The sequence below is a fragment of the Acinetobacter sp. HR7 genome, assembly GCF_000773685.1.
Taxonomy (GTDB): Bacteria; Pseudomonadota; Gammaproteobacteria; order Pseudomonadales; family Moraxellaceae; genus Acinetobacter; species Acinetobacter thermotolerans.
On record NZ_JPQO01000220.1, the window covers coordinates 1 to 47057 of the forward strand.

The 47057-nt window shown below is 44.3% G+C and carries 43 protein-coding genes and 2 pseudogenes; 27 read left to right on the forward strand and 18 right to left on the reverse strand.

Annotation, left to right across the window (positions count from 1 at the left end):
- Positions 1–22: 22 nt before the first annotated feature.
- The 5 genes and pseudogenes from GW12_RS14260 to GW12_RS14280 all read left to right on the forward strand — a co-directional run.
- Positions 23–1261, forward strand: a pseudogene (locus GW12_RS14260) (aspartate ammonia-lyase); the annotation flags it as partial.
- A 126-nt stretch (positions 1262–1387) separates the two neighbouring features.
- Entirely contained in the window at positions 1388–1747 is a 360-nt protein-coding gene (locus GW12_RS14265) for a hypothetical protein (RefSeq protein WP_034588827.1), read from the forward strand.
- A 123-nt stretch (positions 1748–1870) separates the two neighbouring features.
- Positions 1871–5329, forward strand: a complete 3459-nt coding sequence (gene mfd, locus GW12_RS14270; RefSeq protein ID WP_034588830.1) for a transcription-repair coupling factor — start codon at positions 1871–1873, stop codon at positions 5327–5329.
- Positions 5330–5573: 244 nt separating this feature from the next.
- Complete coding sequence (locus tag GW12_RS14275; RefSeq protein ID WP_034588833.1) at positions 5574–6008, forward strand: HIT domain-containing protein; 435 nt, start codon at positions 5574–5576, stop codon at positions 6006–6008.
- A gap of 58 nt (positions 6009–6066) precedes the next feature.
- Complete coding sequence (locus GW12_RS14280; protein WP_034588836.1) at positions 6067–7593, forward strand: adenylate/guanylate cyclase domain-containing protein; 1527 nt, start codon at positions 6067–6069, stop codon at positions 7591–7593.
- A 61-nt stretch (positions 7594–7654) separates the two neighbouring features.
- On the opposite strand, the gene fdx is transcribed toward GW12_RS14280, so the two are convergent.
- The 8 genes from fdx to GW12_RS14320 form a co-directional block, all read right to left on the reverse strand.
- Positions 7655–7993, reverse strand: coding sequence for an ISC system 2Fe-2S type ferredoxin (gene fdx / locus GW12_RS14285; RefSeq protein ID WP_034588838.1), 339 nt, complete (start codon positions 7991–7993; stop codon positions 7655–7657).
- A 16-nt stretch (positions 7994–8009) separates the two neighbouring features.
- Positions 8010–9869, reverse strand: a complete 1860-nt coding sequence (gene hscA / locus GW12_RS14290; protein ID WP_034588839.1) for a Fe-S protein assembly chaperone HscA — start codon at positions 9867–9869, stop codon at positions 8010–8012.
- Positions 9870–9909: 40 nt separating this feature from the next.
- The gene (hscB, locus tag GW12_RS14295; RefSeq protein WP_034588841.1) at positions 9910–10425 is read right to left on the reverse strand and encodes a Fe-S protein assembly co-chaperone HscB; all 516 of its coding nucleotides are present in this window, start codon (positions 10423–10425) and stop codon (positions 9910–9912) included.
- 133 nt (positions 10426–10558) lie between these two features.
- Positions 10559–10879, reverse strand: a complete 321-nt coding sequence (gene iscA, locus GW12_RS14300) for an iron-sulfur cluster assembly protein IscA (protein WP_034588843.1) — start codon at positions 10877–10879, stop codon at positions 10559–10561.
- A 40-nt stretch (positions 10880–10919) separates the two neighbouring features.
- Positions 10920–11306: a Fe-S cluster assembly scaffold IscU gene (iscU, locus tag GW12_RS14305; protein ID WP_034588846.1), complete on the reverse strand. Its 387-nt coding sequence runs from the start codon at positions 11304–11306 to the stop codon at positions 10920–10922.
- Positions 11307–11409: 103 nt separating this feature from the next.
- Positions 11410–12627, reverse strand: a complete 1218-nt coding sequence (locus tag GW12_RS14310) for an IscS subfamily cysteine desulfurase (protein WP_034588847.1) — start codon at positions 12625–12627, stop codon at positions 11410–11412.
- Between the two features lies 1 nt (position 12628).
- On the reverse strand, positions 12629–13102 hold the full coding sequence (locus GW12_RS14315; RefSeq protein WP_034588848.1) for an Rrf2 family transcriptional regulator: 474 nt from the start codon (positions 13100–13102) through the stop codon (positions 12629–12631).
- A gap of 111 nt (positions 13103–13213) precedes the next feature.
- Positions 13214–13861, reverse strand: coding sequence for a hypothetical protein (locus tag GW12_RS14320; protein WP_034588851.1), 648 nt, complete (start codon positions 13859–13861; stop codon positions 13214–13216).
- A 202-nt stretch (positions 13862–14063) separates the two neighbouring features.
- Between GW12_RS14320 and GW12_RS14325 the strand changes: the two genes are divergently transcribed.
- From GW12_RS14325 to GW12_RS14340, 4 genes and pseudogenes are all read left to right on the forward strand, one after another.
- On the forward strand, positions 14064–14543 hold the full coding sequence (locus GW12_RS14325) for a phasin family protein (protein ID WP_034588854.1): 480 nt from the start codon (positions 14064–14066) through the stop codon (positions 14541–14543).
- A 157-nt stretch (positions 14544–14700) separates the two neighbouring features.
- On the forward strand, positions 14701–14973 hold the full coding sequence (locus GW12_RS14330) for an HU family DNA-binding protein (protein WP_004786051.1): 273 nt from the start codon (positions 14701–14703) through the stop codon (positions 14971–14973).
- Between the two features lie 130 nt (positions 14974–15103).
- Positions 15104–16969, forward strand: coding sequence for a SurA N-terminal domain-containing protein (locus tag GW12_RS14335; protein WP_034588856.1), 1866 nt, complete (start codon positions 15104–15106; stop codon positions 16967–16969).
- Positions 16970–17184: 215 nt separating this feature from the next.
- Positions 17185–18109, forward strand: a pseudogene (locus tag GW12_RS14340) (alpha/beta fold hydrolase).
- A gap of 49 nt (positions 18110–18158) precedes the next feature.
- Here GW12_RS14340 and GW12_RS14345 read toward each other — a convergent pair.
- Positions 18159–19031 (reverse strand): DUF2797 domain-containing protein, encoded by an 873-nt coding sequence (locus GW12_RS14345; protein ID WP_034588857.1) that lies wholly within the window; start codon positions 19029–19031, stop codon positions 18159–18161.
- A 35-nt stretch (positions 19032–19066) separates the two neighbouring features.
- Here GW12_RS14345 and GW12_RS14350 point away from each other — a divergent pair, with 35 nt between their 5' ends.
- Complete coding sequence (locus GW12_RS14350) at positions 19067–19537, forward strand: DUF6231 family protein (protein WP_034588858.1); 471 nt, start codon at positions 19067–19069, stop codon at positions 19535–19537.
- A gap of 113 nt (positions 19538–19650) precedes the next feature.
- On the forward strand, positions 19651–20325 hold the full coding sequence (locus tag GW12_RS14355; RefSeq protein WP_034588859.1) for a YidB family protein: 675 nt from the start codon (positions 19651–19653) through the stop codon (positions 20323–20325).
- 60 nt (positions 20326–20385) lie between these two features.
- Here GW12_RS14355 and GW12_RS14360 read toward each other — a convergent pair whose 3' ends face one another.
- The 3 genes from GW12_RS14360 to GW12_RS14370 are packed head-to-tail and all read right to left on the reverse strand — an operon-like array spanning position 20386 to position 22354.
- Positions 20386–21006 (reverse strand): OB-fold-containig protein, encoded by a 621-nt coding sequence (locus tag GW12_RS14360; RefSeq protein WP_034588862.1) that lies wholly within the window; start codon positions 21004–21006, stop codon positions 20386–20388.
- 20 nt (positions 21007–21026) lie between these two features.
- Positions 21027–21335, reverse strand: a complete 309-nt coding sequence (locus GW12_RS14365) for a Rieske (2Fe-2S) protein (protein WP_171077719.1) — start codon at positions 21333–21335, stop codon at positions 21027–21029.
- Between the two features lie 14 nt (positions 21336–21349).
- A complete protein-coding gene (locus GW12_RS14370; RefSeq protein WP_034588867.1) occupies positions 21350–22354 on the reverse strand; it encodes an adenosine kinase in 1005 nt (334 codons plus the stop codon).
- Positions 22355–22629: 275 nt separating this feature from the next.
- Between GW12_RS14370 and GW12_RS14375 the strand changes: the two genes are divergently transcribed.
- From GW12_RS14375 to GW12_RS14385, 3 genes are all read left to right on the forward strand, one after another.
- Positions 22630–23079: a GNAT family N-acetyltransferase gene (locus GW12_RS14375; protein WP_034588870.1), complete on the forward strand. Its 450-nt coding sequence runs from the start codon at positions 22630–22632 to the stop codon at positions 23077–23079.
- Positions 23080–23244: 165 nt separating this feature from the next.
- Complete coding sequence (locus GW12_RS14380) at positions 23245–26184, forward strand: insulinase family protein (RefSeq protein WP_034588871.1); 2940 nt, start codon at positions 23245–23247, stop codon at positions 26182–26184.
- 19 nt (positions 26185–26203) lie between these two features.
- The gene (locus GW12_RS14385) at positions 26204–27346 is read left to right on the forward strand and encodes a phospholipase A (RefSeq protein WP_034588872.1); all 1143 of its coding nucleotides are present in this window, start codon (positions 26204–26206) and stop codon (positions 27344–27346) included.
- 61 nt (positions 27347–27407) lie between these two features.
- On the opposite strand, the gene GW12_RS14390 is transcribed toward GW12_RS14385, so the two are convergent.
- The 3 genes from GW12_RS14390 to ilvA form a co-directional block, all read right to left on the reverse strand.
- Complete coding sequence (locus GW12_RS14390; protein WP_034588874.1) at positions 27408–28745, reverse strand: TrkH family potassium uptake protein; 1338 nt, start codon at positions 28743–28745, stop codon at positions 27408–27410.
- A complete protein-coding gene (locus tag GW12_RS14395; protein WP_034588876.1) occupies positions 28742–29398 on the reverse strand; it encodes a TrkA family potassium uptake protein in 657 nt (218 codons plus the stop codon). Before GW12_RS14395 ends, GW12_RS14390 begins: the two co-directional genes overlap by 4 nt.
- Before the next feature lie 177 nt (positions 29399–29575).
- Positions 29576–31114 carry a threonine ammonia-lyase, biosynthetic gene (ilvA, locus tag GW12_RS14400; protein WP_034588878.1) on the reverse strand — a complete coding sequence of 513 codons (1539 nt, stop codon included), beginning with the start codon at positions 31112–31114 and terminating at the stop codon, positions 29576–29578.
- A 104-nt stretch (positions 31115–31218) separates the two neighbouring features.
- On the opposite strand from ilvA, the gene rpiA reads away from it, so the two are divergent.
- The 10 genes from rpiA to GW12_RS14445 all read left to right on the forward strand — a co-directional run bounded on the left by rpiA (position 31219) and on the right by GW12_RS14445 (position 40831).
- Positions 31219–31890, forward strand: a complete 672-nt coding sequence (gene rpiA / locus GW12_RS14405) for a ribose-5-phosphate isomerase RpiA (protein ID WP_034588880.1) — start codon at positions 31219–31221, stop codon at positions 31888–31890.
- A gap of 117 nt (positions 31891–32007) precedes the next feature.
- The gene (locus GW12_RS14410; RefSeq protein WP_034588883.1) at positions 32008–32688 is read left to right on the forward strand and encodes a M48 family metallopeptidase; all 681 of its coding nucleotides are present in this window, start codon (positions 32008–32010) and stop codon (positions 32686–32688) included.
- Between the two features lie 265 nt (positions 32689–32953).
- Complete coding sequence (locus GW12_RS14415) at positions 32954–33895, forward strand: aliphatic sulfonate ABC transporter substrate-binding protein (RefSeq protein WP_264673537.1); 942 nt, start codon at positions 32954–32956, stop codon at positions 33893–33895.
- Positions 33896–33987: 92 nt separating this feature from the next.
- Positions 33988–35316 (forward strand): rhodanese-like domain-containing protein, encoded by a 1329-nt coding sequence (locus GW12_RS14420; RefSeq protein ID WP_264673535.1) that lies wholly within the window; start codon positions 33988–33990, stop codon positions 35314–35316.
- Positions 35317–35441: 125 nt separating this feature from the next.
- On the forward strand, positions 35442–35585 hold the full coding sequence (locus GW12_RS16140; RefSeq protein WP_264673536.1) for a hypothetical protein: 144 nt from the start codon (positions 35442–35444) through the stop codon (positions 35583–35585).
- Positions 35586–35793: 208 nt separating this feature from the next.
- Entirely contained in the window at positions 35794–36849 is a 1056-nt protein-coding gene (gene argC / locus GW12_RS14425; RefSeq protein ID WP_171077720.1) for an N-acetyl-gamma-glutamyl-phosphate reductase, read from the forward strand.
- A 75-nt stretch (positions 36850–36924) separates the two neighbouring features.
- Entirely contained in the window at positions 36925–37671 is a 747-nt protein-coding gene (locus GW12_RS14430) for a DUF6776 family protein (protein WP_034588890.1), read from the forward strand.
- 17 nt (positions 37672–37688) lie between these two features.
- The gene (gene clpS, locus GW12_RS14435) at positions 37689–38099 is read left to right on the forward strand and encodes an ATP-dependent Clp protease adapter ClpS (RefSeq protein ID WP_034588912.1); all 411 of its coding nucleotides are present in this window, start codon (positions 37689–37691) and stop codon (positions 38097–38099) included.
- A gap of 9 nt (positions 38100–38108) precedes the next feature.
- Positions 38109–40385, forward strand: coding sequence for an ATP-dependent Clp protease ATP-binding subunit ClpA (gene clpA / locus GW12_RS14440; RefSeq protein WP_034588891.1), 2277 nt, complete (start codon positions 38109–38111; stop codon positions 40383–40385).
- A 92-nt stretch (positions 40386–40477) separates the two neighbouring features.
- Entirely contained in the window at positions 40478–40831 is a 354-nt protein-coding gene (locus GW12_RS14445) for a YnfA family protein (protein ID WP_034588893.1), read from the forward strand.
- Positions 40832–40870: 39 nt separating this feature from the next.
- Here the strand turns inward: GW12_RS14445 and GW12_RS14450 are convergent, their stop codons facing one another.
- Positions 40871–41347, reverse strand: coding sequence for a hypothetical protein (locus tag GW12_RS14450; RefSeq protein WP_034588896.1), 477 nt, complete (start codon positions 41345–41347; stop codon positions 40871–40873).
- Between the two features lie 335 nt (positions 41348–41682).
- Here GW12_RS14450 and GW12_RS14455 point away from each other — a divergent pair, with 335 nt between their 5' ends.
- Positions 41683–42975: an MFS transporter gene (locus GW12_RS14455; RefSeq protein ID WP_034588899.1), complete on the forward strand. Its 1293-nt coding sequence runs from the start codon at positions 41683–41685 to the stop codon at positions 42973–42975.
- Positions 42976–43027: 52 nt separating this feature from the next.
- On the opposite strand, the gene argF is transcribed toward GW12_RS14455, so the two are convergent.
- Both argF and GW12_RS14465 read right to left on the reverse strand, forming a co-directional pair.
- A complete protein-coding gene (gene argF, locus GW12_RS14460; protein WP_034588901.1) occupies positions 43028–43948 on the reverse strand; it encodes an ornithine carbamoyltransferase in 921 nt (306 codons plus the stop codon).
- Between the two features lie 111 nt (positions 43949–44059).
- Positions 44060–44713, reverse strand: a complete 654-nt coding sequence (locus GW12_RS14465) for a TetR/AcrR family transcriptional regulator (protein WP_034588903.1) — start codon at positions 44711–44713, stop codon at positions 44060–44062.
- 232 nt (positions 44714–44945) lie between these two features.
- On the opposite strand from GW12_RS14465, the gene prpB reads away from it, so the two are divergent.
- Both prpB and prpC read left to right on the forward strand, forming a co-directional pair.
- Positions 44946–45830 (forward strand): methylisocitrate lyase, encoded by an 885-nt coding sequence (gene prpB / locus GW12_RS14470; protein ID WP_034588906.1) that lies wholly within the window; start codon positions 44946–44948, stop codon positions 45828–45830.
- 4 nt (positions 45831–45834) lie between these two features.
- Positions 45835–46977 carry a 2-methylcitrate synthase gene (gene prpC / locus GW12_RS14475; protein ID WP_034588908.1) on the forward strand — a complete coding sequence of 381 codons (1143 nt, stop codon included), beginning with the start codon at positions 45835–45837 and terminating at the stop codon, positions 46975–46977.
- Positions 46978–47057: the final 80 nt, after the last annotated feature.

The window sequence follows — 47057 nt, forward strand, 5'->3', positions numbered from 1 at the left end:
TCTGCTAGTCTAGAGCCTTGGAAAAATTAGCGAGCAGCAGTGTATTGCCATTCAGCAGGCTTGTGATGAACTGATTGAGCATCCAGAAAACTGGCAGGACGCATTTCCTCTCGATCCTTATCAGGGCGGAGCAGGGACGTCCATCAATATGAATGCCAATGAGGTGATTGCCAGCCGTGCCCTAGAACTGATGGGGCATCAGAAAGGTGAATATCAGATCCTGCACCCGAATGATCATGTCAATACTTCGCAATCGACCAATGATGTCTATCCAACCGCATTGCGTTTAGCGACTTATTCTCGTCTGGATGAATTATTAAATGCCCAGAAAGTATTGATTGAGACCTTATATAGTAAGGCAACTGAATTCCGATACATCATCAAGATGGGTCGTACCCAGCTTCAGGATGCTGTACCAATGACTATGGAACAGGAATTCCGCGCTTTTGCCACTTTATTAAAAGAAGATCTGAAACTGATTGAACAAACCCGCCAGTTATTGCTGGAAGTGAATCTCGGTGCAACCGCGATCGGTACTGGTGTCAATACACCGACTGGTTACGCCAAGCGAGTGGTAGAAGCTTTAGCGAAAATTACTGGTCTGCCTTTCAAAGGTGCGGAGGATTATGTCGAAGCCACCAGTGACTGTGGCGTGTTTATTATTCTGTCCAGCAGCTTGAAACGTCTGGCAGTAAAATTGTCCAAAATCTGTAATGACTTACGCCTACTGAGTTCGGGCCCACGTGGTGGTCTAGCAGAAATCCGGTTACCGGAACTACAGGCTGGTTCATCGATCATGCCAGCCAAAGTTAATCCGGTGATACCGGAAGTGGTCAATCAGATTGCTTTCCGTGTCATTGGTAATGACCTGACCGTGACCTTGGCGGCAGAAGCAGGACAATTACAGTTGAATGTGATGGAGCCAGTGATAGCAGTTTCTCTGAATGAATCGATTCAGTTACTGACCCAAGGGATTCAGACACTGGCGCAAAAATGTATTGCCGGTATTCAACCCAATGAACAGAACTGTCTAAATGCTGTCATGCGCAGTATCGGCATTATTACCTTGCTGGAACCGATCCTAGGGCATACTGTCTGTGATGAAATTGGCAAGCAGTGTATTCGTGAGAATAAAACCGTACCAGAAGTGGTACTCGAATTGGGTTTACTTAGTCCGGAACAGCAGGAAGAAATCTTTGCTATTCAAAATCTGGTGTCTGAAGTACCGAGCGAGGTCAACCAACTGGAGCAGGTGTCCTGAAATTAAAGATATTTATAATGATTTATAGAATGTACTGATTTTAACCATTTGCCTCAAATCCAGCCTGTGGGTTTGGGGCATTTTCATCTAGACTATCTTCTTATCAAGAAGCCTCAGGAATCCGGCATGTTTGACAAGATCAGCGCATTATTCAAATCGAATAAACCTACGCCTGCACAGCAGTTTCTGCAAGAAAATAATATTCAGTATGCTGAAGATACCGGCTATGTGGTGGATGGTATCCAGTTGAATCAGGAACTGGGAGAACGTCTGGAATATTTATCCAATCGCCGCATGAAAACTTTTGATGACCTGAAAGAGCTTTATTCCACTGCCATGATCATCAATGAAAAGATTGATCTTGAAATTGCCCATCAGCGTTTTAATGCACGACTCGGTAATACCGAAGAAAACCTACTGCAGTTTAAAGCCATTGTGAAGAAGTTAAATGATTACTATCGCAATTTCCTGCGAGAGAAAAAGTAGGATTTTGATTCACTAAAATTCACACTGAATTGATAGTGTAAGAACTGCATAAAAATAACGAAATCACCGGATACCATCGTGATAGTATAAGGGGCATGTTGTTTAGACTTTAAAGCTATATACATGTTCCAACAAGAAATTTCCCAACTCAACCTCAAACAACTCAAGGCGGGTGAACGACGCTGGTTAGGTAACCTGCAGGGTTCATCAACGTCACTGTTGCTGAAAGAAATCTCCAAAAATCACAAGCAGTTGTTTGTGATTGTGGCACGCAATAATCAGCATTTGGCACAGCTGGAAAGTGAACTGGAATTTTATGGCTTAAAACCGACCATTTTTCCAGACTGGGAAATTCTGCCTTATGACCGCCTGTCACCGCATCAGGATATTGTGTCTGAACGTCTGGCAATTCTGTCGAATATGCCACAAACCGGTGTATTGCTACTTTCCGCTTCGACACTGGCACAACGCGTTGCACCAAGCTCATGGGTACTTGGGGAACATTTTGATATCCGGGTTGGGCAGAAATTTGATCTGGAACAACAAAAAAACAAGCTGGTTCAAGCCGGCTATCATCTGGTCGATACCGTCTATGATCATGGCGAATTTGCAGTACGCGGCAGCATCATGGACATCTATGCCTCTGGTCAGGAAGCCCCGATCCGGATTGACCTGTTTGATGATGAAATCGAAACCTTAAAATTCTTTGATCCTGAAACCCAACGCACCACACAAACTTTAGAACAATTTACGGTTTTGCCGGCCCAGGAATTCCCACTGAAAGAAGGGCGTGCCACTTTCCGGGATCGTTATGGCGAATTATTCCCAACAGCTAACCCCAAGAAGAACCCACTCTACTTGGATGTAATGGATGGCATTTCTTCACCCGGTATCGAGTTTTATATGCCGCTATTCTTCAGTGCTGAAGCAATGCAAAAAGAAAGTACACTGGCAACGTATTTACCAAAGAATGGCATTGTCATTACAGATCGTGGTATTAAAGAGTCTTTAAACCAGTTTTGGGCGGAAGTCACCCGTCGTTATGAAGACCGCCGGCACAACATGGATCAGCCGATTCTGCCGCCGGAAATGCTGTTCTGTCAGGCCCATCAGGTACTGGAACAGCTAAACCAGTTTGGCCGTATCATTGCGTCTCAGGACGTCTTTGACGAAAAAGCCGGTGTCATCAATCTGGATACCCAGACTCCGCCACGTTTGCCTGTCGATCCAAAACGGGAAAAACCGTTTACCGAAGTCAAAAAATATATTGATGCTGCCAATCATCCCGTACTTTTAGTCGCTGAAAGTGCTGGTCGACGTGAAACCCTGAAAGATGCTTTGCGCGCTAGTCTGGGTGATATTCCAACCGTCGATAATTTTGATGCCTTTGTCGATTCACTGCATGCCATTGCTATTACCAGTGCGCCATTGGAACGTGGTCTGGTGGTCACCAATCGCATCAGCGTGATCTCGGAAAACCAGCTCTATGAACACCGTGTGGTACAGCGCCGTCGCAAACGCCAGCAGGAAGTTTCAGAAGAGTTTTTGATTCGCAGCCTGACCGAGCTGACCATTGGTGCGCCGGTGGTACATATTGACTATGGTGTGGGACGTTATGCGGGTCTGATTACCCTCAGTATTGATGATCAGGATCATGAATTTCTGCAGCTAGATTATGCTGATGATGCCAAGGTTTATGTGCCCGTCACCAATCTGCATCTGATCAGTCGCTATAGTGGCGGTGATCCTGATCTGGCACCGTTACATAAATTGGGTACCGATGCATGGAGCAAAGCGAAGCGCAAGGCATTAGAGCAGATTCATGACGTGGCGGCCGAGCTGTTAGATATACAGGCGCGCCGTTCATCTAAACCAGGCATTAGTTTTGAGGTCGATCAAAGCCTGTATATGCAGTTTGCCAGTGGCTTTGCCTATGAAGAAACCCCAGATCAGGCCAATGCCATTGAAGCAACTTTATATGACATGCAGCAGGCCAAGCCGATGGATCGTTTGGTCTGTGGGGATGTGGGTTTCGGTAAGACGGAAGTGGCGATGCGTGCAGCTTTTGTTGCGGTACAAAATAGTCGCCAAGTAGCGGTTTTAGTACCAACCACGCTATTAGCCCAGCAACATTATGAGTCTTTTAAAGACCGTTTTGCAGATTGGCCGGTACGCATTGAAGTGTTGTCCCGTTTTGGGTCATCTAAAGCACATACCAAAACCATTGAAGATCTGGCAGAAGGCAAGGTCGATATTGTTATCGGTACGCATAAAATTCTGCAGGAAAACGTGCAGTTTAATAATCTGGGTCTGATGATTGTTGATGAAGAGCACCGTTTCGGCGTACGCGACAAGGAGCGCATCAAGGCCTTGCGTGCTGATGTCGATATGCTGACCCTAACGGCAACTCCAATTCCACGTACCCTGAATATGGCCTTTAGCGGGATGCGTGACCTGTCGATTATCGCGACACCTCCAGCACGCCGTCTGGCGGTGAAAACCTTTGTACAGGAACAGACCAATGACACCATTAAAGAGGCGATTCTGCGTGAATTGCTGCGTGGTGGTCAGGTTTATTACTTGCATAATGAAGTCGAAACCATTGAGCGGACTGCAGAAAGCTTGCGTGAGCTGGTGCCGGAAGCACGCGTTGTGGTGGCGCATGGTCAAATGCGTGAACGTGAACTGGAGCAGGTAATGCAGCAGTTCTATCACAAAGAATACAACGTGCTGGTCTGTTCGACCATCATTGAAACCGGGATTGATGTACCAAATGCCAATACCATTTTGATTGAACGTGCGGACAAGCTCGGCCTAGCCCAGCTGCACCAGCTACGTGGCCGTGTCGGTCGTTCACATCATCAGGCTTATGCCTATCTGCTAGTGCCATCGATTAAAGGCTTAAAAGGGGATGCAGAAAAACGTCTGGATGCTATTCAGCGTGCCTCAACTTTGGGTGCAGGTTTTATGCTAGCAACAGAAGATCTGGAAATCCGTGGTGCAGGTGAACTGTTGGGTGAACAGCAAAGTGGTTCTATGCAGGCCATCGGTTATAGTCTGTATATGGAAATGCTGGAAAAAGCCACCAAAGCCATCCAGAAAGGTAAAACGCCGAACTTTGATGCACCATTGTCCCTGACCGCAGAAATTAACCTGCATATGCCAGCGCTGATTCCGGATGACTACCTCGGTGATGTGCATCAGCGTCTGCTGTTCTATAAACGTATCAGTAATACTGATACCCAGGAAAAGCTCGACAATATCCGTATGGAGCTGATTGACCGTTTTGGTATTCCGCCGCAACCGGTGAAACAGCTATTCGCCGTGCATCAGATCCGTTTAAAGGCAGAACAGTTGGGTATTACCAAAATCGATATTGCAGCACAGGGAGGACATATCGAATTTGCTCCGGATACCCCGGTGCAGGCGATGAGCATTATCCAGATGATGCAGAAGCATCCAACCTATTTCCGCATGAATGGCGGACAGCGTTTGAAAGTGATGGTGATGCTGGAAGACTATCAGAAACGTATCCAGTTCCTGAATGATCTGCTGGATCATTTGCTGAAAGAACTGCATTAAACACTCGGATCTAAAGGTTGGGCAGAAAGGGAGTTCTGACCTTACCTATTAACCTGATTGCCCAGTCATTTATTTGTGCCGGGGAGCTATTGATTAATTTAGGGGATGGAGTAAAGTCAGGGATGTGACCGGGTTCAAAACAAATCTTTCAAATTTGTATTGAAACACATTGCTTACAATATTCAGTCAGCACTGGATATGGTAGTATTAGCCATCATTCTAATTTTGCATCATTTATAAAGATATGTTCAGTTTGCATCCTCAACTTGCTCAAGATACGTTTTATGTAGGCGACTTTCCTTTATCGACATGTCGTTTAATGAATGATATGCAATTTCCGTGGCTAATTCTTGTTCCACGTGTTCCAGGCATTACAGAATTATACGAACTTAGTCAGGCTGATCAGGAACAATTTTTACGCGAGTCTAGCTGGTTATCGAGCCAGTTGGCGCGTGTATTCCGTGCAGACAAAATGAATGTGGCTGCACTGGGCAATATGGTTCCACAGCTACATTTCCATCATGTGGTACGTTACCAGAATGATGTGGCATGGCCTAAACCAGTATGGGGCACTCCAGCGGTTCCATATAGCAGCGAAGTTCTTGCTCACATGCGCCAAACCTTAATGTTGGCTCTACGTGGTCAGGGAGATATGCCGTTTGATTGGCGTATGGACTAATCCGATTCATGCTGCATATCAGGCCTGTAACTAATACAGTGCTGCAAGGAGCAACTGAGTGCATATAGACGATTGGGTGAATCAAGAGCCAAAAGAATTTGAGTTTTTCCATCGGTTGATGGGTTATCTCATGCTTTCGCTGGTGATCGTCGTCTTTCACTACACAGCGCCTGATACGCAATATCAAATTTTTATCCCGTTTTTATTTCTTGCGATTATCCTTGCGCTGCCGAAACTGTCTCACTGGCTGATCTATCGTTACGATACCGATGTGAAGCGTAAAGTATTCTTTATGCTGGACATGACCGTGATTGCCATCATCCTGTCAGCCATTCATCTGAGCCTGGTGTTGTCGTTATTGGCATTTGTGGCCTTACTCTATACCGCAATCAGCAACAAAATTTCCTTTCTGACCTTTGCCTTGGCCAGCCTGATTGGCGTGGTGATTTTCTATCTCAGCAATATTTTCATTTTTGGTTTTGGTGATTATTTTCAACCAACCAGCAGTGAACTGACCGTGCTGGGTTTCCTGTGCATGATTACCTATGTGGGAATCGGGAACTACTATCAGGCCCGTCGTGCGCGTTATATGGCAGTGAAAAAAGATCATTATTATGACCAGATGAACCGCTATATGGAGTTTGCCAACCAGCTCAGCCGATATGCGCCGTTACAGTTGTGGCAATCCATCATGAAGGGTGAGTCTGAAGCCAAGATTGAATACAAGCGTAAAAAACTGACTGTGTTCTTCTCAGATATTCAGGGTTTTACCGAGTTATCCGAAACGCTGATTCCAGATGATCTGGCCTTCCTGTTAAATGATTATCTCAGTCATATGACTGAAATTGCTAAGCATTATGAAGGCACGGTCGACAAGTTTATGGGTGATGCGATCCTGATCTTTTTTGGTGATCCGCATAGTCAAGGCGTAGAACAGGATGCTAAAACCTGTCTGGAAATGGCGATTGCCATGCGCCAGCAGATGAAAATTCTGCGTGAGCGCTGGGTGAAAATGGGATATCCGCCACTGCATATTCGTATGGGGATTTCTACCGGTTATTGCCACGTAGGGAACTATGGTGCCAATCACCGCATGGCTTATACCATCGTGGGTCGGGATGCGAATCTGGCAGCCCGTTTGCAAAGTGCAGCACAGGTTGATGAAATCCTAATTTCTGATGACACTTATAATCTGGTCAAGAATGACTACCTCTGCGCACCTAAAGCGCCGATCTTCCTGAAAGGGATTAAAGAGCCGGTACGAACCTGGCAGGTGATGGAAAAATATAAATCCGAGAAAGTCGATTATCAGCGTTGGTTCGATTATGAATATAAAGGCTTTCATCTGTTATTAAATCTGGATGAAGTGCAGAATTATGAATATCCAGAGCTGATTGATATTCTAGAAAAAATGATCAAGCGTATTCAGACTCAGCAGAAATTTACCAATTCTAAAGGTTTCGTCAAACTGAAACTCGAAGATATGGTGGCTGAGCAGATCGCAGAAAATGCAGAAGCTGATCAAACTGCGAATAAACTGATTGAAGCTGATGAAAAAGAAAAAAACACGACTCGGGTGAGTTGATAAGAAAGAATTTACAGACAATAAAAAACCACGCTGTAGCGTGGTTTTTTATGCAACCTGCTTAGTGATTTTCAGAAGCATGGTTGATGGTGTATTTGGGAATTTCAACTTCCAGATCTTCATCCACAATCTTAACCTGACAAGACAGGCGTGAATCAGGTTCCAGGCCCCAAGCACGATCCAGTAAATCTGCTTCTACATCACTCATTTCTTCCAGGCTGTCGAAGCCTTTACGCACGATGACGTGGCAAGTCGTACATGCACATGACATATCACATGCATGTTCAATTTTAATTCCGTTGTTTAACAGGCTTTCACATAAATTGGCATTCTGCTCAACTTCAAACTCAGCACCTTCAGGGCAAATTTGCGCATGTGGAAGAACTTTAATACGTGGCATAGTCTTTACCTTAAATTTAGTTTGAGTTTGACCAGTCGTCGAGTTTGGTGCCTTTGAGCGCAGCATCAATATGCTGGTTCATACGTAGTGCTGCAAATGCATCGCTATGTATTTTAAGCTGTTCGACAGCAGATTCAATGGCTTTAATATCGGTACCTTGCATCTCCTGCTCCAGTTGGGCTTTTGCTGCATTCAGGTCATCCAGTTGCTGTTCGCTTAACAGTTTGGCATCAACTTTCAGCGCCTGATTCAGAGCTTCAAGTTCGCGTTGTGCTTCCACCTTGGTTTCCTGAAGCTGACGCAGGTTTTTGTCTTCTTCTGCGTATTTATAACCTTCAAGCAATAAACGTTCGGTATCTTCACTGGACAGGCCATAAGATGGCTTGATATCGATGTGCGCTTTCACGCCTGATGTGGTTTCCTGAGCAGATACGGTCAGCAGACCATCCGCATCAACCTGGAAAGTCACTTCAATTCGTGCCTGGCCTGCAGTCATTGGCGGAATGCCACGCAGTACGAAGCGGCCTAAGCTACGGCAATGATCGACCAGATCGCGTTCACCTTGGACCACGTGGATCAGCATCGCGGTTTGGCCATCTTGATACGTAGTGAATTCCTGGCGACGTGCTACAGGAATTGCAGTATTGCGTGCAATCAGACGTTCAACCAGCCCACCCATAGTTTCCAGGCCAAGTGAAAGTGGGGTTACATCGAGTAATAACGAACCGTCTTTACTATTACCAATCAATTGATTGGCAGTAATAGCAGCACCAATGGCAACCACTTCATCTGGGTTGATGGTGCACAGTGGTTCCTGATTAAAGACTTCACGCACTGCTTTTTGTACCGCATAAGAACGGGTAGAACCACCCACTAGTACGACATTCTGAATGTCATCCAGTTCCAGCTTGGCGTCACGCATGACACGCTTACAAACGCTGATGGTTTTATCCAAAGCAACTTTAATAATTTCTTCAAAACTTGAACGGTCTAAAGTCAGGCTATGATCCAGAATTTTCAGCTCAACTGATTCTTGATCACTGAGTGCTTCTTTAGCACGACGGGCAGCAGTGATGAAGTGTGCATATTCTTCATCATCTAGATTTTCCAGATCCAGCTGTTTTTTAGCCCACTTCAGAATCAGGCGATCCAAGTCATCACCACCTAGGGCGGTATGACCACCGGTCGCTAAGACTTCGAATACGCCTTGAGAGAAGCGCAGAATTGAAACATCAAACGTACCGCCACCCAAGTCATAGATCACATAGTTACGATCGGTGCTCAGGTTGGTTTCCTGATCCAGCCCATAAGCCACTGCAGCCGCGGTAGGTTCATTCAGTAAACGCAGGACATTTAAACCAGCCAGTTGAGCAGCATCACGGGTTGCCTGACGCTGTGCTTCATCAAAATATGCAGGAACAGTAATTACTGCACCATTAATTTCATTTTTTAGACTTGCTTCAGCGCGGTCTTTCAGCTTTTTTAAGATTTCTGCTGAAATTTCAACCGGGGTTTTACGACCTTGAACGGTTTCAAAAGCAGGCATCTCATTCGCTTCACCTACCAGTGTGTAAGGATGCTGGAATTTGATATCCGCCTGTGAACGGCCCATAAAACGTTTCACAGAAACGATGGTATTTTTCGGGTCGGTGGTAATAAATGGTGCAGCCTCATAGCCGTACTGTGTGTTTTGCTCTGCATAATGAACGATGGAAGGGAGTAACACACGTCCTTGTTCATCATTGAGTACTTTGGCTTTACCTGATAGAACCGTGGCTACCAAAGAGTGGGTGGTGCCTAAATCGATACCAATCGCAATGCGGTGTTCATGCGGTGCACTTGATTGACCTGGTTCTGCAATCTGCAAGAGAGCCATAGTGTTACATCCTTTGCACGTTAAATATTAAAGAGAAAAATTAAAAATCGTCGTCAAGATCAAAGCTGTCATCATTGAGGAAGCGATCTTCCGCCTTGTCGATATCGGCCATGACTTTTACAAAGAAACGCAGTTTGCGCACGGTATCGCGAGCTTCACCCCAATCTTCATCGTCATAATCAATCTTGAACTCACGTACCAGACCATCAATCCACTGTTGAACTTCCACTTTAAGTGAAGACAGATCTTCTGCCGAACGGGCTTCATCCAACTGTTCGCGGATTTCCAGGGCATCTTGCAGGAACTCAAAATCACTGATGGATTGATCCAGATGATAATCCTGTTTTTTCAGTGACAGGAGATAAGCTGCACGGCTATCCACTGAAGAAAGCACTTTGAATGCCTGGTTGATTTCACTTGATTTGATCAGGGCCTGGTCTTTGTCTTCAGCTTTATCCGGGTGATATTGTTGTTGTAGCTTCAAAAATTCTGATTTTAAAGCAGCAGTATCAATATCCAGTGAGACGGGAAGATTGAACAACTCAAAATGATTCATGGGAGATAGGGTCCACGATTAATAGGTAAAATAACTGCGCTAAGCTAAAAAACGACGGCCTAAATGCAATTAAAACAGTGTAGGTGACACTGTTTTAATGCTGCAAGAGAACGGAGAAGTGAACGCTTAAACTTTAAACAGTAAAGGATTCACCACAACCACATTCACCTTTTTTATTTGGATTGTTAAATTCGAAGCCTTCGTTCAGACCGTTCTTGACATAGTCCATCTCTAAACCTTCGAGATAAACCAGGCTTTTCGGGTCAACGAAAACCTTAACACCAAACTGTTCAAATACTTGGTCGTGTGCATCGACTTCATCAACGAATTCGAGTACATAAGCCAAGCCAGAACAGCCTGAAGTTTTCACACCAACGCGAATGCCTTCACCCTTACCGCGATTTTTCAGGTAATTGCTGATATGAGTTGCAGCATTTTCAGTTAAATGGATCATGAAAACTCCGTTAATCTTTCTTCAGAAAATACGTCAGCGATTAAGCTTTAGCTTTTTTGCTACGGTAGTCTTCTACAGCAGCCTTAATTGCATCTTCAGCAAGTACAGAGCAGTGTACTTTTACTGGTGGAAGTGCCAGCTCGTTTGCAATGTCAATATTTTTGATCGCTTGCGCTTCGTCCAGAGTTTTACCCTTTAACCATTCAGTGACTAGGGAGCTAGACGCAATTGCAGAACCACAGCCATAAGTTTTGAAGCGTGCTTCTTCGATTACACCTTCATCATTCACTTGAATTTGCAGACGCATCACGTCGCCACATGCAGGTGCACCCACCATGCCTGTACCTACGTTTTCTGCATTTTTGTCTAAAACACCAACGTTACGTGGGTTTTCATAATGGTCAATTACTTTGTCGCTATAAGCCATGTTGCTTCTCCAAACCTCGGGGTCAGCCTAATATTAAATATGGGGATTAAAAATCTTTTATCAATGAGATAACAACATAAATGCTGTTATCCCAGTGCCAAAATTAATGCTCAGCCCATTCAACTGTAGAAAGGTCGATACCTTCCTTGTACATATCCCAAAGCGGAGAAAGTTCACGTAACTTCTCAACAGCAGCTTTAGTGATCTCTAGTACATGATCAATGTCTTCTTCAGTGGTGTATTTACCAAAGCTGAAGCGGATTGAGCTGTGTGCAAGTTCGTCTGACAGGCCTAGTGCACGTAATACGTAAGATGGTTCAAGAGTCGCAGAGGTACAAGCTGAGCCTGAAGATACTGCGCAATCTTTAAGTGCCATCATTAGCGATTCACCTTCAACAAAGTTGAAGCTAACGTTCAGGTAGTTGGCTACGTTTTGAGTCGGGTGACCATTCAGGAATACCTGCTCAAGTGAGCTTAAGCCATTCCAAAGTTTGTCACGCAGTACGCGAAGACGTTTTTGTTCAGCTTCCAGGTTTTTACCCGCAAGTTCAAACGCTTCACCCATACCCACGATCTGGTGAGTCGCCAATGTACCAGAACGCATACCACGTTCGTGACCGCCACCATGCATTTGTGCTTTTAGACGTACACGTGGTGAACGACGTACGAACAGGGCGCCAATACCTTTAGGACCATAAATTTTATGAGCAGAGAAACTCATCAGGTCGACTTTCATGGTAGAAAGGTCGATTTCAATTTTACCGGCAGCCTGTGCAGCATCCACGTGGAAGAAAATCTTTTTCGCACGAGTGATCTCACCGATTGCAGCCACATCAGTCACGGTACCAATTTCATTGTTCACCATCATCAGGGAAACAAGAATCGTATCTGGGCGGATTGCAGCTTCAACCATCTCTGGAGTAATCAGACCAGTTTTTGGTTGTGGTTCCAGATAAGTGATTTCAAAGCCTTCAGACTCTAATTCACGGCAAGTATCCAAAATTGCTTTGTGTTCAATTTTAGAAGTGATGATGTGCTTGCCTTTAGATGCATAGAACTGAGCTACACCTTTTAGGGCAAGGTTGTCAGATTCAGTCGCACCAGAAGTCCATACGATTTCACGTGGGTCAGCTTTTACTAAGTTAGCGACTTGCTCACGTGCGTATTCAACTTTTTCTTCCGCTTGCCAGCCGTAAGCATGTGAACGTGATGCTGCGTTACCGAAGGTGCCTTCGTACGTTAAGCATTCCATCATGCGTTCTGCAACTTGAGGGTCTACAGGAGTGGTTGCTGCATAGTCAAGATAAATCGGACGTTTCATGTCAAATACCTGTAACCGATAAAAGGGCTGAATCAAAAGATGCTGAATTTTGGCGCAGTGACACGGTTTGTACGTTGTCACGGGCTACCAGGTCAGCAAGCGTGATTTTTGCAAGATAATCGGCAATGTGGTGGGAGAGTTCCTGCCATAAATCGTGAGTCAAGCACATCGCGCCATTTTGGCAATTGCCTTTATGGTCGCAGCGAGTGGCATCAACTGTTTCGTTTACAGCTTCAATGATTTCTAACACAGTGATGTCTTGAGCATTGCGGGCTAAATGGTAACCACCATTGGCACCACGGACACTCGAAACTAAGCCATGACGTTTTAGTTTGGCAAATAACTGCTCAAGATAAGCAACGGAAATCGTTTGGCGTGCTGCAATTTCAGCAAGCGTGATCGTTTGTTCAGTTGGCTGCAAAGCTAGATCAAGAAGAGCAGTCACTGCGTAGCGACCGCGAGTGGTTAAGCGCATGATTCGATACACATGGTTAGACTAGATGAGTCGATTTTAAGAATCCTGACTAAAATAGTCAAGTTTTTTTATTATGCAAATTTGAAGGCTAATGATGCAGAAAATAAGGATTTAATGACTGAACCAATTATACACTAATAACGTAACTAAAAGTATAGTGATTAGACCAAAGATGGTATTGATTATTTTCTGGCGACGCTGCATGCGACGGATCCGGTTTTTGTACTGTTTGACTTCGACTTGCAGACTGTTAATGCGGGAGCGTTGCTGATCGATTTTATCCAGCAGCGGGGCAATACGACTTCGTGAAGCGACTACATCCTTTTCATCAGCCGGTTCATACAGCCATTGTTTCCAGTCTGCCAGAAGTTTTGGTAGGGCAAATAAGGTCAGCAGGTCACGGAATTCATCTTTAAGCACCTTGTCGCCATCAATACGCATGGCTTTGATGCTGCGACGGTTACCGAATACAAAGATTTTAATTAGGTCAGCCAGGGTGGTACGCACATCCAGATCAATGATCTTGTTCGGTGGCATGTAATCGAACAGCAGACCTTTGTCGGTAAAGCGCACATAAAAATCGAAATAAGGAATATAGCTATTGATTTTTATCGCAATATTTTCGTCAATGAATTTTTTAGCTTGTAAGGCAACGACGCGATCATGTTTTAGAATGAAAGTGAAGAAGGTTTCCAAAACAATTAAAGTCATTGTCAGCAAAAAATGCGGCTGCTTTTGACTTTGTTCCGATTCGCTCATAGATCCTGACCAGTCCTTTCCTAAAAAATGAAATATAAAGCTTCCTGCCTGGGTAATATTTCAGGGATTAAACTTAATTTGTTAAATAAGTTGCTTTGTAGAACAGTTTAGCAAAACTGGCAAGTGCTAAGTTTGCTAAAATGCTATCATTTTGTAGATTTATATATAGAATCTGCATGGAAAATAATCAGGAGACGGCAAAATGGACAAACCTGAAGTCGAACAAGAAGCAGTAGCGGAAGCTGAAAAAAAAACATCGAAAGGCAGGTCTAAATCAGGCGCTGAGCGTAAATCGGTTCTGGATTTTCGGAAATACACCAAGCAGATCTGGTTGGCAGGGCTGGGCGCATTTTCCCGTGCTGAGGAAGAAGGCAACAAATTATTCGACTCGCTAGTCAAGGTTGGTGAGGAGCTAGAATCCAAAACCACAGACATTGCGGATCAAACTGTAGAGAAGGTCTCAGAAAAGGCCAAAGAATCGGTCACAGATACCAAAGATAAGGTGGAAAAGCTGATTGATCACTCTGTTCATCATTCCTTGAATCGTATAGGATTGGCGACTGCGAAGGATGTGCAACAACTGGAAAAGCTGCTCCTTCAGCTGCATGAAAAAGTGGATCAGCTATTGGCTGATCAAGAGCAGTTAAAAGAAGAAATGTCGAAAAAAACACAAAGAAAGTGACTTTATTCATTATTCAAGGTTTTTTTCGCCTATTTTTTAAAAAAAAACAGGTCGAAGAGTATTGCGTTTAGGGCTAAAGCATTGTTATAAAGTCGTTAAGGCAACTTACACAAATTCTTGGACCTTAAATAAACGATATTAAGAGGACGTAATTTTCATGAATAAATCAGAATTAATTGATGCAATTGCAGAAAAAGGGGGATTATCTAAGGCTGACGCTGGTAAAGCTTTAGATGCTACAATTGCTTCTGTTACTGAGGCACTTAAAGCGGGTGATACAGTTACTTTGGTTGGTTTCGGTACTTTCGGTGTGAAAGAACGTGCTGCACGTACTGGCCGTAACCCACAAACTGGTGCGACACTTGAAATCAAAGCAAGCAAAGTACCAAGTTTCAAAGCTGGTAAAGGCTTAAAAGACGCTGTTGCTTAATCGAATGCAGCGACCAAACGCGCCTTATTAGGCGCGTTTTTTATTGCTTGTCGAAATATTCAGGATTAACACATTCATTCAACGGGTTTTTTCGGTTAAAATCCCACGCAAATAAAATATTGGAATACTTATGGAATCTTTTCGTAAAGTTATTAAGGGTTGGTTGGGCAAGGTTTTGCTCGTTCTGTTTTTAACCCCTTTAGCACTTGTAGGTATTGAAGGATATTTTAGTAGCGGGAACAAGGATACGGCCAAGACGGTTAATGGTACGGATATATCGAAAAAAGAACTTGAATCTCTGACAAAAACATTCAAACAACAATATCTGGCCTATGCCAATGGCGATGAAACCTTATTAAACCAGACATTCATTGAACAAAAAGCGCTGGATACGCTGGTTGCGCGTACCTTACTGTTACAGCAAGCCGAAAAGCTGGGTATTAGCCTGAGTGATCAGCAGATTGAACAGATGATTGCCCAGCAGCCAAGCTTTCAGGAAAATGGTCAGTTCTCCAATGCGCTGTACGAGAATTATCTGAAATCTGTCGGTATGAACAGCCGTCAGCTGATTGCCAGCCTGCGTAATGATCATGCGCTGAAAATGCTGTCTTCGACTTTTATGGATTATCCATTGGTCAGCAAGCTGGACATTGAACAGATTGCCAATCTTCAGACTGAACAGCGTCACGTACATATTGCCAGCGTTAATCTGGACAACTACAAGAAAAATGTCAAAGTCAGCGATGCTGAAGTTGCAGCGTATTATGAAAAACACAAAACCGTATTCAAACAGCCAACCAGCGTGGATGTGGACTATGTGGTATTAAGCCCTGCCAATCTCCAAACTGGTACAGTTGCAGCAACTGAAGCTGAACTGCAAGAAGCGTATAAGAAATTTGTAGATTCACAAAAATCTGCGGTGAAACCAGATGTAAAACACATCCTGATTACGGCTGATAGTCGCTCTGAAGCAGAAGCACAAAAACTGGCTGCAGACGTCGCTGCGAAAATCAAAGCAGGTACCAGCTTCGCTCAGGCAGCAGCGCAATATTCTGAAGATCCGGAATCTAAGGCGAAAGGCGGTGCGATTGCTGTTTATGAAACTGGCGTATTTGGTGATGCCTTCGATAAAGCAGTTGCTTCACTGAAACCGGGTGTAGTTTCTGCACCAGTAAAAACCGATTATGGTTATCACATCATTGCAGTTGAAACCCCAAATGTGGATGTTTCATCATTTGAATCACAAAAAGCACGTCTGACTGAAGAAGTGCTGGCAACGAAAAAAGCAAATGCTTTCTCGGATACCGTAAACGGCCTGAATGATATGGTGGTGAGTGCAGACTCACTGGATGTGGTAGCCCAAGAAGTAAAAGGTGTACAGGTGAAGTCAGCCAAAGGTGTGACTTTATCGACTCGCGATCCATTGTTGAGCGATGCGAATGTGAAAGTCAAACTGTTTAATGATGACGTGAAAAATGGTGATCGTAACGTTTCTTCAAGCATTCAACTTGCCAATGGCGATGTGGTTTGGGTAAAAGTGCGTAACTACTATGCAGCGGGTGAGCAGCCACTTGCTGTAGCAAAACCACGCGTCAAAGCTAAACTGATTGAAGAAAAAGCACTGGCAGTAGCTAAAGCTCAAATTCAGAAAACTTTAGAAGAGTTCAAATCTAAACCTGCAGCATCTGTAGCAAAAGGTAATCTATCATTTGAAGATGCGGGTATTTATACCCGTGCCGAAGGTTTGCTGAAACGTGATGTACAGCGTGCGGCATTTAGCCTGAAAGCACCTAAAGCTGGCTTCTGGTCAGTAACTACAGCGAGCTTGCCAAATGAACTGGTAGTCGTTGCAGTATCTGAAGTGAAGAAAAATCCGATTACGGTGTTGAGCGAAGAACAACGTCAAGAGCTGGTGAAACTGTATTCGCAGCTACGTGGTCAGCAAGAGTTTGATGACTACACTCGTTATCTGAAAGCACATGCAAAAATCAAATAAATGATTTTAGTCAAAAAACCAGCCTGAGGGCTGGTTTTTTTATTGCTAGAATTCGCTCAAAATTAAAGAAAACAATCTATTGGGTAAATAAGAATCAGATTAAAACCAGTTTAAAATGAGATGTGAAAAATAATAAAACCCAAGAATATCAAGGAAAAGACAGTATGCGTCATATATGGATGGATCGCCTGACGCGGCGATTTTACAAAAATATTATGCCTAGTTTATTAATATTATTGGTCTCACTATCATCACATGCTGCTGAGTTGAATTTCCGTCATATTCTGCAACAGGAACGTAGCTGGGATGGACTCAGCAGTAAAAAACTCAAAGTCAATGAAATTGAATGGTGCTACAGTGAAGGTGGTGATCCAACCAAGCTGACTTTGTTGCTGCTGCATGGCCTTTCCGGTACCCGGGACAACTGGAACCGGGTCGCGCGTTATCTGGCGGCATATTATCATGTGATTATCCCGGATCTACCTGCGCATGGGGAAACCCTTGTTCCTGGTGATTTTGACTTGTCCATTCCGAATCTGGCAGAAAAATTACGCCGCTTTATTGATGCTGCACAACCGAATCCGAATCTGCATATTGCCGGGCATTCCATGGGCGGAGCAATTGCTTTGCTTTACAGTGCGCAATATCACTCTGGAAGTGAAATCTTTGCTATTGGTGGATAGTGCAGGTGTATATCAGTCTGCTAATACACCTTATCTAAAAGACACCACGCAGTTGAAGGATCTGGTAGTGAGAAAAACAGGTGATTTTGACAAGCTGATGAATCTGGTGATGCAGTCGCCGCCATTCATTCCGGTTGAATTACGTGTTGCACAGGAAAAGCTGATGATTCAGCAATCAGCCAATACCTATAAAATGGTTGAGCAATTGGTAACTATGTCCAAACTGTATACGCCGGACTCTTTTGCATTGATCGCGCGTGGACTGGAGCAACCGGTATTTATTGTCTGGGGTAAGCAGGACAAGATTATTAATGTGGAAGCTGCTTATGAGTTAAAAAATCTGCTGAAAAATGCTGAGCCACCGCTGATTTTAGAAGGGATTGGACATATGCCGATTCTGGAAGCCGAGCAGTTAATGGTGCAACCTTATCTTAAATTTTTGCAGAAAATTAAATGAGAGAGCAAGAAAAAAGTGGGAGATTTTCCCGCTTTTTTGTCAGCCTATTTTACTCAGCCCGAACCTTAATTTCATAGCCAGTATATTTACGGATATTAATCACACCGGTATCCAGGATTAAATACTGGCCTTTAATGCCTTGCAGCTTGCCACGAATAATTGGGGTTTTATCCAGGTTATGCGACTTGATCTTTTCAGGATAGCTTTCTACCGGATAGATAAATTCACGCGGACGTTCCTGTTCAAGGATTTCCACATTTTCATTGAAGTCTAGACTCATGCTGAACTCATCACGGATGGTGGTGATTTGCGGAGCAAATTCATCCAGTAACTGGTCACGAATATCGATCAGATTAATTGGTTCGGCTTCGCCTTTGAGGAGTTTACGCCAATCAGTTTTATCTGCGACCTGAGTGCCAAACATAACTTCTAGTTGGCCGGAAAGGCGTCGTGAACCCACTTTCATAATCGGCAAAGCCTGAGTCGCCCCTTGGTCTAACCAGCGGGTCGGCATATGACCTTCACGGGTAATTCCGACTTTGAGGGCACTGGAATTCGCCAGATAGACGATATGAGGCTGAAAGCAGACTTCATGGGCAAAACTGTCTTCACGGCAGGTGCCCAAGTGATAATGACAGGTTTCCGGCTTCATGATACACATGTCGCAAGAGGCCTTGGTCTTGAAGCATTTAAAGCAATGGCCCTGCGAGAAAGACTTGGAAGTCTTTGCACCGCAAGAGACACAGTAGATATTGCCGGTCCATTCAATCTCGATTTCCTGGCCAAGATTAAATGGAAGGTCAATTTCTGAACGATCTAGGATAAATTTATATTCAACATTTGCCCGGTGTATATCTTGTTCAGTTACACTAAGGTTCTTGAGACCGGCGTGCATTTTATGGCAAATGCCCTGAAGTTCCATGAAAAATTACTCACTTAAATCATAAGGATGCAGTTATGGCTGAACAGAATGTTATCTCGTCGATGTTAGATGATTTCGCACAGGAACAGCCAATCCAAACTGCGATTTGTATTGGTCAGGATCTGACCCAGGTCAAGTTTAATCAGTCGATTCAATGGCATTATTTTAACGTATCTGATTTCCTAAGTCTGCCTTTTCAGCAACGTTATGACCTGGCCGTGGTGATGCTGGATACAGCAGAAACCAGTGAACTTTCAGACCAAATCATTGGGCAAACGCTTGTGAAACTGCGTGATCTGTTTGCCCGTCGTCTGGTGGTGGTGAGCCGTTTGCAGGATGAGAAGTTGCTGCGTTCTTTAGGCCTAACACAACTGATTGATAAAACGACGCATGATAGCGACTTTGCCTTGTGGCAATTTAATATCTTAACCTATAAGCATGTGCCAGACTGGTTTAACTCCAAGTTCTGGGCCAATCCGGAAAACTGGGACAAATACCGCTGGTAATGATCTACTCATAGAAAGTTGCTTAAGATTGCTTGCACTTCTTAACAATTTCCAACAGGTGCGCTGCCAAAGTACCACGTATGCTGTAAGAAAGTTTTACAGGAAATACAGGTATGACCAACCTTAGCAATATTGTGGAAATCCTGGCCAAGCAGGCCTTGGGTGGTGGGCAGCAACAACAAAATCCAAACCAGAATCAATCCCAACAGTCTCAAGGTGGTCTAGGAGGCATTTTAGGTGCTGTGCTTGGACAATTGAATGGTGGGAATACAGGACAGAGATCTAACCCGCAAGGTGACTTGGGAGGGATTCTCGGTTCGGTGCTGAGTCAGTTGGGCGGTGCTCAATCACAGCAACCGCATCAACAACAACCTAATCAGCAACCACGATCGTCTGGCTTAGGTTCAGGAGGAACCAAAACCTTATTGATTGCCGTATTGCCGTTGGTATTGGCCTGGATTCAGAAACAGGGTGGACTGCAAGGAGCTTTGGATAAACTCAAAGGCCAAGGTCTAACCAATCAGGTCGATGACTGGGTATCGACTGGGCCCGGTGATAATGCGCCAATCGATAATCAGCAGCTGCAATTTCTGTTTGATGATCAGGAAGTGGAACAGGTCGCTGAACAGGTACATGCGCCGAAGCAGGATGTCTATAGCACCATTTCCAAAGTCTTGCCTGAGATCATCGATTCCCTAACGCCACAAGGTGAACAGACCAGCAAGCAGGAAGCGAATAATGATATTCAGAATGTACTGAATATGGTGTCTGGTTTTCTGAAACGTTAATGGATATAGGTATAAAAAAGTCCGGTCATTTCGCCGGGCTTTTTATAGTGATTTCACTTTCTAGGAATGTTCCAGATCCAGGCTAAACAAACGATTTGATTTACTAATTTTCTTGGCCACATAATGTGATTTACGTGTACGAATCAAAATAATCTGTGACTGAAATTCCAGCTCGCCAAATTCCGGTTCCACCTGCACATAATGCAGCTGACCATATTCATCCCGAACCCGCGCTTGAGCTGAAAATCCCGGACGGGCATTGCCACTGGAAATCGTCGCCAGACGGCCAATCAGATTGACGTCATGCTTTTTGTATTTCGGTGGAATGACCTGATCCAGACAGTGGATCATAAACACGGTGAAGAAAATCGCGATGATTAAAGCTGGAATGATCAGATAATATGCTGGCCAGAATTTCATCTCCTGTGAATACACCAATAGCTGTAGCACATAGCCGGCAAAGCTGAAGTTCATCAACAGGAAAAACACAATCAGGGTTTTGGAAAACTTGACATTGAGCAAGTCCAGATTATGTAAATCGAGAGGGGAAATCTTTTGGAAAAATTGGGTTGGACGTACCTTAAAAAAATAGCCTAAGGTTTCGACCAAGCCCAGCAAAATCACGGCGATCAGACTGAGATGAAAAGGCATTAGGTTATAGTCAGTGAAAAATGCCGGCATGGTCGCGTCCAGTGTAAGTGTTATTCTTCGAGATAAATTCCACCATCAGAATGCACGGTAATTTCAACTTTTTCAAGTGATTGGCCTTGACATGGTCCAGAAATACATTCACCGGTTTCAACCAGGAACAAGGCACCGTGAGTCGAACATTCAATAAATTCCTGGTCACGATCTAGGAACTGGTTTTCCAGAAATTCCAGTTCAACCTGTAAGTGTGGGCACAGGTTTTGGTAGGCATAGAACATGCCATCACGTTGCGTAATAAACATCGTATCCCCATTTGGAAGCTCAAAGGAACGTGATTCACGTTCCGGGATGTCTTCAGTCATGCAAATTTTATACATTAAGCACATTCCTTCTGGAAGTTGTTTAATAATGCCGCATATTCAGCAACAGGCAGACGTGGGCCAAATTGTGAAACTACTTCACTTGAGATCAAAATCGCCAGTTCAGCCGCCGCTTTCCAGCCTAGACCTGCATTCAGAGCATATAAGAATGCACCTGCAAAGGCATCGCCAGCACCGTTAGTGTCGACTGCTTCTACCTTGCGGCCTGGTACAGTAAAGCTTTGACCTTTGTTACAGATCAGTGCACCTTTGGCTGACAATGTAATGACAACGTGTTGGCTGATTTCTTGTAATTTTTCCAGTGCAGCCTCCAGATTGTCTGTACCTGTGTACATTAATGCTTCCTGTTCATTACAGAACAGCAGATCTACACCATCCGCGATCATTTCATCCAGACCACTACGGGCATATTGCACCATGGCTGGATCAGATAAAGTGAGGGCAATTTGGACATCACTGGCACGGGCAATGATACGCGCCTGTTCTACGGCATGACGTGCAGTTTCTGAGGTAGACAGGTAGCCTTCGATATACAGCCATTTCGCAGTTTTTAGCGGAGTAAAATCAATTTGTTCATCTGTCAGTTCAGCAGTAATACCGAGGTAAGTATGCATGGTACGTTCTGAATCAGGGCTGACCAGTACCATACAGGTACCAGTGACACCTTCACTGATGGAACGGGTTGTGGTCTGGATGCCAGCTTCATTTAAGCCATTCAGGTAGATTTGACCAAGATTATCATTACCCACGCGGCAGGCATAAAATGCGGAACCACCTAATGCAGCAAAAGCAACCGTAGTATTTGCAGCTGAACCACCAGAAGCCTGGCCTTTATAGGTTTGGGTCGCTTTCAGGTTTTCATACAGTACGGCTTGTGTTTCACCATCAGTGAGTTGCATGGTGCCTTTTTGCAGGGTGTTTGCAATTAGAAAGTCATCAGATACTTTAAATTCCTGGTCAATTAGCGCATTACCAATTGCAAAAAGATCAACATTTGCCATGTTAGAAAGTCACATTCAAAAAACGAAAGTCCTAAGTTTACACGAATGCTCAGGATTGCTGTAGGGTGTTGAATCATTTTCAAAATTTTTTGAGTATGGTTTAAAGATACTTAACTTGCACTTTGGTCGAATAAAAATGGATAATTTTCAAAATCATCCAAACATCCCATTGATTTAAAGTACAGATTTTATTTATAAGTGTAGTCTACCTGTGTTAAATCTGTAGAGGCTTAGACAGGTTGAGCCGAGACTATCATTTCTAAAAGTGTGTATATATGGATATTAAGATTGTAAAAGCCGAACAATTACCAGATCAGATCAACACTTTGGCTACCTTAGCGAAAAAGGAAGGCTATGATTTGATTGAGAAATTAGTTGAAGAATATCGCACAGGAAAAAACTCGTTTAGCAAAGACAATGAATATCTGGCAGTCGCTTACGATGGTGATAAGCTGATTGCCTGTGGTGGCTTGAACCAACAATGGGGGCCAGATGGCATTGAAGAACGGATCGGGCGTGTCCGCCGTTTCTATGTGCATCCGAAATACCGTCAACATGGGGTGGGCAAACAATTATTGGCGTATCTGGAACAGCTGGCACGTCCGCATTATTCAGCACTGTGTTTGCATACTGAAACCAAGCTGGCTGCAAGCTTCTACCAGAAGCAGAATTATGTCTTTGTGGAAAACCATCCAAACTATAACTATTTTAAATACTTGGTTTAAGCCAGCTTAAAATTTTCATTCGACGGTTAAAACTTGGTGATTTATTTTATGAATGACCAAGTTTACTTAATTCGATCAAAATGATCGGTTTTCAGCGTGAATAATAACAAGAACTAAAGCTATAATGCGATTAATTGTTTTTTATCTAAAAAATTAGGAGATCGCATGACTGTAGATGTCACTGAAACCATTTCACAAACTGTTCATCCTGCGTTTCAGTTGGTACGTCAACACCATGTTGAAGCTTTAGACATTTTAGTGTCTGAATATAAGCATAAAGTGACCGGCGCCACTCATTATCACCTGGCAACCAGTCACGATGAAAATGTCTTTCTCGTGGCATTCCGTACTCAGCCGATGGATTCCAAAGGCGAGGCCCATATTCTTGAACATACGGCGCTCTGTGGCTCAGAAAAATTCCCGGTACGTGATCCATTCTTTCTGATGATTCGCCGTTCCCTGAACACTTTCATGAATGCCTTTACCGCTGCAGACTGGACGGCATATCCATTTGCAACCCAGAACGATAAAGATTTCCAGAACCTGCTGGAAGTATATATGGATGCGGCATTTGCAGCGAACCTGAATCCGCTGGATTTTGCTCAGGAAGGTATTCGTATTGAACTGGAAAATGGTGAACCTGTTTATAAAGGCGTGGTCTTTAATGAAATGAAAGGGGCGATGAGTTCTCCTTCGGATCAGCTCTATCACACGCTGGCGCATTATCTGTTCCCAACCACCACTTATCACTATAATTCGGGTGGTGATCCTAAAGATATTCCTGACCTGACTTACCAAGAGTTGGTTGATTTCTATAAATCACATTACCATCCAAGTAATGCGGTCTTTATGACTTTCGGTAACAAGTCCGCTTATGAATTACAGGAACAGTTTGAAACTCTGGCACTGTCTAAATTTGAGAAAGGTCAGACTTTATATTCAACTCCGGAAAAACGCCTGACTGCACCACTTACCGTAACCGATACTTATGCCGTTGATGCTGATGACCTGCGTGACAAGACTTATCATGTGATTTCATGGTTATTGCCAGAAGCGAGTGAAATCAAGCTGCGTTTGGGTATGCGTCTGGTGGAAGGTATTTTGCTGGAAGATTCTGCATCACCACTACGTCATTACCTTGAAACCTGTGGCTATGCACAGTCGACTGGTCCATTTATGGGTGTCGATGATTCAAACTTTGAAATGACCTTCTACTGTGCAGTGCAGGGTTCAAATCCTGAACATGCTGAAGAATTTAAAAATGGCGTGTTTAAGATTCTGGAAGAAGTGGCTTCTAAACCAGTGGATCAAAAAGCCGTGGATGCGATCTTGCATCAGATCGAACTGCATCAACGTGAAATCAATGGGGATGGAACTCCATATGGCCTAAGCCTCATTCTCAATGGCCTCAGCAGTGCAATCCACCACCGTGATCCAGTAGAGGTATGGGATGTGGATTCTGCGATTGCTGCGGTAAAAGAAGAGCTGAAAGACCCGATGTGGTTGTCTAATCTGATCAAAGAGCATCTGCTTGATAATCCGCACCGTGTCCAGTTAACTCTGGTTCCGGATGCGACCAAATCAGCCAAAGAAGCTGAAGAAGAAAAAGCACGTCTGGCAGAAATTGGCAAAAACCTGACTGAAGAGCAAAAAACTGAAATTGAAAAACAAACTGAAGCACTGAAAATCCGCCAAGAAACACCGGATGACCTCAGCCTGTTGCCGAAAGTTGGTCTGGAAGATATTCCGGCGGAACTGCAGATTGTTCAGGGTCAACTGCGTGAGATCATTTCCAATCGTGTAGATACACCATTGAACCTGTACTATGCGGGTACCAATGGAATTTATTATCAACAGGTACTGGTACAGATTCCGGATGAAGTGGTGCAATCGCCATACTTCAACCTGTTGTCTATTCTGGTAGGTGAAGTCGGTGCAGGTGAGTATAGCTACCTGGAATTCCAGCAAATCCAGACTGCAGTCAGTGGTGGCCTGGGTATGGGCGCATCGTTGCGTTCTAAAGTGGATGACAAGAACAAAATTTCTGCATGGCTGACCCTAACCACGAAATCTTTAGTGAATAATCTGGAAGCGATCCAGTTGCTGAAAACCGGTTTTGAGCAGCTTCGCTTCGATGAAAAAGCCCGTATTATCGAGCTGTTGCAACAACGTAAAACGCGTTGGCATTCACGTATTTCTGGCTCAGGACATAGTTATGCAATGCAGGTTGCTTCACGTCAGCACAGCGCTTTAGCCACTCGTGACTATCACAATACCGGCCTGGGTGCATTGAACTGGCTAATGAACCTGGTGTCTCAAATCGAGAAAGATGATGCGGCTTATGATGCCATGATTGAAGAGCTGCAACGTATTCATCGTGCCTTGTTGCAGGCGCCGAAACAGTTCCTACTGGTCTGTGAAGAACCACATGCGGACCGTCTGGTCGAAGAAGTGCAAAACGTTTGGGACAAAGTCGCAGTGGATTCAACGCCAGTGCAGCTGACCCAAGTTGAAAAAGTCATGCAGGATACGGATGAAGCTTGGTTAATCCAAGCCAATGTACAGTTCTGTGCCGCGGCTTATCCGGCAGTCGAAGTCTCTCATCCGGATGCGGCGCCGTTGATGGTATTGGCAGGTTATCTGCGTAATGGCTATCTGCACAGTGCTATCCGCGAAAAAGGCGGTGCCTATGGTGGCGGTGCGAGCTATGACGGCAATGCTTGCTCATTCCGCTTCTACAGCTACCGTGACCCACGTCTGGCAGAAACCTTTAAAGACTTTGAAGCCAGCGTGCAATGGTTGCTCAATGTTGAACAGCAACCGCATCAGCTGGAAGAAGCAATTCTTGGCCTGATCGCGAGCATGGATAAACCGGGTTCACCAGCGGGAGAAGCAATTACTGCTTGTTATGCCTACCTGCATCAACGTACCCCGGCATTCCGCAAGCAGTTACGTGAACGTTTGCTCAATGTAACGCTGGATGACCTGAAACGTGTGGCACAGCAATATCTGCTTGAGCAACAACCATCTCGCGCCATAGTAGCACCAGTGGCAAAACGTGAAGCACTAGAACAGCTCGGATTTGTGATTCAACAGGTTCAATAAAATAAGAAAGGAAAAGTGAATGGCGCTTAATTCATTTAAGCGCTCAACTTTACAGCTAAGTGTTTTGCTCGGCTGTTTGAGTGGGGCGCAGGTGTATGCTGTCGAAAAAACTGTGCTACAAAGTCCGACACCTTCTACGGCAGAGGCTTGTGCAGCAGTAGAAATCAATTCAGAACGTTTGGCCTGTTATGATGCCTTATTCAAGGTGCCAGAAACAGACAAGACAGTACTGGTTTCTGAACGTCGTGCAGCAGCTGAATTGGCACCTGAACCGGATAACTTGCAAGCGAAAATCGATAAAACCGTTTCTAGTGTTGCAGTCAGTGAAGGTTCACCCCTAAAACCCACCCTTTCTTTACTGGACAGCCGTTGGGAGTTGTCTCCCGAAAGTAAGCTCGGCACCTGGAATATCCGTTCCTATCAGCCGGTGTATGTCTTGCCGGGATTCTGGACATCCAAGAAAAACGAGTTTCCGAGTAGTCCGAATGAACGCAATACGGTAACTGAAGATCAAAATCTGAAGTCGATGGAATCTAAATTCCAGCTGTCGTTAAAGACCAAAGCAGTTGAAAATATCTTTGGAGATAATGGTGACCTTTGGGTGGCTTATACCCAGTCTTCACGCTGGCAAGTGTATAACTCAGAGGAATCTCGTCCTTTCCGTGAAACCAACTACGAGCCTGAAGTGAGTCTGGTATTCCGGACTAACTATGATCTGTTTGGTCTGGACTGGCGTATGCTGGGCTTAACCCTGAATCACCAGTCTAATGGTCGTTCTGATCCACTATCCCGTAGCTGGAACCGGGTGATGCTAAATCTGGGCTTCGAGCGTAATAACTTTGCCCTGATGCTACGTCCTTGGTATCGTTTTGAAGAAGACCTTCCGGATGATAATAATCCAGATATTAAGGATTATATTGGTCGTGGTGATTTAACAGCCTTCTATCGCTGGAAGGATCATGACTTTACCCTGATGTTACGTCATACCTTAAAAGGTGGTGATGATAATCGCGGTGCAGCACAGTTTGACTGGGCATTTCCAATCAGTGGACGTCTACGTGGACATTTCCAGTTGTTTGATGGCTATGGTGAAAGCCTGATTGATTATAACCATAAGGCGACCTATGTCGGCTTAGGGGTTTCCCTGATGAACTGGTTCTAATGCCATTCATTAACCAATAAAAAATCCACGTTACGACGTGGATTTTTTATATCTAGCTATTTTATCCCACCTGAATTTCTGAAGGAGGATGTTTGAGTCGGCTCTTTTTCGGAGTTGCAATGAAATAAGCTAGTGTCAGTGGTCCCAAACGACCGGCAAACATCAGCAGCATCAGCACAAACAGACTGGCAGGTTGTAATTCATGGGTAATGCCACGTGAAAGACCTACGGTACAGGCTGCCGAAACGGTTTCAAACAACAAATCCAGAAAATCCTGATCCGGTTCCAGAATCAGCAGACTCATAAATCCACCAGCGATGAGCAGCGCCGTAATACAGACCACAGCCAAAGCCTTAAAGGTGGTTTTTTCTGGAATCGAATGCCGGAACAGGCGGATTTCATCTTCACGGCGCAGGAAACTGATCACACTGATCACCACAATAATAAAGGTGCCAACTTTAATCCCACCGGCAGTACTTAATGAGCCACCACCAATAAACATCAGGAACATGGTCACCAGTGTTGAAGCATTGGTCATCTGATCTAAGGGTAGACTGTGAAAACCAGAAGAGCGGGGAACCGTAGCATGGAACCATGCATTCACAGCTTGATCACCGACGCTCATGAGTGCCAATGTCTGTGGATTGGAGGCTTCCAGAATCCAGATCAGGATAAAGGCGGACAGATTCAATCCAGCAATGGTGCTCAGGATCAATTTACTGTTGGTCGTCAGTTTACTCCAGCGTTTATGCTGGCGGACATCCATCAATACCAGAAAACCAATCCCACCGATGATATACAGCATACTGATGGTAAAAGTAATGAAATACTGGTCCGAGAAGCTCATTAAACTGTTTGGGAACAGGGAAAAGCCACCATTATTAAACGCAGAAATACTGTAAAATAGCGCATAAAAGAATGCCTGGCTAAAGTTATAGTCTTGCAGCCAGGCAATGGTCAGAATCACGGTCCCAATGGCTTCAATGCAAATCGAGTAGAGAAAAACTGCTTTAATGGTAGTACTGATCTTTTTCAGGCTGGTTTGTCCAATGGATTCCTGAGCCATCACCTGTTGCCGTAATCCCATTTTCGGGGCCAGACTCATCGCCGCCAGAATGGCAAAGGTCATAAAGCCCAGTCCGCCACATTGCAGCAGAATCATGATGACGACTTTGCCAAATACGGTATAGGCTGCGCCGACATTGACGACGGATAAGCCGGTAATCGTCACTGCAGAGGTTGCGGTAAAAACTGCCTGAAACCAGGTTACCTCACCATGATGGGCAATCGGTAGCATCAGCAGTAATGAACCGATAATGATCAGCCCCACAAAGCCCAGCGCGATAATACTCGGCGGGCTAAGATTAATGGTGCGGTTTTTATGGGCAGTCATTTTCATAGGTTCTTAAAATGTTTGGATAAGCGGCGCAAAGGCTCTAACAGACCTTCAATGATCAGGATGTCATTCGTTTTTAATACCAGGTTTGGATCCAGCACATATTGCACTTCTGGACCACGTTTATGCAGGATAGTTTTAATTTCTGGTACATGATCCATCAGCTGATTCAGTTTTACACCGCTTTGTTCTGCATGAATTTCAATCTTGACCAGATAGCGGTCGTCCTCAAGTGCCATGTAGCGGCTAACCATCGGGTAGCTTAAGGACTGTGCAATACGCACGCCCATATCTTCTTCGGGGTGAATAATCTTGTCGACACCGAGATGAGTCAGAATCATGTGATGCGCTTTGGATTTAGCCTTGGCCCAGATTTTCTGCACGCCCATATTTTTCAGATGCAGTACGCAGAGGATACTGGCTTCTATATCTTCACCAATCGCAACTACAACGGCTTCACAGTTCTGGACATTCAGTTCATCCAGCACATGCTCGTCGGTCGCATCTGCGATTACCGCATGGGTCAGATTGTCGGAAACATTTTCAACATATTTCTTGTTCAGGTCGATGCCAATAACTTCATGGTTGAGCGACATGAGTTGAGTTGCCACAGTGGCCCCAAAACTGCCCAAACCAATCACAGCAAACAGTGCCATGTATTTTTCCTAAAGTTGTCGCGCTTATCGATGCGCCTTACATTTAATATCTGCCTATCTTAGTGCTTTATTTATATTTCAGCTATTTGCGTTACATAAATATTTAAGATTGAAGTGAATGACTTGCATAAAAAAACCGCCTCGAAAGACGGTTTTTTAAAATTTAGTCATACTGACTTATTTCAGGAAACGCTGATAACCCAGATTGTTGGTGATTTCCTGGTATGGATAAGTGATGCTTTCCAGGGTTTCAAGCAGTCCATCCGGGTTCTGCTGTGCATCTTCTGCTTCCAGACCGACCAGTACACGACCTTCAGCAGCGCCGTGGTTACGGTAGTGGAACAGAGTAATGTTGTGAGTAGGACCGAGACGTTCCAGGAAGGTCAGCAATGCACCTGGACGTTCCGGGAATTCCACACGGAACAGACGTTCATTTTCGATATCGGCATGACCACCAATCAGGTAACGTATATGCAGTTTAGCCACTTCATCATCAGATAGATCATCTACATCATATTGGAATTTCAGGTTTTCAAAAATTTCCTGACGCTCTTTTTCACCATTTTTCAGGCTGATGCCGACAAAGACTTGCGCAGCAGATGCATCGCTAGCACGGTAATTGAATTCGGTGATATTACGGCCTTGCAGCGCACGACAGAATTTCAGGAATGAACCTTTTTCTTCTGGAATGGTCACGGCAAAGATCGCTTCTTTCCGTTCACCAAGTTCGGTACGTTCTGCGATATAACGTAGACGGTCGAAGTTCATGTTCGCACCGCAGACGATAGATACGATGTTTTTCCCTTCAATGCCGTGCTCAGCCACGTATTTTTTGATACCTGCTAGTGCCATTGCACCTGATGGTTCAACGATGCTACGACATTCATCAAAGGTATCTTTAATCGCAGCACAGATTTCATCGGTATTCACCAGCACTACATCTGGTTCTACGATTGGGCCTGAGTTATCTGATTTTTGCAGACGGATCACATCAAACGGTTTTTCACCAATCTGTGCAACCGCAGTGCCATCAGCAAACAGACCGACAGATGGCAGAATCACACGTTCATTGTGTTCAAAAGCGGCTTTTAAACATGCTGATTCTTCATATTCAACAGGAATCACTTTAACGTGCGGTGCCACATCACCCAAGTACGCTGCAACACCTGCAATCAGACCGCCACCGCCTACAGCAACGAAAACATATTCTACATCACGCCATTGACGCAGAATTTCGTTAGCAATGGTCCCTTGACCGGCCATGACCAGTTCATCGTCATAAGGTGGAATGAAAGTCATGCCATCTTCTTCGGCACGCTGGATCGCATATTTATTGGCAACGTCAAATGAATCGCCATGCAGAACTACTTCACCGCCAAGACGTTTAACGGCTTGTACCTTGATGTCTGGTGTGGTTTTCGGCATCACAATAATCGCGCGAATACCCAACTTTTTCCCTGACAGTGCCACGCCTTGTGCATGGTTGCCTGCTGAAGCTGTGATAACGCCACGTTCGAGTTGTGATTTCGGTAATTGACTAATACGGTTATAGGCACCGCGTAGTTTGAAAGAAAAGACCGGTTGTAAATCTTCACGTTTAAAGCGAATGTTGTTTTTCAGACGTTCGCTAATTCGTGGCGCTGCTTCGAGTGGAGTTTCGATTGCAACATCGTAGACCGTTGCTTGTAAAATTTGTCGAACCAAACGAGACAGCATGTTAATTTTCCATCTAACAGTTTAAAATAAGGGTCTATTGTAACAAACCACAAGGCTGAGCGGTTTAAAATTACTGCAAAAGTCCAAATTAGTTGAGTGATGTCATGAGTCTATATGCAACCCAAGATGAGAAAAAGCAAGCTGCAGCCAAAGCAGCATTAAAGCACTTACCAAAAGGGGGCATTTTAGGCGTAGGTACTGGTAGTACTGTTAATTTTTTAATTGAACTGTTACCTGAACTGCAATTAGAAGCAGCGGTCGCTAGTTCTGAAGCAACTGCAGAACGCCTGAAAAAACTGGGCATTGAAGTGGTTGATATGAACAGCGTGGGTGGTCTGGATGCTTATGTAGATGGTGCAGACGAAATCGACCGTCACCTGCACATGATTAAAGGTGGCGGTGCTGCGCTGACACGTGAAAAAATTGTGGCTTCTATTGCCAAAAAATTCGTGTGTATCGTCGATGATTCTAAATGGGTCGAGCAGTTAGGCCGTGAATTCCCGCTTCCTGTTGAAGTGATTCCAATGGCTCGTTCTGCTGTGGCGCGAAAATTGGTGGCGTTAGGTGGTGACCCGGTTTATCGTGAAGGTGTAGTGACAGATAATGGTAACGTGATTCTGGATGTGTATAACCTGAATATCCTGAATGCAATTGATCTGGAAAAAACCATTAATAATATTCCAGGTGTGGTATGTAACGGGATCTTTGCACTAAACAAGGCAGATATCGCGATTGTTGCAACCAATGATGGTATTGAAGAGCGTACTGCTATTTAATTTTTTAAAATCTCCCCAAACCCCTCTTTTTTAAAGAGGGGCTTTCTCCCTCCTTTGAAAAAGGTGAGCAGCACTGCTGCGCAAGGAGGAGGATTAAAATAACGATTAAATATTAAAATGACTCTAAACGACTTACCCGAAATTCAAATCACCCGAAACGTTCGCTCAACACGTCTCAGACTTCGTGTAGAGGGGGATCAAATTCGTTTAACAGCTCCAGTCTTTTGTAATAAAAAACAGATTCAGAATTTTATTGACCAAGCTGAAAGCTGGCTACTCAAAACCTGGAAATCCCAGCAGGAAAAAAATCAAAGTATTGATAGATCTTTACCGACAGAATTGCAGCTTTTCAATCAGGCTCAGTCAATCCAGATCGTGTATCAAAGTCAAAAGCAGAACTTTGTTTTTAATGCTGAATCATTACAGCTATCGATCAGTGACCGGAATCCTGAAACCTATTTAAAAGCCTTTGCCATTTCTTATGCTAAAGAACAGTTGCCTGTTTATCTGGACAAAGTAAGCCAAGAAACAGGATTATCATTTAACATTTGTAATGTTCGCCAGCCGAAAACACGATGGGGCAGCTGTTCGGCTAAACATGACATCATGCTGAATAGCGGGATTATCCTGTTTCCAGAACATATTGTGCGTTACTTGTGTGTACATGAGCTGGCACATACCCGACATTTTGATCATAGTCCGCGTTTTTGGGCAGAAGTGGAAAAGCATGATCCTAATTATTCCATTCATCGAAAAATGCTTAAAAACACAATCATGCCGTATTGGTGGATGAACTAGAATTAAAAGAACAATCACAGAAAATATAATTTCTTAAAAATAATATTCAAATCATAAATTTATATAAAAAATGGTTGGAAGTTTTTCTGCTGCACTTATGAAAATTGATTATTTTTAATTCCCGATCTGCTTATCTAGAATGCGGAAAAATTAAACGGTTCTTAGTCTTTTTAACTATAAGACTAGAGGCTGTATTTTCCAGTACATAGGGTAGATTACGATGGTTCAATCCAGGTTATTATTCATTTTCACGCTAATTTTTAGTGTGTTCTTGACTGCATGTAATAAGGCAGAAGCACCACAAGAAAAAGCAGAAGAATCAGCTTATAAAGCGGATACCGTCCGTATTGGTTACCAGCGTTCTTCTACACTGATGACCTTGTTAAAAGAAACAGGGGAATTGGAAAAGAAACTGGCTGAAAAGAAGGTCAAAGTCAGCTGGCATGAATTCACCAGCGGTCAGCCTTTGGCAGAAGCGCTGAATGTTGGCAGTGTCGATGTAACGGCAGATGTGGCAGATACAGTTCCTGTGTTTGCACAGGCTGCAAAAGCAAATCTGACTTACTATGCCAAAGAAACTGCTTCACCAAATGCACAAGCCATTCTGATTCCACAAAATTCGACTATCAAATCAGTGGCTGATCTGAAAGGTAAGAAAATTGCTGTAACCAAAGCAGCGGGTAGCCATTACCTGTTGATCGCAGCTTTAAATCAGGCAGGCCTAAGCTTTAAGGATATTACTCCAGCATGGTTAAGCCCGGCAGATGGTCGTGCAGCTTTTGAACATGGTGGCGTGGATGCCTGGGTGACTTGGGAACCGTATGTATCCAGCGGTACTGTAGTTCAGCATGCCAAAGTGCTGGCATCTGGTGAAGGTCTGGCAAGCTACACCCGTTATTACCTGACTGGCTATAAATTTGCCCAGGAAAATCCAGCGATCTTAAATGACATCGTGGATACATTGAAAGAAAAAGCAGCTTGGGTAAAAGCTCATCCGGATGAAGCGGCGAAAATTCTGGCACCATTGTGGGGGGATCTGCCACAGGAAGTTGTCCTGAAAGCCAATGCGAATCGTAGCTATAACGTACAAACAGTATCTTCTGAAGATATGCCAGAACAGCAAAAGATTGCCGACGCATTCTTTAATGAAAAGCTGATTCCAAACACGATTGATGCCAAAGCATCTGACATTTTCCAAACCCATTAAGGTTCAAGAAGCCTCGACATAGTCGGGGCTTTTCATGTTTTAGAAAATAGCCTAAGCAGATGTATTGGTATCAAATGTTGAAGAGATCTTCCATGTCCCAAATTCCAGAACTGAATTACCAGCAAATCCGGGAAAAGCTATTGGCGAAACAAGAAATCGCCATTGTTGATCTGTGTGAAGAACATATTTACGCACAAGCACATCCTTTATTTACCACTAATATTTCACTGTCCCGTTTGGAAGTTGAAATTCTGAACCGCATCCCACGTCTAGATACCACCATTGTAATCTATGATGATAGCGATGGCCGGGTAGAGCGCGCTTATGCAAAGCTGACCCGTTATGGCTATAGCCAGGTGTACGTCCTTAAAGGTGGGGTAAATGCCTGGCAACGTGATGGTGGTGAGCTGTTTATTGATGTGAACTCAGCCACCAAAGCGTTTGGTGAATGGGTTGAGCATTTCAAGCATACGCCGTCACTCAGTGCAGAGGAAGTGCAAGCCAAGATTGATGCGAATGAGAATATCGTGATTTTGGATGCACGCCGTTTTGATGAATACAACACCATGAGCATTCCAACCGGGCAAAGCGTACCGGGTGCTGAACTGGTATTGCGTGCGCCGTCTTTGGTGAAAGATGAAAATACCATGATCATCGTGAACTGTGCGGGCCGTACCCGTAGTATTATTGGCACCCAGTCATTGGTCAATGCCCAGATTCCACATCCAGTGTATGCACTACGTAATGGCACAATTGGCTGGACATTGGCGGGTCAAAGTCTGGAGCATGGTCAAAGCCGTTCTTTTAAAGATACAAAGATGGCTTTAAACCCAGAACTACTCGAAAATGCCAAACATCTTGCAGCTAAAGCCAAAGTAAAAACAATTTCCCTTGAACAGCTAAATCAGTTCAAAGCAGATTCAAGTCGTACCACCTATATTTTTGATGTGCGTGATGAAGAGGAATATATCCAAGGCCATTTAGTTGGCTCACGCTGGGTCGCGGGTGGTCAGCTGGTGCAGGAAACCGATCATAATGCGGCAGTACGTGGCGCACGCATTGTATTGGTGGATGATCAGCTGGTTCGTGCCTATATGACTGCGTCATGGTTAGGACAGATGAACTGGGAAGTTTATGTGCTGGAAACTGAGTTTAAGGCAGCATTCACGGAACAAGGGGCCTGGAAGCCGCAAGTGCCTCTAGTCAAGGAAATTCCATTGATTTCACCAAGAGCATTGGCTGAACTTAAACAGCAAAAAGATATTGCGATTTGGGATGTGCTGCCATTTGCACAGTACAAAAAAGGGCATGTGCCGGGAGCAGCCTGGTTACTCAAAGCGGATACTATTGAGCTGATCCAACAAGCTGAATTTCAGGCCAAGGAAGCCATTGTATTGACCTGCGGCGCTGCCATATTATAGCCAAATTTGCTGCTGAGGAAATTGAACCTTATCTGGCACCGGGGCAGGAAATTTATGTACTGGAAGGTGGCAATGCTGGCTGGAAAAATGCAGGCTTTGAACTGACGACAGAAGATGTCCAATCTTTGTCACCTCAGATCGACCGCTATAAACGTCCTTATGAAGGCACTGATAACTCCTTTGAGGCGATGCAGGCTTATCTGGACTGGGAATATGGACTGGTCGAACAGTTAAAGAAAGATGGTACTCATGGTTTCTTTGTAGTTTAAGCATGAGATGAGAAGAAGCCGCACGATGCGGCTTTTTCTTATTTATAGAAATAGTCTAACTAATATACATAAACCTTCTAAAAAATTAAGGAAACCTCTCAAAAGAAAAGATCAAATTAAAAAACAACCAATCCCAAGTGAAACAGTTTAGAAAATATCAAGTTCCTGTCATACTACAGGCCATAAAGGAAACATCTATTTTGAGGTAATCATCGTGATTTCAGTGGGTATTGTTGGTGGTACAGGTTATACAGGCGTTGAACTTTTGCGTCTATTACTACGACATCCAAACGTTGAAGTAAAAGCACTGACCTCACGTACCGAAGCAGACCGCCGTGTGGATGACATGTTCCCAAGCCTGCGTGGTCATACCGATCTTCAGTTTTCTGACCTGAGCATTGATCTGCTGAAATCTTGCGATGTGGTGTTCTTTGCGACTCCTCATGGTGTGGCAATGAAACATGCTGAAGAATTGGTGGCTGCCAATACCAAAGTCATCGACCTTGCGGCGGACTTCCGTCTGCAAAATCTGGATCAGTTTGAAAAATGGTATGGCATGGAACATGCTTGTCCATCAGTATTACAAGATTCTGTGTATGGTCTGTCTGAACTGAACCGTGACAAGATCAAACAGGCGAATGTGATTGGTAACCCAGGCTGTTATCCAACCACTGTACAACTTGGTCTAGCACCAGTATTAAAATCAAGCGACGCCTTGGTTAAACCAGAAAGCATTATCATTGATGCTAAATCAGGTGTATCTGGTGCAGGCCGTAAAGCCAGCCTGGGCATGATCTATTCTGAAAATGCAGACAACTTTAAGGCGTATGGTGTAGCAGGTCATCGTCACCATCCTGAGATCGTGGAAGCATTGGAAAATATCTCAGGTCAAAAAGGTGTATTTGACCATATTCTGTTTGTGCCACATCTGGTACCAATGATTCGCGGTATGCTGTCTACAATTTATGTAGATTTAACAGAAGCAGGTCAGGCTGCTGATTTACAGGCATTGTATGAACAGTTCTATGCCAATGAACAGTTTGTTGATGTGATGCCAGCCGGCAGCTCACCAGAGACCCGTTCTGTACGTGGTGCCAATGAACTGCGTATTGCACTGTACAAGCCACAACCAACCAAACTGGTGATCCTGGTTGCACAGGACAATCTGGTCAAAGGGGCAGCAGGTCAGGCAGTACAGAACATGAATCTGATGTTTGGCTTTGCTGAAAATGCTGGCCTGCAGAATATTGCTTTATTACCATAAAAAACGTATTAAAACTTCACACACATTTGAATTTCGATTTAAATGTGTGTCTTGAAAAAGATAGAAGAGAACACAATGCCGAATACTGAACCCAACGATATGATCCAGGATGAAAAGGAAAAAACACCCTTTCTGAAAGGGAATCTGCCACTTGCAATTGGTGCTGCAGTGCTGGTGCTGGGCAGCGGCCTGCTTGGCTATTCTGTGGGTCATCGTCAGGGTTTAACGGCAGTGGGCTTTGAGGCAGATGCCGAACAGTTGGTTGAAGTGGTACAAAAGCAGAAAACCAGTCTGGAAGCATTAAACAAAAAACTCAATGCGACCACGCAGGAACGTGATCTGGCAGTCAGCAATGCTAATGACCTATTTCTGGCGGTAAACAAGGCGCGTGATGAGCATACCCAGGCAGAAAGTCTGGCGGTGCTGTATCGTGAAGTGCTGCGTCAGCGTGGTGGCCTGCCATTGTCGGTACAGCATATTGCAGTCAAACCGTTACCTGAAAACGCTTACGAATATCAGCTGGATCTAATTCAGATCAGTCCAAGCAAGGCACGTGTCTCTGGTTCTGTAGAAATTCGTCTGATTCGTGGTAGCGAAATTTTGGTCGTACCAATGGCAGACAAAAACTTTAATTTTGAAAATTATGAACGTCTGACCGGGCGCTGGACCATGCCGAAAGGCTTTGTGCCTGAGTTTATTGAAGTTCGCCTCACAGGAGCTAAACCTGTGACTCGCCGTTTTAGTTGGGGTAAGGGTCCGGCAATTGAAAACCAATCTGCATTCCTGTCTGAGATCCCACAGACTGAACCGAATGCAAACTAAGTGTGAAAAGTAAATCTATGCCAAGCAACAAACGTCATATTTGTCTAAGTGAAATTAAGAATTCCTTTTACCAGTCTGGTATTGTCGACTGGCACATCAGTCCGCGCTTGGCAAACACGTTTGAGGATGAAGATGCTGATATTGCAGTGCAAACTGCACCACCAGAATTAAAACGTCCACCCCTGTACGCTGTAGTCCTGTTGAATGACGATTACACCCCAATGGAGTTTGTAATTGAAATTTTACAACAATACTTTGCAATGAATCTTGACCAAGCTACACAAGTAATGCTAACTGTACATTATGAAGGAAAAGGTGTTGCTGGCGTCTATCCACGAGACATTGCGGAAACGAAAGCGAACCAAGTCAATAATTACGCTCGATCACAAGGTCATCCATTACTTTGCCAGATTGAGCCTAAAGATTAAGGGGGTTGCATGCTCAGTCGTCAATTAGAAGTATCACTACGTTTGGCTGTTAGCATGGCTCGTCAAAAGAGACATGAGTTTCTGACAGTAGAACATTTATTATTGGCTTTACTTGATAATGATTCCGCAGTGAATGCGCTGAAAGCGTGTGGTGCAGATATTGTGGTATTGCGTAAAGAACTTGAAGAATACGTAGAACAACACACTCCAAAACTCGGTGAGAATAACGATCAGGCACCCCATCCAACTGAAAGTTTTGACCGAATCCTGCAGCGTGCAATTTTCCATGTACAGTCAAGTGGTGGGGATCGTACCGTTGAAGGTGCTGATATTCTAGTTGCAATGTACTCTGAGCGTGATTCGTTTGCAGTGTATCTGTTGAAACGTCATCAGATTAATCGTCTGACTTTGACACAATATCTATCTCATGGCACTCGCAAGGAAGAAGTACAGTCTGAAGAAGAAATTGAAGAGCTGGATGGCGAATCTACATCTTCAAGTGCTTCTGGTCCATTGGATTTGTACACAACCAATCTGAACCTTGAAGCGCAAAAGGGTAAAACCGATCCGCTGATTGGCCGTGAAAAAGAAATTGAGCGTGCTGCACAGATTCTTTGCCGTCGCCGTAAAAACAACCCGCTGCTGGTGGGTGATCCTGGTGTTGGTAAAACTTCCATTGCCGAAGGTCTGGCATGGTTAATTGTCAATGGCAAGGCACCTAAACCGCTGGAAAAAGCCGAAATCTATAGTCTGGATATCGGTGCACTTGTAGCAGGAACCAAATACCGTGGTGACTTCGAAAAGCGTCTTAAACAGCTGTTAAATGCGCTGAAAAAGAAACCGGAAGCGGTACTATTTATTGATGAGATTCACATGATCATTGGAGCGGGTTCTAGCATGGGCAGCACCATGGATGCATCGAACCTGATCAAACCAGCTTTGGCGAATGGTACATTGCGTTGCATCGGTTCAACCACATTCCAGGAATACCGCCAGGTTTTTGAAAAAGATCATGCCTTGTCACGTCGTTTCCAGAAAATTGATGTGAATGAGCCTTCAATTTCTGAAACGATTGATATTTTGCGTGGTTTGAAATCGAAGTTTGAAGATTTCCACCATGTGAAATATGAAGATCAGGCTTTGGTCTCTGCAGTTGAACTGTCAGCGAAATTTATCAATGACCGTTTCCTGCCAGATAAAGCCATCGATGTGATTGATGAAGCAGGTGCTCAACGTCGACTGAAAGCAGAGCAGGACGACAGTCTGATTACCGTGGAAAACATCGAAGATATCGTGTCCAAGATTGCCCGTATTCCACCGAAAACAGTTTCTAAAGACGACAAGACCGTGCTTGAGAATCTGGAACGTGATCTTAAACGAGTGGTGTTTGGTCAGGATGAGGCGATTGAGGCCCTGGCTTCAGCGATCAAACTGTCACGTGCCGGTCTGAAATCTCCAGATAAGCCAGTGGGTAGCTTTGTCTTCGCAGGTCCTACTGGTGTAGGTAAGACAGAGGTCACTAAACAGCTGGCTAAACTGCTGGGTGTAGAACTGGTACGCTTCGACATGTCGGAATACATGGAGCGTCATGCGGTTTCTCGTTTGATTGGTGCACCTCCAGGTTATGTCGGTTTTGACCAAGGTGGCTTGCTGACCGATGCGATTCACAAAAATCCGCACTGTGTCTTGCTGCTGGATGAGATTGAAAAAGCACATCCGGATGTGTTCAACCTGTTGTTGCAAATTATGGATCATGGCTCATTGACCGATAACAACGGCCGTAAGTCAGACTTCCGTAATGTAGTGTTGGTACTGACCACCAATATTGGTGCAGAAAGCATTTCCCGTGTCAGTATTGGTTTCATGGAGCAGGACAACAGCAAAGACAATCAGGAAGCGATGAAGAAAGCGTTCTCACCTGAATTCCGTAACCGTCTTGACGGTGTGATACAGTTTAAGGCATTGCCGACTACGGTGATCGAAAGTGTGGTAGACAAGTTCTTGACTGAACTGCAAGCACAACTGGATGAGAAGAAAGTGGTGCTGGAAGTGGATCAGAGTGCGCGTGAATGGATGGCTGAAAATGGTTATGATCGCCTGATGGGTGCTCGTCCAATGCAACGTTTGATTCAGGAACATCTGAAAAAACCACTGGCAGAAATGATTCTGTTTGGTGAGCTTGCAGAAAATGGCGGTAATGTCGCAGTCTCTGTCCGTAAAGAAAATGGCAAGGCTGTCGGCTTGAAATTGGAAGTATTTGAAGACCAGACTGCTGAACCAGCTTAAAAGTCCAAGAAATTAAAAAGAACCCGTGCAAGCACGGGTTCTTTTATTGTTATGATCAAATAAATTTTTTCTTAAATGTCTAATAACACGATATGGAATTTCAGTTCAGTAAACTCATCACCACATTCTGCCTATTTCTGATCACTGCCGTGATGGAAATTTTGGGATGTTATTTTCCATATCTGATTTTAAATCAGGGTAAAAGCCACTGGTTCTGGCTACCGACGGCGTTATCACTAGCAGTCTTTGTCTGGCTGTTAACTTTGCATCCCGCGGCTTCAGGCCGTATCTATGCGGCCTATGGCGGTATTTATATCTTTACAGCACTGATGTGGCTGCGTTTTGTTGATCAGGTGAGTTTATCTCGTTGGGATTTGCTCGGTGGGCTGGTGGTAATCCTCGGTGCACTGATTATTATTTTGCAGCCACAAGGTCTGATTCGTTAATTCACTTCAAACCATGTAATACGTTTCCGCTGTAAAGGCTTATTTGCCTTTACAGTCTTTCTGAGTAATTTCCACATCATACGTTTGTGTGGTTGAGCTGAGTTCCAGGCTCACTTTATATGGATTTTGCAGTTGATACTGGTGTTCATAGAAAATGGCACAGTTATTCAGAAGATTCTTGCGGATCAGGCTGGTCACTTCCTTCGTGCCCTTATCCTGTTCAAACTGGGCAAAATCCGGGGTAATGATCAAGCCTTTGAGTTCGGTTTTATCAGCCGTCAGTTTTAACTGTTCAATTACCGTGTTCTGGTCAATCTGCAGCGGCAAGGTTTTGGAATCTTCCGCACTCAGAACGGCCAGCAGTTCATTCAGTTCGGCCTTTTTCTTGATCTTGTATTTACTGTTGATGATCTGTTTTTGTTGCAGATATTGGTCAAATTCTGATGCGTGAATCGCTGTGGAAATAATGCCTAAACCCAGGCCAAGTGCAGCGAAAAAAGGTGTTCTATATTTCATGTAAATCACGAAGAGTTGCTGTATTTATGCGCTTAATGAGAACATGAATAAAAACACTGCGCAACTCGACCTTTGTAAATTTCAAATTTATACGTCTCATCAAATTACTTATTCATAAGATATAGAATTTCAAAAAGAAATTATGTGAAAAATCTATTAAGAAATATAAATTACTTTTTGTGTGAATATTCATCTACGTTTATAGTCATACACCTCCCCAATAGCAACATACAGCTTTGTGCCAGTATGTGTGCGCAAAACGACATGTGTTTATGAGCAAGAAAATAATGATTCATAAACCAGGAACTTTTATTTTCAAAATATAGGGTATTAATTTGAGTCAAGCATATACCAAACAGGAAAAGGCGAGTCGTATCAAGGGGATTGTAGGTGCTGCCTCCGGTAATCTGGTCGAATGGTTCGATTTCTATATTTATGCTGTATTTGCAGCCTATTTTACCAAAGCACTGACTGCGCCGAATATGGATAGTTCGACTCAGGCAATTTATGTCTGGGGCGTATTTGCAGCCAGTTTCTTTATGCGTCCGATCGGCAGCTGGTTATTTGGCCGTATTGCGGACAAGCATGGCCGTAAAAAGTCCATGGTAATTTCCATCTGCCTGATGGCACTCAGTTCATTTCTGTTTGCGGCATTGCCAACTTATGAGCAGGTGGGGATGGCAGCCCCATTCCTGCTGTTGATGGTACGTTTGCTACAAGGCTTATCGGTTGGTGGTGAATATGGTTCCGTCGCGACCTATATGAGTGAGCTGGGCTTACGTGGTCAGCGTGGTTTCTTTTCCTCTTTCCAGTATGTGACCTTAACCGGTGGTCAGCTTCTGGCCAGTCTGCTGGGCGTGATTTTCCTCGGCTTTATGTCTGAACAGCAGTTGCTGGATGGCGGCTGGCGTATTCCATTTGTGATTGGTGGTCTGGCTGCGATTGGTTCATTGCTGGCACGTAGCCGTCTGGAAGAAACCTTGTCACATGAAGACAGTGACAAAGAAGAGTCCGGCACCCTACGTGAACTGTTTAAGAATCACTGGAAAACCTTCCTGCTGGTGGTGGGTTATACCTCAGCAGGTTCACTCAGCTTTTATGTGATTACGGTGTATTCAAAAACCTATCTGACCAATATCGGCATTGATCCAAAGACCGTCGGTTTTATCATGACCGCCTGTATCTTTGTCCTAATGATTGCACAGCCGGTATTTGGTGCTCTATCGGACAAGATCGGACGGCGTACCTGTATGCTGCTGTTTAGTGGCCTGATGGCAATTGCGATTTATCCTGTGATGGCGGTGGGTATGCGGGCATTCAGTGAAACCCCATTTATCATTGCATTATTGCTGATCTTCCTGATGCTGCTACTGAGTCTGTACACGTCGATTGGTGGTATTGTGAAAGCGGAAATGTTCCCGCCGCATGTACGTGCCTTAGGTGTAGGTTTCTCTTATGCTGTGGGTAATGCTGTTTTTGGAGGGTCAGCTCCTTCAGTCGCCTTACAGTTCAAATCTGCAGGCATTGAAAATGTCTTCTTCATTTATGTCATTATCATGCTACTGGTATGTTTCTTCTGTAGCTGGCAGTTGCCGAAAGAACCGAAATTCTTAAAAGATGATCACTAAGCTTTAAGCAATAAAAAAGCACCTATTCAGGTGCTTTTTTATTGGACTGCAATTACTCTTTTTTCAGGTTTTCATTCAACAGGAATTCAACCAGTGCCTTTTGGGCATGCAGACGGTTTTCAGCTTCATCCCAAACCACGGCATTTTTGTGGTCCAGCATGTTTTCTGAAATTTCTTCGCCACGGTGTGCAGGCAGGCAGTGCATGAACAGACAGTCTGGATGTGCCAGATCCATCAGGCGTTCATTCACTTGATAGTTCGCGAATGCTTTTTCACGCACTTTCTGTTCTTCTTCCTGGCCCATGCTCGCCCAAACGTCAGTTACGATTAGGTCAGCATTAACCGCTGCATCTTCAGCAGAATCAACTAGTTCTACGCAGTGTGCGAATTCAGACAGGAATTTTTCTTGTGGCTCATAGCCTTTAGGTGCAGCAACTTTCAGTTTAAAGCCCCACATGTGTGCTGCTTCAATGTATGAATTACACATGTTGTTACCATCACCGATCCATGCCACTGTTTTACCTTCGATCGAACCGCGGTGTTCCAGGTAAGTCTGCATGTCAGCCAGTAGCTGGCAAGGGTGGTGGTCATCCGTCAGCGCATTGATCACAGGCACTTTTGAATAAGAAGCAAAACGTTCCACAATGTCATGACCGAAAGTACGGATCATCACGATATCCAACATGCTTGAAATCACACGTGCTGAATCTTCAATTGGTTCACCACGGCCCAGCTGGGTGTCACGAGAGGACAGGAAGATTGCGCTGCCGCCGAATTGGGTCATGCCAGCTTCAAACGAAACACGGGTACGGGTACTGGATTTTTCAAAAATCATACCCATGACTTTACCAACGAAAGGCTGGAAAACTTCATTGTTATGCTGTTTGCGCTTGAGCTCGATCGCGCGTTGCAGAATCTGGTTGAGTTCTAAAGTCGATAAATCGCGTAAAGTCAGAAAGTGACGGAGAGCCATTCGTTACTCCACAATAATTGCTGAAAAGCAGGTTCAACAATTAGTTGTTGGTTAGTTAAATAAAATACGGAATCGGCTAATATACTATATGAAAAGCAAATTGCAAAAAAACTAGACCTTTTGATGACCGTCTAGAAAGCGATCGACACAATATTGAATATATTTGATGGTTTCTTGATCAGTTTCGTCGCTTGGTAGACCCATCAAAATACGCCATTCGATATTTCTTAAAATGCCGAAATATAGTTGTGCCGAAAATAATGGATTTGGACAGTTGAGCAGACCTTTTGCATGCGCCTGTGACAATACCTCAGCAATGGACTGCTGGATATGTTTAGGGCCCTGTTCATGAATATGCCGGGCAATATCCAGATTGCGACCACTTTGTTCCACAATCAGACGTATAAATGCAGCGTTCTGCGGCTGTTTGATGTGCTGGAAAAAGTTTACCAGCGTCTGAATCAAGTAATTTCTAAAATTCTGAGCCGTGTCTAGAGAAAAAGGCAGGCAGATATCTTTAAAGAACTGGGTACGGCGGTAGTCACAGATCGCCTTAAATAAACCTTCTTTACTGCCGAAATATTTATAAATGGACGCTTTGGAGCCGCCGGCATGATTGACGATGTCATCCAGTGAAACTGCATCATAGCCACGTTCCAGGAACAGCTCGGTCGCACTGATCAGCAAGGCGAGACAGCGCTCATGTCCACGTTTGGTTGGTGGCACATCTTTGGCTAATGGTTCCAGTTGGACAAGATCCTGCATATTGATAATGAAATCAGCACATTTTGAAATAGTTCAGAGGTCATCATATCAAAGTTACGCCCATATTTCATGGCAAGCGTGTAAGCCTTGTTTTGTTTGACAATTTTACTGGCCAGTACTTGCATGTTTGACTAAAGTTTTAGAGCATTTATTCTATCAGGTCATGGATTGAGCAACCGTTCTGGGTATACTCAGATTTCAATAATTAAAGCCAACACTGTGGAAAGGGAAGATGACACAACAAACGTCTGCAGGTTTAAAGTTTAGAGAAGCATTAGAAACTGAGAAACCTTTACAAATTATTGGAACCGTAAATGCCTATGCCGCGATGATGGCAAAACAGGTTGGTTATAAAGCCATTTATGTCTCCGGTGCTGGTGTCGCGAACTACTCCTATGGTCTGCCTGACCTGGGTATGACCAGTCTGGATAATGTCCTGGAAGATGTCCGCCGTATTACTGAACGTGTCGATACGCCATTGTTGGTGGATATTGATACTGGCTGGGGCGGTGCCTTTAATATTGCCCGCACTATTAAACAAATGATTTCTGCCGGCGCAGCAGCAGTACATATTGAAGACCAGGTGGCACAGAAGCGTTGTGGTCACCGTCCGAATAAAGAAATCGTCTCCCAACAGGAAATGGTGGATCGTATTAAGGCAGCAGTTGATGCTAAAACTGATTCCAACTTTGTAGTGATGGCACGTACCGATGCCTTGCAAAAAGAAGGCTTGCAAGGTGTGATTGACCGTGCCTGTGCCTGTGTTGAAGCGGGTGCCGATGCCATTTTTGCCGAAGCCATGACCGACATCACCATGTATAAAACTGTGTGCGACGCAGTGGGTGTGCCGGTATTGGCCAATATCACTGAATTTGGTGATACACCGTACTACACCACAGATGAACTGGCTGAGCAGGGCATTCGCATGGTGCTATATCCATTATCCGCAACCCGTGCAATGCAGAAAGCCGCGTTGGAAGTGATGCACTCCATTCGCGAGCATGGCACGCAGGTGCATGTACTGGACAAGATGCAGCAGCGTAAAGAACTTTATGAATTTTTAGATTATCACAGCTTTGAAGACACCTTAGATAAACTGTTCAAGCAGGAGAATTAAAACAATGGCTGAAGGAAAAGTACTGACAGGCGCAGGATTGCGTGGACAAGTTGCAGGGAAAACTGCACTTTCAACAGTAGGCAAAAGCGGCGCTGGTCTGACCTATCGTGGTTACGATGTACAGGATCTGGCAGAACACTGTCAGTTTGAAGAAGTGGCCTATCTGATTTTCTTTGGTGAATTGCCAACCGCTGAACAGCTTGCAGCTTATAAAGCCAAACTGAAGTCATTACGTAGCCTGCCACAAGCACTGAAAGAAGTTCTGGAGCGTATTCCTGCGGACTCGCATCCGATGGATGTGATGCGTACTGGTGTATCGATGCTAGGCAATCTGGAAACAGAAAAATCATTTGCCGAACAGCAGGACGTGGCGGATCGTATTCTGGCAACATTACCGGCGATTATCTGTTACTGGTATCGCTATAGCCACGACGGCATCCGTATTGAAGAAAATACCGATGATGATTCGATCGGTGCTCAGTTCTTGCATTTGCTACGTGGTGAAAAGCCAAATGCGCTACATGAGCAGGTGATGAATGTATCGTTGATTCTGTATGCAGAGCATGAATTCAATGCTTCTACATTTACAGCACGTGTTTGTGCTTCAACGCTATCTGATCTGCATTCTTGTATCACCGGTGCAATTGGTTCATTACGTGGTCCACTGCATGGCGGTGCCAATGAAGCTGCAATGGACATGATTGAAAACTGGAAGTCACCAGAAGAAGCTGAACGTGAAATGTTGGGCATGCTGGAACGTAAAGAGAAGATCATGGGCTTCGGTCATGCGATCTACAAAGACAATGATCCGCGTAATGGCATTATTAAGCAATGGTCACAAAAGCTAGCGAAAGATGTGGGTGATACCGTGCTTTATCCAGTATCTGTCCGTTGTGAAGAAGTGATGTGGCGTGAGAAGAAATTATTCTGTAATGCTGATTTCTTCCATGCATCTGCTTACCACTTCATGGGCATTCCAACCAAACTATTCACGCCAATCTTCGTGATGTCACGTGTTACCGGTTGGGCAGCGCATGTCATGGAACAACGTGCCGATAACCGTATTATCCGTCCAAGTGCGGATTATATTGGTCCTGAATTGCGCAAGGTTGTGCCAATTTCTGAGCGTAGTGCTGTAGCAGTTTAATACGGTATGTGATTTAAAAAAGCGGTGATCAGTTCACCGCTTTTTTATTTCTTATATTCTAGGACTTACGCATTGACGGA

Bases quoted from the DNA above. Each gene is read 5' to 3' on its own strand.
- GW12_RS14265 (WP_034588827.1), top strand. From the start codon at position 1,388: ATGTTTGACAAGATCAGCGCATTATTCAAATCGAATAAACCTACGCCT.
- mfd (WP_034588830.1), top strand. From the start codon at position 1,871: ATGTTCCAACAAGAAATTTCCCAACTCAACCTCAAACAACTCAAGGCG.
- GW12_RS14275 (WP_034588833.1), top strand. From the start codon at position 5,574: ATGTTCAGTTTGCATCCTCAACTTGCTCAAGATACGTTTTATGTAGGC.
- fdx (WP_034588838.1), bottom strand. From the start codon at position 7,993: ATGCCACGTATTAAAGTTCTTCCACATGCGCAAATTTGCCCTGAAGGT.
- hscA (WP_034588839.1), bottom strand. From the start codon at position 9,869: ATGGCTCTCTTGCAGATTGCAGAACCAGGTCAATCAAGTGCACCGCAT.
- hscB (WP_034588841.1), bottom strand. From the start codon at position 10,425: ATGAATCATTTTGAGTTGTTCAATCTTCCCGTCTCACTGGATATTGAT.
- iscA (WP_034588843.1), bottom strand. From the start codon at position 10,879: ATGATCCATTTAACTGAAAATGCTGCAACTCATATCAGCAATTACCTG.
- iscU (WP_034588846.1), bottom strand. From the start codon at position 11,306: ATGGCTTATAGCGACAAAGTAATTGACCATTATGAAAACCCACGTAAC.
- GW12_RS14310 (WP_034588847.1), bottom strand. From the start codon at position 12,627: ATGAAACGTCCGATTTATCTTGACTATGCAGCAACCACTCCTGTAGAC.
- GW12_RS14315 (WP_034588848.1), bottom strand. From the start codon at position 13,102: ATGCGCTTAACCACTCGCGGTCGCTACGCAGTGACTGCTCTTCTTGAT.
- GW12_RS14320 (WP_034588851.1), bottom strand. From the start codon at position 13,861: ATGAGCGAATCGGAACAAAGTCAAAAGCAGCCGCATTTTTTGCTGACA.
- GW12_RS14325 (WP_034588854.1), top strand. From the start codon at position 14,064: ATGGACAAACCTGAAGTCGAACAAGAAGCAGTAGCGGAAGCTGAAAAA.
- GW12_RS14330 (WP_004786051.1), top strand. From the start codon at position 14,701: ATGAATAAATCAGAATTAATTGATGCAATTGCAGAAAAAGGGGGATTA.
- GW12_RS14335 (WP_034588856.1), top strand. From the start codon at position 15,104: ATGGAATCTTTTCGTAAAGTTATTAAGGGTTGGTTGGGCAAGGTTTTG.
- GW12_RS14345 (WP_034588857.1), bottom strand. From the start codon at position 19,031: ATGGAACTTCAGGGCATTTGCCATAAAATGCACGCCGGTCTCAAGAAC.
- GW12_RS14350 (WP_034588858.1), top strand. From the start codon at position 19,067: ATGGCTGAACAGAATGTTATCTCGTCGATGTTAGATGATTTCGCACAG.
- GW12_RS14355 (WP_034588859.1), top strand. From the start codon at position 19,651: ATGACCAACCTTAGCAATATTGTGGAAATCCTGGCCAAGCAGGCCTTG.
- GW12_RS14360 (WP_034588862.1), bottom strand. From the start codon at position 21,006: ATGCCGGCATTTTTCACTGACTATAACCTAATGCCTTTTCATCTCAGT.
- GW12_RS14365 (WP_171077719.1), bottom strand. From the start codon at position 21,335: ATGACTGAAGACATCCCGGAACGTGAATCACGTTCCTTTGAGCTTCCA.
- GW12_RS14370 (WP_034588867.1), bottom strand. From the start codon at position 22,354: ATGGCAAATGTTGATCTTTTTGCAATTGGTAATGCGCTAATTGACCAG.
- GW12_RS14375 (WP_034588870.1), top strand. From the start codon at position 22,630: ATGGATATTAAGATTGTAAAAGCCGAACAATTACCAGATCAGATCAAC.
- GW12_RS14380 (WP_034588871.1), top strand. From the start codon at position 23,245: ATGACTGTAGATGTCACTGAAACCATTTCACAAACTGTTCATCCTGCG.
- GW12_RS14385 (WP_034588872.1), top strand. From the start codon at position 26,204: ATGGCGCTTAATTCATTTAAGCGCTCAACTTTACAGCTAAGTGTTTTG.
- GW12_RS14390 (WP_034588874.1), bottom strand. From the start codon at position 28,745: ATGAAAATGACTGCCCATAAAAACCGCACCATTAATCTTAGCCCGCCG.
- GW12_RS14395 (WP_034588876.1), bottom strand. From the start codon at position 29,398: ATGGCACTGTTTGCTGTGATTGGTTTGGGCAGTTTTGGGGCCACTGTG.
- ilvA (WP_034588878.1), bottom strand. From the start codon at position 31,114: ATGCTGTCTCGTTTGGTTCGACAAATTTTACAAGCAACGGTCTACGAT.
- rpiA (WP_034588880.1), top strand. From the start codon at position 31,219: ATGAGTCTATATGCAACCCAAGATGAGAAAAAGCAAGCTGCAGCCAAA.
- GW12_RS14410 (WP_034588883.1), top strand. From the start codon at position 32,008: ATGACTCTAAACGACTTACCCGAAATTCAAATCACCCGAAACGTTCGC.
- GW12_RS14420 (WP_264673535.1), top strand. From the start codon at position 33,988: ATGTCCCAAATTCCAGAACTGAATTACCAGCAAATCCGGGAAAAGCTA.
- GW12_RS14430 (WP_034588890.1), top strand. From the start codon at position 36,925: ATGCCGAATACTGAACCCAACGATATGATCCAGGATGAAAAGGAAAAA.
- clpS (WP_034588912.1), top strand. From the start codon at position 37,689: ATGCCAAGCAACAAACGTCATATTTGTCTAAGTGAAATTAAGAATTCC.
- clpA (WP_034588891.1), top strand. From the start codon at position 38,109: ATGCTCAGTCGTCAATTAGAAGTATCACTACGTTTGGCTGTTAGCATG.
- GW12_RS14445 (WP_034588893.1), top strand. From the start codon at position 40,478: ATGGAATTTCAGTTCAGTAAACTCATCACCACATTCTGCCTATTTCTG.
- GW12_RS14450 (WP_034588896.1), bottom strand. From the start codon at position 41,347: ATGAAATATAGAACACCTTTTTTCGCTGCACTTGGCCTGGGTTTAGGC.
- argF (WP_034588901.1), bottom strand. From the start codon at position 43,948: ATGGCTCTCCGTCACTTTCTGACTTTACGCGATTTATCGACTTTAGAA.
- GW12_RS14465 (WP_034588903.1), bottom strand. From the start codon at position 44,713: ATGCAGGATCTTGTCCAACTGGAACCATTAGCCAAAGATGTGCCACCA.
- prpB (WP_034588906.1), top strand. From the start codon at position 44,946: ATGACACAACAAACGTCTGCAGGTTTAAAGTTTAGAGAAGCATTAGAA.
- prpC (WP_034588908.1), top strand. From the start codon at position 45,835: ATGGCTGAAGGAAAAGTACTGACAGGCGCAGGATTGCGTGGACAAGTT.